Annotated in this window: 35 protein-coding genes, 6 pseudogenes and 1 riboswitch; of the genes and pseudogenes, 22 read left to right on the top strand and 19 right to left on the bottom strand. The window is 70.8% G+C overall.

Translation table 11 applies throughout. The features are described from left to right. Window positions 1-130: 130 nt before the first annotated feature. From ACWDVB_RS35360 to ACWDVB_RS35325, 8 genes and pseudogenes are all read right to left on the bottom strand, one after another. Window positions 131-457 (bottom strand): annotated as a pseudogene (locus tag ACWDVB_RS35360) (AraC family transcriptional regulator); the annotation flags it as partial. 185 nt (window positions 458-642) lie between these two features. Next, on the bottom strand, window positions 643-2,382 hold the full coding sequence (locus ACWDVB_RS35355; RefSeq protein WP_451519337.1) for a chitinase: 1,740 nt from the start codon (window positions 2,380-2,382) through the stop codon (window positions 643-645). An 89-nt stretch (window positions 2,383-2,471) separates the two neighbouring features. Further along, the gene (locus ACWDVB_RS35350) at window positions 2,472-3,473 is read right to left on the bottom strand and encodes a PfkB family carbohydrate kinase (RefSeq protein ID WP_451519338.1); all 1,002 of its coding nucleotides are present in this window, start codon (window positions 3,471-3,473) and stop codon (window positions 2,472-2,474) included. Between the two features lie 120 nt (window positions 3,474-3,593). After that, window positions 3,594-4,604 (bottom strand): SIS domain-containing protein, encoded by a 1,011-nt coding sequence (locus ACWDVB_RS35345; RefSeq protein WP_451519339.1) that lies wholly within the window; start codon window positions 4,602-4,604, stop codon window positions 3,594-3,596. 59 nt (window positions 4,605-4,663) lie between these two features. Next, on the bottom strand, window positions 4,664-5,500 hold the full coding sequence (locus ACWDVB_RS35340; protein ID WP_451519340.1) for an ABC transporter permease: 837 nt from the start codon (window positions 5,498-5,500) through the stop codon (window positions 4,664-4,666). Then, a complete protein-coding gene (locus ACWDVB_RS35335; protein WP_451519360.1) occupies window positions 5,497-6,324 on the bottom strand; it encodes an ABC transporter permease in 828 nt (275 codons plus the stop codon). The genes ACWDVB_RS35340 and ACWDVB_RS35335 overlap by 4 nt, the downstream gene beginning before the upstream one ends. Before the next feature lie 44 nt (window positions 6,325-6,368). Next, a complete protein-coding gene (locus tag ACWDVB_RS35330; protein ID WP_451519341.1) occupies window positions 6,369-7,640 on the bottom strand; it encodes a polyamine ABC transporter substrate-binding protein in 1,272 nt (423 codons plus the stop codon). 16 nt (window positions 7,641-7,656) lie between these two features. Then, entirely contained in the window at window positions 7,657-8,829 is a 1,173-nt protein-coding gene (locus tag ACWDVB_RS35325; RefSeq protein WP_451519342.1) for an ABC transporter ATP-binding protein, read from the bottom strand. Window positions 8,830-9,086: 257 nt separating this feature from the next. On the opposite strand from ACWDVB_RS35325, the gene ACWDVB_RS35320 reads away from it, so the two are divergent. Next, window positions 9,087-10,184 carry a LacI family DNA-binding transcriptional regulator gene (locus ACWDVB_RS35320; RefSeq protein WP_451519343.1) on the top strand — a complete coding sequence of 366 codons (1,098 nt, stop codon included), beginning with the start codon at window positions 9,087-9,089 and terminating at the stop codon, window positions 10,182-10,184. Between the two features lie 332 nt (window positions 10,185-10,516). Here ACWDVB_RS35320 and ACWDVB_RS35315 read toward each other — a convergent pair whose 3' ends face one another. Then, window positions 10,517-11,062 (bottom strand): DUF4232 domain-containing protein, encoded by a 546-nt coding sequence (locus ACWDVB_RS35315; protein ID WP_451519344.1) that lies wholly within the window; start codon window positions 11,060-11,062, stop codon window positions 10,517-10,519. A 697-nt stretch (window positions 11,063-11,759) separates the two neighbouring features. Here ACWDVB_RS35315 and ACWDVB_RS35310 point away from each other — a divergent pair. Both ACWDVB_RS35310 and ACWDVB_RS35305 read left to right on the top strand, forming a co-directional pair. After that, the gene (locus ACWDVB_RS35310) at window positions 11,760-12,926 is read left to right on the top strand and encodes a serine hydrolase domain-containing protein (RefSeq protein ID WP_451519345.1); all 1,167 of its coding nucleotides are present in this window, start codon (window positions 11,760-11,762) and stop codon (window positions 12,924-12,926) included. Between the two features lie 27 nt (window positions 12,927-12,953). Then, a pseudogene (locus ACWDVB_RS35305) lies at window positions 12,954-13,286 on the top strand (IS5/IS1182 family transposase); the annotation flags it as partial. Window positions 13,287-13,529: 243 nt separating this feature from the next. On the opposite strand, the gene ACWDVB_RS35300 reads toward ACWDVB_RS35305, so the two are convergent. From ACWDVB_RS35300 to ACWDVB_RS35290, 3 genes are read right to left on the bottom strand one after another with little or no spacing between them, the layout of a single operon-like run. After that, window positions 13,530-13,799, bottom strand: coding sequence for a hypothetical protein (locus ACWDVB_RS35300; RefSeq protein WP_451519346.1), 270 nt, complete (start codon window positions 13,797-13,799; stop codon window positions 13,530-13,532). Further along, window positions 13,796-14,428 (bottom strand): RNA polymerase sigma factor, encoded by a 633-nt coding sequence (locus ACWDVB_RS35295; protein ID WP_451519347.1) that lies wholly within the window; start codon window positions 14,426-14,428, stop codon window positions 13,796-13,798. Before ACWDVB_RS35295 ends, ACWDVB_RS35300 begins: the two co-directional genes overlap by 4 nt. Window positions 14,429-14,444: 16 nt before the next feature. Next, on the bottom strand, window positions 14,445-16,040 hold the full coding sequence (locus ACWDVB_RS35290) for a sodium:solute symporter family protein (RefSeq protein WP_451519348.1): 1,596 nt from the start codon (window positions 16,038-16,040) through the stop codon (window positions 14,445-14,447). Between the two features lie 313 nt (window positions 16,041-16,353). Between ACWDVB_RS35290 and ACWDVB_RS35285 the strand changes: the two genes are divergently transcribed. The 15 genes from ACWDVB_RS35285 to ACWDVB_RS35215 all read left to right on the top strand — a co-directional run bounded on the left by ACWDVB_RS35285 (window position 16,354) and on the right by ACWDVB_RS35215 (window position 34,354). After that, a complete protein-coding gene (locus tag ACWDVB_RS35285; protein WP_451519349.1) occupies window positions 16,354-16,611 on the top strand; it encodes a hypothetical protein in 258 nt (85 codons plus the stop codon). Window positions 16,612-16,648: 37 nt separating this feature from the next. Then, a complete protein-coding gene (locus tag ACWDVB_RS35280; protein ID WP_451519350.1) occupies window positions 16,649-18,787 on the top strand; it encodes a carbon starvation CstA family protein in 2,139 nt (712 codons plus the stop codon). Beyond that, complete coding sequence (locus ACWDVB_RS35275; RefSeq protein ID WP_451519351.1) at window positions 18,784-18,987, top strand: hypothetical protein; 204 nt, start codon at window positions 18,784-18,786, stop codon at window positions 18,985-18,987. The genes ACWDVB_RS35280 and ACWDVB_RS35275 overlap by 4 nt, the downstream gene beginning before the upstream one ends. Window positions 18,988-19,078: 91 nt before the next feature. Beyond that, window positions 19,079-19,594, top strand: coding sequence for an alpha/beta fold hydrolase (locus ACWDVB_RS35270; RefSeq protein ID WP_451519352.1), 516 nt, complete (start codon window positions 19,079-19,081; stop codon window positions 19,592-19,594). Between the two features lie 288 nt (window positions 19,595-19,882). After that, window positions 19,883-20,692: a 2OG-Fe(II)-dependent halogenase WelO5 family protein gene (locus ACWDVB_RS35265; RefSeq protein ID WP_451519353.1), complete on the top strand. Its 810-nt coding sequence runs from the start codon at window positions 19,883-19,885 to the stop codon at window positions 20,690-20,692. A 55-nt stretch (window positions 20,693-20,747) separates the two neighbouring features. Further along, window positions 20,748-25,040, top strand: a complete 4,293-nt coding sequence (locus ACWDVB_RS35260; protein ID WP_451519354.1) for an amino acid adenylation domain-containing protein — start codon at window positions 20,748-20,750, stop codon at window positions 25,038-25,040. Window positions 25,041-25,101: 61 nt separating this feature from the next. Beyond that, window positions 25,102-25,863: an SDR family oxidoreductase gene (locus ACWDVB_RS35255; protein ID WP_451519355.1), complete on the top strand. Its 762-nt coding sequence runs from the start codon at window positions 25,102-25,104 to the stop codon at window positions 25,861-25,863. Window positions 25,864-25,874: 11 nt separating this feature from the next. Continuing rightward, a complete protein-coding gene (locus ACWDVB_RS35250; protein ID WP_451519356.1) occupies window positions 25,875-26,648 on the top strand; it encodes an SDR family NAD(P)-dependent oxidoreductase in 774 nt (257 codons plus the stop codon). 38 nt (window positions 26,649-26,686) lie between these two features. Continuing rightward, entirely contained in the window at window positions 26,687-27,961 is a 1,275-nt protein-coding gene (locus tag ACWDVB_RS35245; protein WP_451519357.1) for an ATP-grasp domain-containing protein, read from the top strand. Continuing rightward, entirely contained in the window at window positions 27,958-29,292 is a 1,335-nt protein-coding gene (locus tag ACWDVB_RS35240; protein ID WP_451519358.1) for an ATP-grasp domain-containing protein, read from the top strand. Before ACWDVB_RS35245 ends, ACWDVB_RS35240 begins: the two co-directional genes overlap by 4 nt. Then, window positions 29,289-29,987 (top strand): aspartyl/asparaginyl beta-hydroxylase domain-containing protein, encoded by a 699-nt coding sequence (locus ACWDVB_RS35235; protein ID WP_451519359.1) that lies wholly within the window; start codon window positions 29,289-29,291, stop codon window positions 29,985-29,987. Before ACWDVB_RS35240 ends, ACWDVB_RS35235 begins: the two co-directional genes overlap by 4 nt. A gap of 140 nt (window positions 29,988-30,127) precedes the next feature. Further along, a complete protein-coding gene (locus ACWDVB_RS35230) occupies window positions 30,128-31,231 on the top strand; it encodes a GNAT family N-acetyltransferase (RefSeq protein ID WP_451520004.1) in 1,104 nt (367 codons plus the stop codon). Between the two features lie 98 nt (window positions 31,232-31,329). Beyond that, entirely contained in the window at window positions 31,330-32,592 is a 1,263-nt protein-coding gene (locus ACWDVB_RS35225; protein ID WP_451520005.1) for an MFS transporter, read from the top strand. Between the two features lie 71 nt (window positions 32,593-32,663). Then, window positions 32,664-32,825 (top strand): hypothetical protein, encoded by a 162-nt coding sequence (locus tag ACWDVB_RS35220; protein ID WP_451520006.1) that lies wholly within the window; start codon window positions 32,664-32,666, stop codon window positions 32,823-32,825. Between the two features lie 59 nt (window positions 32,826-32,884). Then, window positions 32,885-34,354: an FG-GAP and VCBS repeat-containing protein gene (locus ACWDVB_RS35215; RefSeq protein ID WP_451612023.1), complete on the top strand. Its 1,470-nt coding sequence runs from the start codon at window positions 32,885-32,887 to the stop codon at window positions 34,352-34,354. A 507-nt stretch (window positions 34,355-34,861) separates the two neighbouring features. On the opposite strand, the gene ACWDVB_RS35210 is transcribed toward ACWDVB_RS35215, so the two are convergent. After that, the gene (locus ACWDVB_RS35210) at window positions 34,862-35,902 is read right to left on the bottom strand and encodes a glycosyltransferase (RefSeq protein WP_451514289.1); all 1,041 of its coding nucleotides are present in this window, start codon (window positions 35,900-35,902) and stop codon (window positions 34,862-34,864) included. Window positions 35,903-35,966: 64 nt separating this feature from the next. Further along, on the bottom strand, window positions 35,967-37,082 hold the full coding sequence (locus tag ACWDVB_RS35205; protein WP_451514290.1) for a hypothetical protein: 1,116 nt from the start codon (window positions 37,080-37,082) through the stop codon (window positions 35,967-35,969). Between the two features lie 623 nt (window positions 37,083-37,705). On the opposite strand from ACWDVB_RS35205, the gene ACWDVB_RS35200 reads away from it, so the two are divergent. Then, window positions 37,706-40,009, top strand: coding sequence for a hypothetical protein (locus tag ACWDVB_RS35200; RefSeq protein WP_451514291.1), 2,304 nt, complete (start codon window positions 37,706-37,708; stop codon window positions 40,007-40,009). A gap of 110 nt (window positions 40,010-40,119) precedes the next feature. Here ACWDVB_RS35200 and ACWDVB_RS35195 read toward each other — a convergent pair. From ACWDVB_RS35195 to ACWDVB_RS35180, 4 genes and pseudogenes are all read right to left on the bottom strand, one after another. After that, window positions 40,120-40,471 (bottom strand): annotated as a pseudogene (locus tag ACWDVB_RS35195) (IS701 family transposase); the annotation flags it as partial. A gap of 36 nt (window positions 40,472-40,507) precedes the next feature. Then, window positions 40,508-41,293 (bottom strand): phosphotransferase family protein, encoded by a 786-nt coding sequence (locus ACWDVB_RS35190; RefSeq protein WP_451514292.1) that lies wholly within the window; start codon window positions 41,291-41,293, stop codon window positions 40,508-40,510. 234 nt (window positions 41,294-41,527) lie between these two features. After that, window positions 41,528-41,713 (bottom strand): annotated as a pseudogene (locus tag ACWDVB_RS35185) (IS5/IS1182 family transposase); the annotation flags it as partial. A 57-nt stretch (window positions 41,714-41,770) separates the two neighbouring features. Beyond that, a pseudogene (locus tag ACWDVB_RS35180) lies at window positions 41,771-41,890 on the bottom strand (IS5/IS1182 family transposase); the annotation flags it as partial. A gap of 363 nt (window positions 41,891-42,253) precedes the next feature. Between ACWDVB_RS35180 and ACWDVB_RS35175 the strand changes: the two are divergent. After that, a complete protein-coding gene (locus tag ACWDVB_RS35175) occupies window positions 42,254-43,762 on the top strand; it encodes a multicopper oxidase family protein (protein ID WP_451514293.1) in 1,509 nt (502 codons plus the stop codon). Between the two features lie 92 nt (window positions 43,763-43,854). On the opposite strand, the pseudogene ACWDVB_RS35170 reads toward ACWDVB_RS35175, so the two are convergent. Continuing rightward, window positions 43,855-44,216: pseudogene (locus ACWDVB_RS35170) on the bottom strand (IS5/IS1182 family transposase); the annotation flags it as partial. A 568-nt stretch (window positions 44,217-44,784) separates the two neighbouring features. Between ACWDVB_RS35170 and ACWDVB_RS35165 the strand changes: the two are divergent. Beyond that, complete coding sequence (locus tag ACWDVB_RS35165) at window positions 44,785-46,032, top strand: sensor histidine kinase (protein WP_451514294.1); 1,248 nt, start codon at window positions 44,785-44,787, stop codon at window positions 46,030-46,032. Window positions 46,033-46,482: 450 nt separating this feature from the next. Beyond that, a riboswitch (cobalamin riboswitch) is annotated at window positions 46,483-46,702 on the top strand. 159 nt (window positions 46,703-46,861) lie between these two features. Continuing rightward, window positions 46,862-49,198 (top strand): 5-methyltetrahydropteroyltriglutamate--homocysteine S-methyltransferase, encoded by a 2,337-nt coding sequence (gene metE, locus ACWDVB_RS35160; protein WP_451514295.1) that lies wholly within the window; start codon window positions 46,862-46,864, stop codon window positions 49,196-49,198. The last annotated feature ends 501 nt before the right edge of the window (window positions 49,199-49,699 follow it).

Here is a 49,699-nt window from a genome sequence, read left to right as displayed (position 1 = left end):
GCGGCCCATAGTCATGGACACCCCAACTCGCCGCAAGAGTGCAGGCATAGAAGAGCCGGACCGGCACCAGGCGCTGCTCGGAGGGGCATGCCGAGGCGGTGCCTGGAGGGGGTCGCGACGAGGCGGCACCAGCCCCAGCTGCCATGTCGGCCAGGGTGACGGGTTCAGAGGGACGTTCCATGATCCACGCCTGTGTGGAGGCGGTACCAGGGGCAGTGGAGTCGGGGACGGGGCGCCGGATGTACTGGGCCTGGCCGCCGTCGCGCCAGGGCGGTACGACGCAGGAGCGGGCGACCTCGTTGGCGATGTCGCTGCCGTGATCGCGGCGGACGATGTGCAGGCACAGGTCGATGCGCGCGGTGGCGAACATGCGCTGCAGACGGTCGGCTTCGCGCCAGTGTGTGGTGGCGGGGCGGCCGTCGAGCAGCCCCGCGGCGGCCAGCACGCAGGTGCCGGTACGCCCTGCGGCTATGCCGCCGGCTTCCCGCCCCGACCAGCACCCGTGACGTCCTTGACGCGTTCTTCGCCTCCTTCGGTCACCGCTTCGGGGTCCTGGCTACCGGAAAGGCGTGCACAACTAACGATCAACTACTGGCGCGGGACGGACCGTGGTTGGTCCGCCCCGCCCCGCCAGGCCGTTCGCTACGGAAGGCTGTGTACCTTCGGGCCGACGGAGTTCGACCACGAGTTGCCCGCCGTCGCGTCCCAGTTCGTGGACCACGTCATGGCGCCGCGCAGCGCCGGGTACGTCTTCGACGGCTTGAAGGAGCCGCAGCCGGTGCCGCGGGCCAGGCAGTCGAGGGCGTTGTTCACGACCGACGGGGCCACGTAACCGCTGCCCGCGGCGCGCGTCGACGCCGGGACACCGAGTCCGACCTGGGACGGATCGAGGCCGCCCTCCAACTGGATGCAGGCGAGCGCGGTCAGGAAGTCCACGCTGCCCTGGCTGTAGACCTTGCCGTCACAGCCCAGCATCGAACCGCTGTTGTAGTACTGCATGTTGACGACCGTGAGGATGTCCTTCACGTTCAGCGCAGTCTGGAAGTACCCACCGGAGGTGGACTGCATGTCGATGGTCTGCGGCGCCATCGTGAGCACCAGCTTCGATCCCGCCTTCGCGGAGAGCTGGCGCAGCGCCTTCGTCATGTAGGTGGGGTTGAGGCCGTTCTCCAGGTCGATGTCGACGCCGTCGAACCCGTACTCCTGCATCAGCGCGTAGGCGCTGTTCGCGAACGCCGTCGCGGAGGCGTCACTGTTGACCGAGATGGTTCCCTTCTCGCCGCCGACCGAGAGGATCACGGACTTGCCCGCGGCGTGCTTCGCGGCGATGTCCGCCTTGAAGTCGGCGGCGGAGGAGTAACCGACGGCAGGGTCCAGGTTGAAGGTGATCTGGCCCTGCGTGGGGGTGGCGTCGGCGAAGGAGACGGCGATGATGTCGTACTGCGACGACACGTCCCGCAGCTTCTGCACGGTCGCGCCGTTGTTGAAGTTCTGCCAGTAGCCGGTCAGCGCGTGCTTGGGCACGGTGCCGCCGTCCCCGCCGCCGTTCCCCTTGGCGGTCCGTGCGGACACCGCCGTCGACTTCGCGGACTCGCCCGCCGCGTTCGTGGCGCTCACCTGGAAGCTGTACGTGGTGTCCGGCGCGAGACCGGTGACGGTCGTGGAGGCGCCGACGGACGAGGCGACCTTCGTGCCGTCGCGGTAGACGGTGTACCCCGTGGCCGTGGACACCGGGGTCCAGGACAGGTCCACCGACGTGGACGTCGTCGTGCCCGTCGCGAGGCCGGTCGGCACGGCCGGTATCTCCACCGGGTCGGTACCGCCGCCCCCGTCGGGCCCGAGGACGCTCACATCGTCCACGTAGTACGCGCTCTGCCCGTACCAGCCGTGCGTGTACACGGTGACCGACGTGGTGTTCGCGCCGGTGGTGAAGCTGGTGGAGAGCTGCTGCCAGGACGAGTTGCCCGGCGTCCAGGTCGACACGTCGGTGGTGCCGGTGCCGCGGGCGCCGAGGTAGGCGTAGCTGCCCTGCACCCAACTGGTCAATTTGTAGGTCGAATTGGGCTTCACCGTGACGATCTGGGAACACTCGGCGGTGCCCTGGCCCGACGGGGTGGCCTTGAGCGCCTTCGTGCCGCCGTGCACGGGGGACGTGACGGCGGTACCGCTGTTCGCGGCGCAGGTCCAGTTGCTCAGGTCCGACTCGAAGCCGGCGTTCTTGACGACGTTGACGTCCGCTTTGACGTCCGCGGATTGCGCCGACTGCGCCGACTGCGCGGGTGCGGCGAGCGCGGTGACGGCGAGTGCGGTGGCCGCACCGACGGCGATTGCCGCGCCGATTCTCCGGCGAACGCCGGGTCTGCCCTGACGTACACGGTCCACGGAGTGCCTCCCGGGAGGGGTGAAGGACGAAAGTGAACGACGGTGGCCACCGCTGCTGTGCGCATAGTTGGTCCAGACCAATTGAGTTGTCAAGGACTTTGGCGAGGTGAACCGCTGAGCCCCTCACTCCGCACCGCGGGCGGGCCCTCTTCCGGTGACGGTGTCGGCACCCCCGTTGGTGTCGGCGCGGGGCGTCCGCAGCCGAAGGCGGCCTCCGTGAAGCACTGCTCGTATGCCGCCTGTGAGCCGTGGCGCAGGGCGTGTTCCAGTGCCGCGCGGGTCGGCGGGAGCGGCCGGGACCATCCGTCGCGCAGGAGCGACACGATGAACCCGGCAAGGAAGGCGTCTCCGCAGCCCATCGTGTCGGACATGGAGCCGGGGTCCGCGGGCCGGGCCGGCGCGGACACCGTCACCGTACCGTCGTACGCCATCGCTCCGTCGAGGCCGCGGGTGGCCAGGGCCATCCCGGCGCCCCGCCGCACGGCTTCGGTGAGCAGCGCACGCGTGGCGGCCTCGTCCAGGTGCGAGCACGACAGCAGTGCCAGGTCCACGTGGGGGCACACCCGGTCGAGGTAGGCGGGCGTGCGGTACTCCTCCTCGTCGGAGAAGTCGAAGCTGAGCAGCGGACCGGCGGCGGCGAGCCGGGGGAGTTCGGACTCGGTGCGCGAATACACGCTGGAGTGCACGAGGGCGAACGACGCCGCGTACGCCATCAGGCCGGCATCCAAGGCGGGTCGCGCGCGGACGGTGCCGTCGTCGTAACCGAGGAACACCCGGTCGCCGTCCCGCACATGCAGGGTGGAGACCGAGGTCCGGCCGGGGCGCACCATGCTGCGCTCCACGGCGACACCCTGCGCCGCCACGGACGTACGTACGAAGGCGCCGAGGTCGTCGTTGCCGAACACCCCCAGGTAGGCGGAGTACAGACCGAGTCGATGGGCGTAGACGGCGACGTTCACACAGTTGCCGCCGGGATAGTCGGTGCCGCGGTCCACGAAGCGATCGACGGTGTTGTCACCGAAGCCGAGGACGTTCGGGACGTTCGGGACGTTCGGGATGTTAGGGAGGTTGGGGATGTCTAGGCCGTTCATCAGGGGCTCCCGGGGCGCGGGCGCGGCGCCGGGGGGAAGCGCCGCGCCCGCCATGGGCGCGCCCGTGCCGGGGCACCGGAGCGCGGGGTGGATGGACGAGCGGAAGCGGTCCGGCGGCCGTCAGTAGTCCATGACGCGGTAGTAGCGGCGCAGGTCGAGCGAGTGGTCGCGGGCCCGCTCCAGGTGCTTGCTGACCCTGTCCATCACGGTGTCGAGCACCAGTGGGGCGAGCAGCCCGCGGAACTCGGGGCTGATGCCCTCAAGGGGGTAGTCGCGGGTGTCGAAGACCGTGACGTCCTGGGAGACGCGCTTGGCGAACGCCTCGGCCCGGTCGGTGAGCGCCCGCGTCTCGTCCTCCCCCTGGAAGACGATCACGCTGGTGTGCTCCTCGAGCAGCTCCAGCGAACCGTGGAAGAACTCGGCGCTGTGCACCCGGGTGGTGCGCAGCCACTGCATCTCCTCCAGGATGCACATGGAGTACAGGTAGGTGAATCCCCACAGGTTCCCGCCGCCGATGAGGAAGTGGTAGTCGTCGTCCTTGTGGGCGTCGGCGAACGCTTCCGCCACCGGTTCGGCCTGGCGGGCGACGTCCACCAGGATGCGGGGCAGGGCCGCGAGTTCGTCGGCGAGGCGCTCGTATCCCGCGAACTCACCCCGGTGGGACAGCAGTCGGCCCAGGAACAGCAGCAGCTGCACATCGAAGGGCCAGGCCTTGGGAGCGGATATCAGCGCGGTGTCGACGCTCCGGGCGACGGGGGAGTCGGGCAGGCCGGTGAAGCCGATCGTGTGCGCGCCCCGGGACTTGCAGTACTCGATGGCGCGCAGGCAGTCCTCGGTCGTGCCGGAGACGGAGGTGAAGACGGCGGCGGTGCGCTCACCGAGGCGGGCGTCGCCGGAGACGACCAGCTCCGCGGCGACGGCGGCACGGACGGGGAGCAGCGAGGTGCGGCGCGCGAGGTGTTCGTAGGGCCACATCTGCGCGTACGTTCCGCCCGCTCCCACGAGCAGGACGTTGTCGTACCCGTCGTCGACGAGACGGTCGACGACCTTCTCGATCTGCGGGCGCAGCGCCACGAGGCTCTCCGTCTGGGAGACGAACTCGGCTTCGTTGAAGGACAGCAAAGAGTGCACGGTGGTGATTTCCTTTGAGGGTGGTGAGGGTGGGGAGGAAGGAGATTCGCATCGACCGGTCAGGCCGCGCGGCGCCGGGAGAGCAGGACGTTCGCCCCGGCGATGACCAGACCGCCGACGAAGATCAGCGTCCCCATGACGTTGACCTGTGGGGGTACGCCGGTACGGCTGGCGCTGTAGACCCACAGCGGGAAGGTGACCGTACGGCCGGCGTTGAAGCTGGTGATGACGTAGTTGTCGATGGACAGGGCGAAGCAGAGCAGGGCGCCGGAGGCCACGCCGGGCAGCAGCATCGGCAGGGTGACGAGGCGGAACGCCGTCCAGGGTCCCGCGCCCAGGTCACGGGCGGCTTCCTCCAGCGCCGGGTCGTGCCCCGCCATGCGCGCCCGTACGGTGATGGCGACGTACGGGATGCAGAACGCCACGTGGGCGATGACGACGGTCTCGTAGCCGCGGGGCACGCCCATGGCGATGAACATCGACAACAGGGCGGCACCCAGGGCGATTTCGGGGGCCGCGATGGCGGCGAACATCAGCAGGTCCACGGAGCCCCGGCCGCGGAAGCGGTAGCGGCCGAGCGCCAGTCCGATCGGAGTGCCGAGCAGGGTGGCGACCACGGCGACGATCAGGGCGATGGTGAGGCTGTTGACCAGTGCGGAGGTCAGGTTCGGAATGGCGAACAGGTGCCGGTACCAGTCCAGGGTGAAGCCCTGCCAGGTGAAGTTCACCTTGCTGCCGGTGTCGTTGAAGCCGAACAGGACCATGACGGCGATCGGCAGCAGCAGCCAGGCCAGTATCAGGAAGGTGTACAGGGTCAGGGTGGGGCGGCGGCGGGGCCTGCGCTTGCGCGATATGGCGGGCGCGTCGAGAGGTGGGGCGACGGTCTGTGTGGTCATCGCGCGGCCGCCTCCAGCACGTTGTCGGTGCCCAGGGCCCGGGCATAGGTGAAGACGGCGAGCAGCAGCGCGCCCATCAGGACGAAGGACAGGGCGGCGGCGCCGGGATAGTCGAGGTTGGTGAAGTACTCGGTTTTGATGATGTTGCCGATCATCGTCGTGGAAGGGCCGCCGAGAATGCCGGCGTTGACGTAGTCGGCGGAGGCGGGCACGAAGGTCAGCAGCACTCCGGCGAAGACGCCGGGCAGCGACAGCGGCAGCACCACGCGCAGAAAGGTCCCCGCCTTGGAGGCGTACAGGTCGGTGGAGGCTTCGATCACTTTGGGGTCCACCCGTTCCAGGGCGACGTAGATCGGCAGCACCATGAACGGCATGAAGTTGTACGTCAGTCCGCCGATCACCGCGTAGGGCGTGGCCAGCAGGTGGAAGTCGTCGGAGAGCAGGCCCATGTCCTTGAGCGGTCCGAGCACGACGCCGTGGTCGGCGAGCACCACGTTCCAGGACTGGGTGCGGATGACGAAGGAGACGAAGAACGGCAGCAGGAGCAGGAAGAGGAACACCGACTTGTGCCGGCCGGCCCGGAAGGCGATCCAGTAGGCCACCGGGTAGCCGATGAGGGCGCAGGAGACGGTGGCCGCGGCGCCGTAGACCAGCGACCGTACGAGTTGCACGTGGTAGGTGCTGATCGCGTCGGCGTAGGTCTGGAAGTGCCAGGTCTGACGGAAGCCGTCGAGGAAGTCGCCGGTCTGCAGTGACAGTGACACCATCACGATCACGGGCATGATGAAGAAGGCGGCCAGCCACAGCCAGCCCGGCAGGATCATCCAGTAGGGGGCCAGCGCCGCGGCGCGGCCGCGGCGCCGCCGGTTCACGCCTGGTAGATCGGTTCGAACAGCGCGTTCCACTGCTTCTCCTCCTCTTGGTCGAGCACCCGCAGGTGGCGCAGCTTCGCTTCGTCGGCTTCGGTCGGGAAGACCAGGGGGCTGGTGCTCAGGGCCTTGAGCACGGTGTGCCGTTCGCCGGTGGCGGCGGCCGCGTGGCGTGCGATGACCTTCTGCGCGCCGGGGACGGGGCAGACGAACTGCACGGTCTCGCTGATCTTCGCGGCGACCTCGGGCCGGTAGACGTAGTCCATGTAGGTGAGTGCGTCGACGGGGTGTGAGGCCGTCGAGGGGATGCAGAGGTTGTCGGTCCACAGCAGCCCGCCCTCCTCCGGGATGACGAACTCCAGCTCCGAACCGCTCTGGTTGGCCTGGAAGACGTCACCCGAGTACACGAGGGAGGCGGCCAGGTCGCCGCGCTGGAGTGAGGACTGGTAGGTCGCGGTGGAGTAGGAGCGGACCATGCCGGCGTCGCGCTGCTTGCGCAGCCAGGCCGCCGCCTTGCGCCAGTCGGCGGGGGTGGAGGTCTCCGGGTCGACGCCGATGGCCAGCAGGGCGATGTTGCCCATCTGCACCGCGTCGTTCCACATGCCGACCTTGCCGTGCAGTTTCGGGTCGAGCAGGTCCTGCCAGCTGGTGATCTTCCGGCCGACCTGCGCCGGGTCGTAGCCGATGCCGGTCATTCCGGACTGCCAGGGGACGGTGTAGACGTTGCCGGGGTCGAAGGAGGAGTTCTTGAAGGCGGCGCCGCCGTACCGGGCGAAGGTGGGCAGCCGGCTGTGGTCGAGCGGGGCGAGGTAGCCGAGCTGGACGTACTTGGTGAGGTAGCTGTCACCGCCGACGACCATCAGGTCGTAACCGATGCCCTGGCCTGAGGCGAACTCGGGCTGGATCTTGCCGAACCAGGAGGCGCTGTCGTCGATCAGCTCGTGGTAGGCGACCTTGATGCCGCTCTCGCGGGTGAAGGCGTCGAGGGTGGGGTGCTTGCTCTGGTCGGTGGGGTCGACGTCGATGTACTGCGTGTAGTTGACGAAGTCCAGCTTTCCGGCCCTCTTCTTGCCGGTCCAGAAGTCGCTGACGGCCGCGGCGATCTCCGCCTTGCCGGTGGGGACGTGCACGCGGGCGCCGGGAACGCTGCACGCGGCGAGCGGGGCCAGTGCGGCGGCGCCGAGCGTGGCGCGCAGCAGGCCGCGCCGGGTCAGGCGTCGTTCGGTCAGCCCGCGCAGCCGGGGCGCGGAGGGTGTCACGTGCTCGGGCATGGTGGTCTGCCTGTCGTCAGCGCGGGGTGAGGGAATCCGCGGCCGCGGCGGTCGCCACGGGGAGGAGAGCGGTAGTGAGCAGGTAGGAGTGCTCGGTGGCCCAGGAGAGCCAGACGGATTCACCCCGGACCGGGTTGACGGAGGCGGTGCCGTCGTTGGGCTGGAAGACGGTCATCTGCGCGCCGGTGGCGGTGTCCACTGTGTAGTTGGTGGAGGTGCCGAGGTAGACCACCTCGCGGACGGTGCCGCGGATACGGCTCGCGGTGTCGGTCGGCCGCGTGGTCAGCGTGATCTTCTCCGGCCGCACGGTGAGTTCGACGTCGGCCCCGGCGCTGTGGGAGCCGCGCAGCGGGACGGAGACGCGTTGGCCGTCGCCGAGATCGAGCACCCCGGTGTCGGTACCGACGGAGGCCAGACGCCCGCCGATCAGGTTGGAGGTGCCGATGAACCCGGCGACGAACGCGGTGGCGGGCCGCTCGTACACCTCCTGGGGCGGGGCGACCTGCTCGACCAGGCCGTGGTTCATCACCGCGATCCGGTCGGACATGGTCAGGGCCTCGGCCTGATCGTGTGTGACGTAGATGAAGGTGATGCCGACCTCGCGCTGGATCCGCTTGAGTTCCAGCTGCATGGACTGCCGCAGCTTCAGGTCGAGGGCGCCGAGCGGTTCGTCGAGGAGCAGGGCGCGTGGACGGTTGACCAGGGCGCGGGCCAGGGCGACGCGTTGCTGCTGGCCGCCGGAGAGCTGGCGGGGCCGGCGGTCGGCCTTGTCGGTGAGCTCGACGGTGCGCAGGATCTTCTCGACCCGGTCGCGGATCTCGTCCTTCGCCACGCGCTTGCGGCGCAGTCCGAACGCCACGTTGTCGGCGACGCTCAGATGGGGGAAGAGGGCGTAGGACTGGAAGACCATGTTGATGTCGCGCTTGTTGGCCGGTACGCCGACCATGTCGCGGCCGTGCAGCAGGATCTGTCCGCCGGTCGGCTCCTCGAACCCGGCGATCATCCGCAGGGTGGTGGTCTTGCCGCAGCCGGACGGCCCCAGTAGGGAGAAGAACTCGCTCTCGCCGATGGAGAGATTGACGCCGCGGACGGCCGCCGCGTCCCGTGCGCCGCCGAAGTCCTTGACCACGTCGACGAGGGTGATGGCCGGGCCTGTGTCCGGGGGCGGCGAGGGGGTGTCGGTTGCCATCCGTGATACCTCCGGTGTTCGGGGCGTGAGCTCAGGGCGTGGGCTGGGGATGGCCGTGGGGCTGAACGTGCCGTGGTCGGCCGGGGGAAGGCAGGCAGGCGGAGTTGGCGGAAATTGATAACGTTACCAACGAGCCTGTACCTTACCCATCGGCAGGCGCTGTCCGTCAATGGTTGAATGGCGCCGGATTTCACCGCCCCGTTCCTCGCCCCGTTCCTCGGTGTCCGCCGAGCCGTCACCTGTGAAGAGACCGCCCCATGCCGAACACCGCGCGGCCGCCGCGCCGCGTCACCATCCCCGACGTCGCCCGGCACGCCGGCGTGGGACAGGCCACCGCCGCCCGGGTCCTGGGCGGATACGGGTCGGCGAGCGCGGCCACCCGGGAACGGGTGCTGGCCGCCGCCGCCGAACTGGGCTACAGCACCAACGCGGTGGCCCGCAGCATGATCAGCGGACGCACCCACACCCTCGGTGTGGTCGTCGCTGACGTGGAGAACGCCTACTTCGCCCGCGCGGTGCGCGGCGTCGCCGACGTCGCGGCCAAGGCCGGCCTCCAGGTCGTCCTCGCCAACAGCGACGAGGACGGCGAGACGGAACGCTCCGCGGTGCAGCTGTTCATCGAACGGCGTGTGGACGGCCTCGTCGTGGCGCCCGCCGCGGCCGACCACGAGCACCTCGACAGGGCCGTCGCCTCGGGTGTTCCCGTGGTCCTGTTCGACCGTGCGCTGAGCGGGTCCGCGCTGGACACCGTCGTGGTGGACAACCGGGGTGCCGCCAAGGCCGCGGTGACCAGGTTCACCGGCGAGGGGCACACCCGCATCGCGGTCATCACCTCGGCGTCCCCCGACGAGAACGCGGCGCTGCTGGCTCCGGGCGCGGACATCTGGACCACCACCGAACGCCTCACCGGCTACCGGCAGGCTCTGCGCGCCGTCGGCATCCCGCGTGAGGCGGAGCTGATCCGGCACACCGGATATGACCGGGCCTGGGCGCGCTCCGCCGTACTGGACCTGATGACCTCCGACGACCGGCCCACCGCCCTGTTCACCACCGACAACGTGGCCACGCTCGGCACGCTCGACGCCCTGCTCGATCTCGACGCCCACATTCCCGGTGACGTCTCCGTCATCGGCTTCGACGACGCGGAGTGGGCCACGTTGGTCCGGCCCCGGCTGAGCGTGGTCGGCCAGCCGGTGCAGGAACTGGGCGGTCTCGCGGCAGACATCCTGGTCCGGCGCATCAACGGCTCCACGGCCAGGCCTCGCCGCCACACCCTGCGCACGACCTACATCCCGCGCGAGTCGACCGGGCCCGCTCCGGCGCGGGTGCGGCGGCTGCGGATGGTGGGGGAGTGAGGGAAGTGAGGGAGTGAGGGGAGTGGTCGGGGGTGGTCGGGGACGGGGCGGGAGGCACGCCGTGCTGCCGGTGCGGACCTCGGGGCCTCGGGGCCTCGGGGCCTCGGGCAAGGAGGCCTGCCGCACCGCTCAGGAACAAGCAGGCGGACGCAGCCGCTGGGACGGCGTCCGACCTGGTGCGCTGGGCGAAACTCCACTGGCGGATCAAACACGACTACCGCGAACTCAAACACAGCCTCGCACTTGACCACTTCGAAGGCCGCACCCAGCGCGGAGTGCTACGACCCCACGTCCTCGGCACGCCCGCGCGTGTTGGTTGCTGGAGCGGGATGTCAGCGGAACACCGGGCTGACGTAGTTGCCCGGGTGCGTGGCCCCTTCCTGCTTCTGGACCAGCCCCCACCGCCAAGGCAGTTCCTTGGCCTTGGTGGTTCCGGGCGGGGTGATGGCCGCCACGCCGGGGTCGATGATGTTGTCGCTCGGCTTCCCGGAGAGGAAGGTCACGATGAACCGAGCGCTGGCACCCGAGTCGAGGGTGACGGTTGTCGGCTTCTTCGAGACCTGCTGCATGAACGTTTCGGTCTCCACACCCCGGGTTTCCGTGCCCATCCTCAGGGTCACTTTCGGGTAGCCCCGCAGGGTGCACGCATCAGATCCGGTGTTTTTCACCGCAGCGAAGACGGTCACCTGCTCCTCCGTATGCGAACCGCCGGGGTTGGCCGTCCCGCCGGTGGTCCAGTCGAGGGCCAGGTTGCCGGTCCGGCAGGGTGCGGGCTGCTCGGTTGCGGGGCGACTGGCGGTCCAGGCCGGGGTGATTGTGGTCGCCAGGATGCATGCGGATACGAGGCCCGCTGCGCGTAGTTGGGTACGCGTCATCATTGTTTACCTCCCAGGTGTGAGGCATGGGCGAGGTCTGAACTCCGGGACATATGCGTCTTCGCCCCGTGAGCTGCAGGCGGGGCGAACCCGGCTCGATGACGGCGTCTTGGTATGTGACGCATATGGCCCGAGGCCAGGGGCCGTACGTGCCCCGCCCGGCCTCACCCTCAGTAAAGGCGTTCCGCTCAAGCCAGAGGGAGCCGAGATGGGCCGAACGGGTGAATCAGCCCTTTACCCCCTCGGCCAAGCGGCGAGCGGGTCGCCTCGGCGGGGACCCTATGCGACCCTGCGCGCCGGCGCTTTCGCGGCCCCCGCAGTGGCTGGCGGGGCCGTGCAGCGCCATCTTCCCCTGGCCCTGTCACGCCGCCACACCATGAGCAGTCGTATCCAAGCCTGAGCACCGACTATGGGGCCGTCGGGACACTGCGGCACGGCGAAGGGAGCGCTTCGTACGGCACGCCATCGACGCCTTGTCGCCCTCCCTGCACTTCGTCGGGATGCCGCGGTCCGGTCAGCCCCGCCCGGACTCGCCATGCACAGGCATATAGCGAGGGACAGGACGGGGACAGGGACGGGGACGGTGAGGGGGTGGGGACAGCCCCCGTATCAATGCGGGTATCAGCAGGTTGGGCGACTGGTACGGCGGCCCGGCACGCTGGGGCGGGAACGGCACAGGCGACAGGGACAGGAGCAGTCGGTGAAGGTACGTGCAAGGGCCGCGGCGCTGTGGGCGGGGATGTGCGCGGTGGCGGTGTCCGGGATCTTCCCGGCGGCCGCGGCGGAGCGGGCGTCGGCCTCGCCGCCCGCCGGCCTTGAGGAGGCCATCGAGCAGACGGTCGCGGACGGATTCCCGGGTGTCGTGGCGTACGTCAGGCGCGGAGAGCGGGAGTCACGGACGGCGGCCGGGCTCGCGGACACGGCGAGCGGCGAGCGGGCCCGGCCGGACCATCGGTTCCGTATCGCCAGCAACACCAAGTCGTTTGTGTCGACGGTGCTCCTGCAACTGGAGGGCGAAGGGCGGCTCTCGCTCGACGACAGCGTGGAGAAATGGCTGCCCGGCGTGGTCCGGGGGAACGGCAACACCGGCACGGCCATCACCATCCGGCAACTGCTCAACCACACCTCGGGCATCTACGACCCCACCACCGAACCGGAGTTCTTCGCCCCCTACCTGGAGCGCCACGAATGGGGCCACGTCTACACCCCTCGCGAGGTGATCGCCCGAGCGGTCCGGCACAAGCCGCTGTTCGCGCCCGGCGGCGGCTGGGCGTACTCCAACACCAACTACCTGCTCGCCGGCCTGGTGATCGAGGCAGTCACCCATCGCAGCGCGCCCTCCGAAATCCATCGGCGGATTCTCGCCCCGCTCGGCCTGAAGGACACCTCCTTCCCGCTGACCGATCCGGCCATCCACGGCCCTCATCTGCACGGTTACGACCTCGCCGGACGCGATGTGACCCGCTTCAGCCCGTCGTACGACTGGACCGCCGGCGCCATGATCTCCACGGTCGGCGACCTGGCCCGTTTCCACCGTGCCCTGTTCACCGGCAAGCTCCTGCGCCCCGCCCAGCAGCGCGAACTCCTGACGACGGTGCGGTTCCCCAAGACGCCGGCGTACGGACTCGGCGTACAGCGCAGGGACGTGACATGCGGCTCGGAGCCGGACACCAGGCCGATCAGTGCCTGGCAGACCGACGGCGGCGGACCCGGCTTCACCAGCGTGTCCCTCACCACCGCCGACGGTGAGCGACAACTGGTCCTCGCAGTCAATGTCTTCGACCTCGGCGCGGACCTGAAGAAGGAGCCGCCCATCCCGCTGAGCAAGGGACTGATAAAGGCGCAGACGGCTGCCCTGTGCGACTGACTGAGGCGGCGACATGTCATCGCGGGTGAGTTCGTCGTGGACCACCCGCTGGGCTGTCACCACCGCCGGATTGCCGACCGGACGGTCTTCGAGCACATCGTGCTCACACGGGTCCACGGGTCCACGGGTCCACGGGCCCACGGGTCCGGCTACGAACGCATCTCCACAGCCGGATGTTCCGACCGGACGATCGGAGGCCGCGTCAAGGAGTGCGGCCTTGGACTGGGCGAAATCTCGGTGGACGGCTGTATGACCGAGGCCCCGTCCGACGGCGACAAGGCTGGGCGCCGGTCGACCGGGGTAAGCGGGGGACTGAAACGCTCGGTCGCCTCCGACGCCTGCGGTGTCCCGCTCGGGATCAGGACATTGTGCGGCGCGAAAGCTGGGCCAGGGTGCGTCGGCCGCGCTCCACCAGCTCGGGATCACGGTGGGCGGCTCCGTAGGAGATGCCGCCGGAGACGGCGTCCATGACGGACAGGAAAGCCCGCCGATCGACGGTCACGTACGAACCCGCGGGCACCGGGCGATGCCGATGGCCACGGTCTCGGTGCGGCGGTCACCGTGGTGATCATCGCGTTACGGCCCGGCTTCCGGTACCGCCTTCTACGGCCCGGCTTCCGATGCCGCCTTCCCGCCCTGGTTGTTGAAGATGACGTGCGTGTCCGGCGGGGCGTCGGCGAGCGTCATCAAGCCGATCGCGCAGACCACGGCGACGATGAGCAGCACCAGGACGGCGACCACGCACCGGCGGCGGTACTCGCGGCGGCGCCAGCGGGCCTGCTCCTTGCGGTAGGAGGTGGCGGCGCCGTCGGGCACGGACGCGGCCAGGTCGCTGAGGGCGGACCGCAGCAGCTCCTCCGTCTTCGTGGTCACTGGGGTTGCCCCTTCATTACGCTCGTCAGTTTCGCCATGCCCCTCGCTGTGTGCGACTTGACCGCACCGGCGGAGATCCGCATCGTCTCGGCGATCTCGGCCTCCTTGAGGTCGAGCCAGTATTTCAGCACGAGCGCCTGGCGCTGGCGGGAGGACAGGGTGCGCAGTGCAGCGACCAGGGAGCGCTGGTCGTCGTCGAGCAGCACCTGCTGCTCGGCGGAGCGGACCAGGTCGTCGCGTTCGGCGTAGGTGTGGCGGCGCACCACCTTGATGCGGCGGATCCGCATCCGGGTCAGGTTGCAGACGATGGAGCGCAGATAGCCGGCGGCGGCCTCCGGCGTCTTGAGCTTCGCCCAGCGGCAGTGCAGTTGGTAGAAGGCCTCCGACACGACGTCCTCGGCGTCCTGTTCGGCGCCGAGCAGCATCGCGAGGCGCAGCAGTCGTGCGTAGTGCTCGTCGAAGAGCTGGGCGATGGCGACTTCCCGGTCGGCGTCGCGCAGGTCGAGGCTGCTGTCCTCGGGGGCGCTGTCCTCGGGGGTGGCCGGCCCGGGAGGCAGGGGTCTGCCGGGCGGGACGGGTCCGGCCGGGCGGGGGCGCAGGGCGCCGGGCCGTGGGAGAAGCGGTTTCACGCGAGGGGTTCCTCACTCATTCGACGACGAAGGCGTACTTGGAGCCGCGGCGTTCCCAGGCCGCGCCGCCGGCGGTGGCGTCCGTGCCCCGGGGCACCTTGAGCGCGTCGAGGACGGGGGTGAGCACGGCGGCGACGGCGAGGTTGAGGGCCAGGGCGGTCAGGGCGACGTACACCGGGGCGTGCAGCGGCCCGATGCCGACGTCGACGACGGCGGAGAAGCGGCCGAGGCCGAGGAAGGCGGTACCGGCGACCATGCCGGTGGCCCAGCCGAGGAACAGGGCGCGCCGGTGGAAGAAGCGGGTGAACAGGGACAGGGCGACGGTGGGCAGCAGCTGCAGGATCCAGACCCCGCCGAGGAGATGGAGGTTGACGGCGTCCTGGGGCTTCACGAGCAGGGCGAAGGCGACGGCCCCGGCCATGATGGCGAGGACGGGTCCGCGGGCGACGCGGACCTCGTGCTTGGGGGTGGCGGTGGGGTTGAGGTACTCGACGTAGATGTTGCGTACGAACAGCATGGCCATGCTCATCGCCATCAGGACGGCGGGCAGCAGCCCGGCCACGGCGATGGCACCGAACAGCAGCCCGGCGAGCCAGTCAGGGGCGAGTTGGCCGATGAGCATGGGCACGGCGAGCTCGCCGTGCCCGGCCTGGGTCTGCACTCCGGCGGCGAGCGCCGCGATGCCCAGGAACGCCCAGAGCCCGAGCGTCATGCTCCAGGCGGGCAGGTAGGTGGTGGCGGCGCGCAGCGTGTGCTGGGAGCGGCTGGCCATGGCGACGAGGAGGACCTGGGGGTACATCAGCTGGGCGAGCGCGGACCCGATGGCCAGGGTGGCGTACGCGCTGAAGCCGTGCACGGGGACGCCGAAGGGCTGCCCGGTGGCCTCGCTGCGCTGGGCGGCCAGGGTGAAGATGTGCCCGGGGGAGCCTAGCCGGTGGAGGACGAGGGCGAGGAGGACGATCACCGCGGTGCCGATGACCCCGGCCTTGACGAACGAGACACGGGCGCAGGCGCGCAGGCCGCCGGGGTGGGTGACCAGGGCGAACAGCAGGAAGAGCAGGGTGAGTACGGCGCAGCCGGCGACGCCCGTGGGGGTGAGGCCCATGGCCCGCAGGACGGCGGTCAGGCCGACGACCTGGAGCCCGAGGTAGGGCATCGTGGCGAGGATGCCGGTGAGCGCGGTGGCGAGGGCGAGCGGGTGTGAGCCGTACCGGGCGCGTACGTAATCGGCGGCTGTGACCAGGCCGTGCCGGGCGGCGACGTCACGCAGCCGGGGCAGCATGATCATGATCAGGGGCGAGAGCATCATCGTGTACACGAGGGCGTACAGGGCGAGTCCGCCGGTGCCGAAGATCAGGCCGGGTACGGCGATGTAGGTGTACGAGGTGTAGATGGTGCCCCCGAGCAGCAGGCAGGTCGCGGCGGTGCCGAGGCCGCGTCCGCCCAGGGCCCAGCGGGCGGGGTGGGGGAGTTCGTCGTGGGGTGGTCTGCGGGCCCCGGCCAGGAGCGCGACGCCGAGGACGAGCGTGAAACACGCTCCGACAGCCTGGTTGATAGCTCCCCCTGCACATGACTTTCCGTATGACGGAATGCCTTTTCCGGCATGCGGCACTCTAGGACGGCCCCGGATGAGCGTCAAGGAAGATCCGGCGGCCGTGTGATCCACGCCACTGAGGCGCTTGCCGGGGTCGTGTAAACCCCACGGGCCGGCCGCGCAACCAACATCCGGAGCAGGTGGCGGACCTCCGGCCCGCCGCCTCGCTCGCGGGAGTCCGCCACGCGTCCGTGCGGTGCCGGACCGTCTCTTCGCGCACTCCCGCAGCCCCCGCACACCGGACCGCGTGCACGCGAACGACCGCGGGGGCGCGTCCGAATCGACAGGTACGGGCCGGCGCCGTCGGCCCGGGGCGAGGAGAGGTGCGGCTGTGGCTGCGGAAGACGACCCCGCGGACAGCGGACGCGGAACACCGCGGCGCAAGGTCCGGGGACTGCTGCTGCTCATCCCCGTGATCGCCGCGGCGGCCACGGTCGCCGTGCCGCCCGACCGGCCCCGGCTGTTCGGCATCCCGCTCTTCTACCTCCTGCACTTCGCCGTCTGCCTGCTGAGCGCGGCCCTCGCCGCACTGTTCCGGCACCTGACCAAGGACCGTCCGACCCCGGACCGTCCGACCAAGGACCTGTGACGGCCGCCGACGGCGTGCCGACTGAAAGGTGGTTCCCATGGATGAAAACCGAACCGGGGCGCCCGCGCGCCCACCGGGCAACCGGGCGCTGCGCGCGGCGCTCTGGGTCGCCGTGACCCTCACGGCCACCGCCGCCTGGGCCGTACTGGCCCTGTCCCGGGGTGAGGAGATCAGCGCCGTGTGGCTGCTGGTCGCCGCCCTGTGCTCGTACGCCGTCGCGTACCGCTTCTACGCGCGCTGGATCAGCCGCCGCGTGCTGCGCACCGACGACACCCGCGCGACCCCGGCCGAACGGCTGGAGGACGGCGTGGACTACGTCCCCACCGGCAAGGGCGTGCTCTTCGGCCACCACTTCGCCGCGATCGCGGGAGCCGGCCCCCTCGTCGGGCCGGTGCTCGCCGCGCAGATGGGCTATCTGCCCGGCGTGCTGTGGATCGTCGTCGGAGCCGTCTTCGCCGGTGCCGTGCAGGACATGGTGACGCTGTTCCTGTCGACCCGCCGCGACGGGCGCAGTCTGGGGCAGATGGCACGCGACGAGATAGGCCCGGTCGGCGGGGCCGCCGCCATCCTGGCCGTGCTCGCCATCATGGTCATCCTGCTCGCGGTGCTGGCGCTCGTCGTCGTCAACGCCCTGGCCGGATCGCCGTGGGGCACCTTCTCCATCGCGATGACCATCCCGATCGCCCTCTTCATGGGCCTGTGGCTGCGGCTGGTGCGGCCCGGCCGGGTGATGGAGACCAGTGTCATCGGCGCCGTCCTGCTGCTGCTCTCGGTCATCGGCGGCAACGAGGTCGCCGAGTCCCCCGCCTGGTCGCAGGCGTTCACACTCGCACCGACCACCCTGGTGTGGCTGCTGATCGGGTACGGGTTCGTGGCGAGCGTGCTGCCGGTCTGGCTGCTCCTGGCCCCGCGCGACTACCTGTCGACGTTCATGAAGGTCGGCGTGATCACGCTGATGGCCGTGGCGATCCTCGTCGCGATGCCCGCCATGAAGGCGGACGCCGTCACCGACTTCGCGTCCGGGGGAGCCGGACCGGTGTTCTCCGGCAGCCTCTTCCCGTTCCTGTTCATCACCGTCGCCTGCGGTGCGCTGTCCGGCTTCCACGCCCTGATCTCCTCGGGCACCACGCCCAAGCTGATCCAGCGCGAGTCGCACATCCGCATGATCGGATACGGCGGCATGCTCACCGAGTCGTTCGTCGCCGTGATGGCGCTGATCGCCGCGTGCGTGCTGGATCCCGGGCTGTACTACGCCGTCAACTCCCCGGCGGGACTGCTCGGTCCGACCGCCGAGTCCGCCGCCGAGGCGGTGCGCCACCTGGGCTTCACCCTCACCCCCGCCGACCTGCACCAGGCGGCCGCGGCGGTCGGCGAGGAGTCGGTACAGGCCCGCACCGGCGGCGCCCCCACCTTCGCGCTCGGCCTCTCGCACGTGCTCTCCGAGGCGTTCGGCGGCGAGTCCGTACGGGCCTTCTGGTACCACTTCGCGATCATGTTCGAGGCGCTGTTCATCCTCACGACCGTCGACGCGGGCACCCGGGTGGGCCGGTTCATGCTCCAGGACGCCCTGGGCAACGTGTGGAAGCCGCTGGGCGACGTCAGCTGGAAGCCGGGCATCTGGCTGTGCAGCGCGCTGATGGTGGCCGGCTGGGGCTACTTCCTGCTGATCGGCGTCACCGACCCGCTGGGCGGGATCAACCAGCTGTTCCCGCTCTTCGGCATCGCCAACCAGCTGCTCGCCGCGCTCGCCCTCGCCCTGTGCACCACCGTCCTGATCAAACAGGGGCACCGGCGCATGGCCTGGGTCACCGGTCTGCCGCTGCTGTTGGACGTCGCCGTCACCCTCACCGCGAGCTGGCAGAAGGTCTTCTCGCCGGACCCGCGGGTCGGCTTCTTCGCCCAGCGCGAGCGCTACGCCGACGCACTGGCGGGCGGCGACGTGCTCGCTCCCGCGCGCACCGCCGAGGACATGCGCCAGATCGTCACCAACTCCACGGTGGACGGCGTCCTGGCCGCCGTCTTCGCCCTGCTCGTGCTCGTCGTCATGGCCGATGTCGTACGTGTGTGGGTCAAGGCCCTGCGCGCGCACGCACCGCTCCCCACCTCCGAGACCCCGCACGAGCCGCGCCCCGAGCCGGCCGCGGAGCCCCGCGCGCCCGCGGGGAAGGCCGGTTGAGCGCCCGGCGGTTGGCGCGCGGGCTATGGGAGCGGGCCGCGCGCTACCTCGACGAGGTGTCGGGACAGGCCGAGTTCCGCCGTGTGTGCCGGGCCCACGCGGCCACCGCGCCCGGCGGACGGCTTACGGCACGGCAGCGCAGGGCCCTGTGGCGCGACCACACCCGGCGCGCCGAGCACGTCACCACGCGGTGCTGCTGACCGGCCGCCCGTCCCGGCACCGTGATCCAGGTCACGCCGGGTTTTCGCGGCCCCGCGTAAACCCGGTGCCCGCCTCGCGCAACTGACCAGTGTGGGAAGGCCGCGGGGCCTGTCACCGAACACGGAGCGGACCAGGAGGAGATGCGGTGCGACCGGTGGAAGTGCTGAGGTCGGGGGCGGGCCCGCCGGGCGCTACGCGCCGCGGCTGGTCAACCGACGCGGCTGCGGCGGCAGTCCGCCCGTGGACGGGCAGGACTTCCTGGTGGACGCGCGGGACGTCGCCGACGCCCTGGAGGAGGGGGTGCGTCCGGTGGGCCACTCCTTCGGGGCGGTGGCCGCACTGATCGCGGCCGGGTGCCACCCGGGCCGGGTGCGCTCGCCGACCGTCGTCGAGCCTTTCGCCCTCACCCTCGTACGGGAAAGACCCGACGCCCGTGCGTTCGTGCGCCGTTACGCGGAGATCGCCGCGCGGTGTTATTCACCGGAATCCTTTCTGGAGGAATACCTCGTCCTGATCGGAACACCGCCGGACTCCGTTGCTCCGGCCCTTCCCGCGACGCCCACGACCTCTTCCGGGGCCGCCGGTTCGGCCCTCGGCCCGCGCTGACCTGCGGCTGACCACCCCTTCGTACTCGTATATCCAGCCCTTCCTTTCGCGGGGAAGGGCCCATTCGGCGAGCCCTGAAATCCCGTGAGGAGAAGCGGGATTCGCCGGTCGGAACTCCCCTTGACGGCAGGACGAAAGCCCGCCTAGATTTCCGGTCGGTGGATATCTGATTCCATCTTTTGGAAGTCATCGAAAGTCATGAACGCCCCGCGGGCCCTTTCGGCCCGCCGCGCGGCAGTGAGCCCGGATCGAGCGCTCCTGCCGATTCTCAACCCGAGGAGCTTCTTCGTGAGCGTTACCACGCACGTCGTCCGTTCGTCGACGAACGAGATCGCCACCGAACTGACCGCCGAGACGCTGCTGAAGCTCGCCAACCGCGAGATCGGCGCCATCCACGTCAAGGGCTACTACCCGGTCGACATCGCCGAGAAGGTCGCCCAGAAGGCCATCAACCACCAGGCCCTCGGCAACTACCACAAGCAGCACACCAGCAGCGTCGGCCGCGTCTACATGCCGCACATCGACACCAAGTGGGACGCGGAGCTCACGAACAAGTACCACGACCAGGCCCTGCCGGCCATCCAGGACGTGCGCTCCATGTTCCACCCCTACCTGTCGCCGGTGGACCGCGTCCGCCTGGAGCTGCAGGAGCTGTGGCCCGCGGGCGCCAACCTGATGCGGCTGCGCGGCCGGGCCTGCTTCGTCGGCGCCTTCCGCGTCTTCCAGCCGTCGACCTCCGAGTTCTACCCGCACAACGACGCCATCGACCAGGAGACCGACGCCCCCGAGATCGAGGGCGTGCTCAACCAGCTGGTCGCCAACATCTACCTCCAGGTCCCGGACGAGGGCGGCGACCTGCAGCTGTGGCTGCGCGAGCCCACCGAGGACGAGACCCGCACGATCCTCGACGTCGAGGGCCTCGAACCGGACAGCGTCGAGCAGCCCGTCCACGTCATCCACCCCGAGGCGGGCGACCTCATCATCTTCAGCCCCCGCATGCTGCACGCCGTCACCTCCGGCGTCGGCAAGCACCGGGTCGGCGCTGCCGCCTTCATCGCCACCAAGGGCCCGCAGGAGCCGCTCGTCTGCTGGAGCTGATCCGGCCCGCCCGCCCCTGCTTCGACCGATCCGGACACTCGCTAAGGACTACGGCATGCTCCCGGCGCTGGTGCGCACGCACGCGAAGACTCACCCGAACCGAACAGCCGTCGCCGTCGGTCAGGACCGCCTGACCTACGCCGCGCTGGACGAGAGGGTGTCCCGGCTGACTCACCGGCTGCGCCGCCGGGGCATCGACCGCGGCTCCCTCGTGGGCATCCACCTCGACCGCACCCCGGACGCGGTGGTCGCCCTGCTCGCCGCCCTCGGCAGCGGCGCGGCGTACACGGTCGTCGAACCCACCGATCCGGTGGCGGAGGGGGCCGGGCGGCTCGCCGCGGCCACCCCGGACCTGGTGGTCACCTCCCGGTCTTACGCGCACGACCTGCGCCGAGCCGGACTTCAGGTCCTCGACGTGCTCGATGCCCTCGACGATCCCGAGGTCCCCACCGACGGCGGCGCCCCTGTCCGGGCGCCGCTCGCCGAACCCCCGCCCGAGGACATCGCGTACGTCCTCTACACCTCGGGCTCCACCGGCGTCCCCAAAGGCGTCCAGGTCACCCACGCCAACCTGCGGCACTACACCGAGGCGCTGCTCGACCGCCTCGACATCACCGGACCGCTGCACTACGCCCACGTCACCACCCTCGCCGCCGACCTGGGCAACACCTGCCTGTTCCTTGCCCTGTGGACCGGCGGCACCCTGCACCTCGTCGAGGACGCCGTCCGCCGCGACCCGCTGGGCCTGATGCGCTACCTCCACACCGAGCGCGTCGACGTCCTCAAGACCACCCCCTCGCACTGGGGCGTCCTCTTCCCCGCCTTCGGACACGACGCGGACGCCCGGCCCGCGCTGCGCCATCTGCTCCTCGGCGGCGAACTGCTCGGCCTCCCGCTGGCCCGCCGGGTGCTCGGATCCGGAGTCACCCAGAACCTGGTCAACCACTACGGACCCACCGAAGCCACCGTCGGCATCGCCGCGCACGTCCTGCGCGACGAGGCGGCGCTGGACCGGGCCGGCGCCGTCGACTCGGTGCCCGTGGGCACCGCCTTCGGCCGCACCCGGCTGTTCGTCCGCACCCCCGACGGCCGCTTCCACGAACGCGCCGCCACCGGTGAGCTGTACGTCACCGGGCCCTCCGTCACCCCTGGCTACCGCGGCGACGAGCGGGCCACCGCCGCCGCCTACACCGACGAGGTCGACGCCGCGTTCCCGGGGGCCGGGCGCGCCTACCGCACCGGCGACACGGTGCGGGCCGACGCCGACGGCGTCCTGGAATTCCTGGGACGCGGCGACCGGCAGGTCAAGGTCGGCGGCTACCGCGTGGAGCTCGGCCACGTCGAGGCGGTCCTGCGTCGCCTGCCGCAGGTCGCCGAGGCGGTGGCCCTGCACTTCCCCGCGGGCCGCCCCGCCCTCGTGGCCGCCGTCGTCGTCCGGGACGCCGACCCCGACCCGGCGGCCCTGCGCGAGGACGCGCGCGGCTGCCTGCCCGCGTACATGGTCCCCGAACGCGTCGAGGTCTTCGACGACTTCCCGCGCAACGCCAACGGCAAGACCGACCAGCGCGCGCTGCGCCACCTCGTACAGGAGCGGCTCGCCCGCCGCACCACGGGCGCCGACCGCACCCACGACGTCGACGACCCCGCCCTCGCCGAGGTGCTGGCCGTCTGGCGGCGCCACCTGGGGCACGGCGACTTCGGCCCGTACGACGACTTTCGCCTGGTGGGTGGCAGTTCCATCGACGCCATCCAGGTCATCGCCGACCTCCAGGCCCGAGGTCACCAGGTGTCGGCCGCGGTGTTCCTGGCCGAGCCGACGGCCGCGGCGCTCGCCGCGCGCATCACGGCGGGCGCGGCCACCGAGCAGCGCCCCGGCCCAGGGGCGGCCGGCCCGCGCGACGACGACCGTACGCTCTCCCCGGCCCAACGCTGGTTCTTCCAGCAGGACTTCACCGAGCCCGACCAGTGGAACCAGGCGCTTCTGCTCGACGTCGACGGCGGCGTACGGGCCGACGTCCTGGCGGCCGCCGTCGCCGACGTCGTCGCGCTGCACCCGCTGCTGCACACCGCGTTCCCGGGTACGGGCACCGAACGGCGCCGCGAAGTCGTCGCCGCGCCGGACGCCTGCACCACGTCCGTGCTGCCCGACGGCGAGGAAGCCGTCCAGCGCCATATCCGGCGGACCGCCGCCGACCGGCAGGCCGAGATCTCCCTGGCCACCGGCGCCGTCTTCAAGGCCCATCTGTTCCAGGGCGCCGCCCGCGCCCACCTGCTGCTGCTCTGCCACCACCTGTGCGTGGACGCCGTGTCCTGGCGCATCGTCGTCAACGACCTCAGCCGCTGCTACACCGAACGACTGCGCGGCAACACGCCCGCCACCGCGGCGGGCACCACCGGCTTCGGCGCATGGGCCACCCACCTGGCCGAGCACGCCCCCGCTCTGCGCGCCGACCTCGCCCACTGGGACGGCGTCGAACGGTACGCGCCCGTGCCGCGGGACCGAGGCGACCTGGAGGGCGACGCACAGGCCGTCTGGTTCCGCCTGAGCCGCGCCGAGACCGACGCCCTCTCCGGCTCCGACGCCACGCAGGCCGGCACCCCGCCGCACGCGGCGCTGCTCGCCGCGTTCGCCCAGGCCCTGGCCGCCGACGAAGGCCGCGAGGAACTCCTCGTGGACGTCGAGAGCCACGGTCGCGCCACCTTCGACGAGGCCCTCGACGTCTCCCGCGCCGTCGGCTGGTTCACCTCCACCTACCCGGTACGCGTCGCCGTGGTCGAGGGCGACGGCCCGGCCACCGCCAAGGTGGTGGCCGCCGCCCTCGACGAGGTGCCGCACCTCGGCGTGGCCTACGGCCTGCACGCCCGGCCGCGGCGCGCCGACGTGTGCTTCAACTACCTGGGCGGCTTCGCCCTGCCCTACGGCGACGATCTGCGCCCCGCCCTGTCCCGGTACGCGGTCGGCCCGGTGCGGGGCGCCGCGAACGACCGCGGATACGGCCTGAAGCTGACGGCCCGCATCCACGACGGCCAGCTCGTCGCCGACCTGTCGTACGCGTGTGCCCGACGCGACCCCGCACGGGTCCGCGCACTCGCCAGGTCGACCCGCGCGCACCTGCTCGCCTCGGCCGGACTCCCGCTCAGCGAGGGCCAGTTCGTCATGGAGAACGGCTCCAGCACCGGACTGCTCGCCCAGGTCCCGCGCGCCCTGCGCTGCGAACCGCCCGCGGGCGCCCCCCGCGCCCACGGCTCCGTCCTGCTCACCGGCGCCACCGGCTTCATCGGCGCCCACCTGCTGCATCTGCTGCTGACCTGCACCGACGGGCACGTGCACTGCCTGGTGCGCGGGGAGCACGCCCGCGCCGCCCGGGAGCGGCTGCGCGAGACGTACGCCTGGTACTGGCCCGACGAGGACCTGGAGGGCCACGCGGGCCGCGTCACCGTGCACGCGGCCGACCTGGCCGAGCCACGCCTGGGCCTGGACCCCGCGGCGTACACGAGGCTGTCCCGCGAGGTCGAGGCCGTCTACCACCTGGCCGGCGACACCCGCCTGTTCGGCGACCGCGCGTCCTTCGACCGGCAGAACACCGAGCCGGTGCGCGCCCTGGTCCGCTTCGCGTCCGAGGGGCGGCCCAAGGACCTGCACCACGCGTCCACCCTCGCGGTCTGCGGCAGCGCCCCCGAGGGTGAGCCGACCGTGTTCTCCGAGGACAGCCTGAACATCGGCCAGCGGTTCCTCAACGAGTACGAGCGCAGCAAGTACGACGCCGAACGCATCGTCCACGACTTCGCGGCCCGCGGCGGTGGCGGCTTCGTCCACCGTTCCGGCAACGTCTCCGGCCACTCGCGCACCGGGCGCTTCCAGCGCAACGGCGGCGACAACCGCCTGGTGCAGCTGCTGATTGCCTGCGCACGCCTGGGCCGGGTGCCCGACCTGGGCGCGCGCACGCTGGCGCTGAGCCCGGTGGACACCGTCGCCGAGGGCATCCTGGAGATCTCCCGCAGCACCCGGGTGCGCGGCGGGACCTTCCACGTCGACACGCACCACGAGGTGACGTACGAGGAGGTCTTCGCCGCCCTGCGCGACCTCGGCTGCCCCCTGGAGGTGGACGAGTCACCGGAATTCGGGCCGCTGTTCGCCCGGCACCTCGGCGACGGCGACGAGCAGATCGCCCTCGCGCACTTCTGGGCCGTCCGCCCCGAGCGCAACATCCGCTACGACCACACCCGCACCCGCAGGCTGCTCGCCCGGCTCGGGGTGGAGTTCGCCCCGCTGGACCGGGCCTGGCTGCGCGCGTACTTCGGCGGGCTCGTGGACCAGGGGCACATCCCACTGGTCGTGCCCGCCTGAGGACCGCCGGACCCCCTACCCGCATCCACGGACAAGTACCACAGCAAGAGCAGGAGTTGACATGACAGAGGGACGCATCGCCGTCGTCACCGGGGCCTCCTCCGGGATCGGCCGCGCGGTCGCCACCACCTTCGCCCGCGGCGGCACCCGCGTGGTGGCCGCGGGCCGCGACGCCGGCCGGCTCGACGCCGTACGCGACGAGGCCGCGGGCGGGCCGGGGGCCGTGCTGGTCCACCCGGGCGACATGACCCGGCCCACCTACACCGAGGAACTCCTCACGGCGGCCGAGCGCGAGTGGGGCGCGCCCGCGGACGTCTTCGTCGCCTCCGCCGGACGTGGCCTGCCCGGCACACTCCTGGGCTCCGACGCCGACCGCTGGCAGGAGCTCCTGGAAGCCAACGTCCTCGCCGTGATGCGTCAACTGCGCGCCACTGGAGCTGAGTTCAGGAAGCAGGCTGAGGCCGACGGCGGGGCCAAGGTGCGGGACATCGTCGTCATCGGCTCCACCGTCGGACGCCAGGTGTCGGCCGCCAACCCGGTCTACGGCTCTACCAAGTTCGCCGTCCACTCCCTGGTGGAGGCGCTGCGCCAGGAGCTGTGCACCCACAACATCCGGGTCACCCTGATCGAGCCCGGGTTCGTGCGCTCCGGCTTCCAGGACGCCGCCGGGTACGACAGGGACTGGTTCGAGGCGGTCGCGCGGGAGAACGGGCCCCTGCTGGTGCCCGAGGACGTCGCCGAGGTCGTCGCCTTCGTGGTGGGCCGTCCCCCGCACGTCCACCTGGACGACATCAGGCTCCGCCCGACCCGCCAGAAGGGCTGAGGGAGCACGCTGTGAGCAGATTCCTCGACGCGCTGTTCGGCCTGCGCGGACGCACGGCCGTGATCACCGGCGGCAGCTCGGGCATCGGCGAGTCCATCGCCCGTGCCCTGTGCGCGGCCGGAGCCGACGTGGTGCTGGTCGCACGGCGCACCGCACCGCTCAAGGACGCCGTCGCGCGGATGCCGACGGGGGGCGGTGCCGCGTCCTGGGTCGGTGCAGACCTCGGCGACCGCGCCGCGGTGCACCGGCTGGCCGACGAGATCGAGGAGCGTCACCCGGCCGTCGACATCCTCGTCAACTCGGCCGGGGTGAACGTCCGGCCACCGCTGGAGGACCTGACGGACGAGGAGTGGGACCGCACGCTGCGCACCAACCTGGACGCGCCGTTCCTCCTCGGTCAGCGGTTCGCGCCCGGCATGGCCGCACGCGGCTGGGGGCGCATCATCAACATCGCCTCCCAGCAGTCGGTGCGCGCGTTCGGCAACAGCGGGGCCTACGGCGTGTCCAAGGCGGGCCTCACCGCGCTCACCCGCTCCCAGGCCGAGGCCTGGTCGGCCCGCGGCGTGTGCGCCAACGCCATCGCTCCGGGGTTCGTGCACACCCCGCTCAACGAGGCGGTCTTCCGCGACCCGGTGCGCACCGAGGCGATGGCACGGCGCACCATGGCCGGCCGCAACGGCGTGCTGGACGACTTCACCGGCGCCGCCGTCTTCCTGGCCGGCGACGCCTCGGCGTACGTGACCGGCCAGACCCTGTTCGTCGACGGCGGGTTCTCCGTCACCTGACCCGCCACACCCCCCAACCACCCTCGTGAGGAGCTCCGTTGTCCCAGAACAGACCGGTCGTCGTGCTGGTCGACGCCTACACCTCGGGAAAGTACCTTCCCCCTGAGTTCACCGCCCTGGGCGCGGATCTGGTGCATGTCCAGAGCACCCCCGAGTTCATGCCGTCGATGCCCGCGCCCGACCTCGGCGGCTACGCGGCCGCCCTGGTCCACGACGACCTGGAGAAGACCCTCGTACGGCTGGCCGAGTTCGCCCCGGTGGCCGTGCTCGCCGGTCAGGAACCCGGTGTCGTCCTCGCCGACCTGCTCTCGGAGCGGCTCGGACTGCCGACCAACGGCACCGGCCTGTCCGCCGCCCGCCGGGACAAGTACCTCATGGGGGAGGCCCTGCGGAGCGCGGGCCTGCACCGCGCCGAGCAGACCAAGGGCCGCGACCCCGACGCACTGGTGGCCTGGGCACGCGACCTCGCCGACTACCCCGTGGTCGTCAAACCCCTCAACTCGGCCGCCGGGGACGGGGTGTTCATCTGCGCCGACGAGCAGGAGGTGCGGCAGGCCGCGGACGAGATCCTGGGCACGCGGACGATCTACGGCGACACCAACACCGAGGTCCTCGTCCAGTCCTGTCTGCACGGCACCGAGTACGTCGTCGACATGGTCTCGTACGCCCGCCGGCGCTACGTGTGCGGCGTATGGGAGTACCAGAAGCGCCTGCTGCCCTCCGGCCGCAACATCTACGACCGCGAACGCCTGCTGGCCCCCGACGAGGGCCCCGTGCCGGAGCTGACCGCCTACGTGGAGCGGGCCCTGGACGCCCTCGGTGTGCACTTCGGCCCCACCCATGCCGAGGTCATCGTCACCCCGGCGGGCCCGGCCCTGGTCGAGGTCGGCACCCGCATCGCAGGGAACATGCACCCCGGCTTCCACGACATCTGCGCGGGCGGCAACCAGGCGAGCCTCACGGCCCTGGCCTACCTGGCGCCCGCCCAGTTCATGCGCGACTACGCGGGCCGGACGTACGACCGACTCCGCGAAGCCGTGTGCTGCACGACGTCCACCACCCTGTCGGGCGTCGTGGACAGCGTCGACGAGCAGGCCGTCAACGCGATCGCGGACCTGGAGACGGTGTCCCGCCTCGATCTGAAGATCGAGCCCGGGGGAGTGCTGCGCCCCACCGTGGACCTGTACTCCAGCACGATGCGGATCTTCATGGCCGCAACCTCCATGGACGCGATCGACCGCGACTGCGCGCGCGTCGAAGACATCAAGGACCGGGTCTACCGGCTCCGAGACACGAGTGCGGGTGAGCGATGAGCAACGTCGTCGTCCCGGTCTTCCCCCACTCCGGCGTCCGGCCCTCCGACATCGCCCACGCGGCTCGGCGCTGCGGCCTCGCACCGGTGTACGTGGCGCTCAGCGGCGCACTGGGCGCCGAGGAGCGTGCCGAGTACGAAGGCTTCGGACCGGTCCACGAGAGCGACGAGCACGACGTCGGCCCGCTTGCCGAGCGGCTGCAACGGTACGAGATCGCCGGCGTGACCACCTTCAGCGAAGGCCTGCTGCGCTTCACAGCCGCCCTCGCGCACACCCTGGACCTGCCCTACCACGACCGCGGGACGGCAGCCCGGCTCACCGACAAGGGCGCCCAGCGCCACCGGCTCGCCGAGCGCGGCGTGGACGCCGTGTGGTCGGTACCCGTCACCAGCCGCGCCGAGGCGCTCGCCCTGCTCGCCCAGCGGCCGGGTCCGGTCGTCGTCAAGCCGGTGCGCGGCCAGAGCAGCATCGACACCCACTTCGTGCGCGACGCCGCCGACTTCCCCGCCGACGTGACGCCGACCGACGAACGTCCCTTCGTCGTCGAGGAGTTCCTGCCCGGCCGCGACGAGGGCGACTTCGGCGACTACGTGTCCGTGGAGTCGCTCGTCGTTGAAGGAACGGCGCACACCATCGGCGTGACCGGCAAGTTCCCGCTGATGCCGCCGTTCCGCGAGCACGGCGGCTTCGTGCCCTCGCACCTGGGCCCGGACGAGAGCGCCCGGGTGGCGCGGCTGGCCGGGGACGCGGCGCTCGCGCTCGGCATCCGCCGGGGCCTGGTGCACACCGAGATCAAGCTGACCCCGCGGGGCCCGCGCATCATCGAGGTCAACGGCCGCCTCGGCGGCTTCCTCGCCGACATGTACCAGCGCGCGCTCGGGATCGACCTGCACGAGCTGGGCATCCGCGTCGCCTGCGGGCTGCCCGTCGAAGCGACCGGCACGGCCGCCCGCACCGTCGAGTTCCAGTACTTCGGCCTCTCCCCGCTGCCCGGCGGCGTGCTGCGCGGCATCGACGGCGTGGACGCGCTGCTCGCGCAGCCGGGGATCGTCGGCCGCATCCAGCGGCTGAACGAGGGCGAGGCACTGCCCGCCCAGTCCACGTCCTTCTTCCTCGACATCCTGCGCGGCACCGCCCCGGACCACGCGGCGATGCTCGACACGATCGACCGCGGCCTGGCTCCCCTGCGCCTCACCTTCGAGGAGCCGGACGGCCGAACGAGCGTCTGGCAGGCGCGCCGAGGCGCGATGGAGCGCGTCGGACAGCCCACCGACGGCGGCGGCTCGGCGCCGCCTCCCCTCGCATCCCACACCACAGGAGTGACGCCATGAAGGGCTCCCCGTACCTCAACAACCCGCGCCTGCGCGACCTGTCCAACTGGGTCTTCCTGCGCAAGTCGGGCGGCCGCAACCGCCGCCGCGTCATCCCCGCGCACGCGGTCTTCCCTGAAGTGTGGGAGCTGGAGCGGAAGTTCCCCGAGCTCAAGGCCGAGGTCGACGCGCTGCTCGCCGCCCGCGAGATCCCCACGTACGGCACCTTCGACCCGACCCGGGCGGCCCAGGTGTCGGAGGAGTGGCGGCTGTACTACGCGTACATGTTCGGCAACACCAACGAGCTGGCGAAGAAGGACCTGCCGACGCTGCTGTCCTTCGCCCAGTCGACGCCGAACGTCGTCAACGCGTTCGTCTCCATCCTGGAGCCGGGCGTCACCCTGCCCGCGCACCAGGATCCGTACGCCGGAATCCTCCGCTACCACCTGGGCGTCCAGGTGCCCACGGACAACCCGCCGCGCATCCGCCTCGCCGACGAGTACTACCAGTGGAAGGAGGGGGAGGGCGTCGTCCTCGACGTCTCCCTGGAGCACGAGGTGATCAACGAGAGCGAGCAGTCGCGGGTCGTGGTGATCATCGACTTCCGCCGTCCCATGGGACCGCTCGCCGGACTGCTCAACCGCTACTGCCTGTGGCAGAAGCGCAAGTTCGCGCCGCAGTTCGTAGAGGCGTCGAAGTACGACGTCATGCACTGACCGCACCGCCCCGCGGGTCGCGCCGCGACCCGCCCGACCCTGTGCCGGGGCCGGGACACCCCCTCGCCCCGGCCCCGGCCCCGGCGCCCTCGCCCCGGCCCGCGTGGCCACCCGAGAAGGACGACCCGCCTGTGCCCACCATGACGACGACCGTACGGCTGCCCGATGGGGTCCTGGCCGTCCACCGCTCCGCGGACCTGCCGCGCGCGGGATGGGACGCCCTGGCAGGGCCGTACGACGTGTTCCTCACCTGCCGCTGGCTCGACGTCGTCGAGGCCACCGCGGGGGTGCCCATGACCTACCTCTGGGTCGAACGCGACGGCCGGCCCGTGGCGGGCCTGGCCACCGCCAGGGCCACCACCTCCGTGCCGTGGGCGCTCGGCCGCCCCGACGTCGTCCTGCGCAACAGCGCCGAGGCCCAACTGCCCGGCGCGGCAGAGCTGTTGGCGTCACTCGACGCCGACCCCTCGGAGGCGCTGATGCCAGCGCTCGTCGCGGGGGGCCGCCACGTCGGCAGCACCCGGGTGCTGTGCTCCGCCGACGCGACCGGCGCCGACGTGGAGTCCCTGGTCGCCGCGGCCGAGGCACTCGCCCGCGCGGCCGGGCTCGCCTCGGTGTGCTTCCTGTACCTCGACGAGCGGGACGCCTCACTCACCCGCACCCTCGCCACCCGCGGCTACACCTCGTACACCACCGGCCGCTACAGCACCCTGCACGTCCCCGACGACGGCGGCTTCGACGCCTACCTCGCCGCCCTGCCCCGCAAACGCCGGGTGTCCATCGCCTCCGAACGGCGCCGCATCCGCGAGTCCGGCCTGCGGGTGCGGCTCACGTCCCTCGACGAGACCGACCTCGACCGGTGCGCCGACCTGGAGTCGGGGCTGCTCGCCAAGTACGGCATCGACATCCGCCCCGAGCAGGTGCTCGCGCAGATCCGCCAGGTCCGGGACGTCTTCGGCGACGACGCCTTCGCCGTGGTCGCCGAAACGGACGGCGAGGTACGCGGCTTCGGGCTGATCCTGCGCCACGGCGACCACTGGTACGCACGCCAGACCGGCTACGACTACGCCTACCAGAAGAGCACCGGGCTCGCCCTGTACTTCGAGGTCCTCTACTACCGGCTGGTCGAGGAGGCCGCGGCGGCCGGGGTCCGCACCCTGCACTACGGGCTCGGCAGCGAGCAGGCCAAGCGCTCCCGCGGCTGCGTCGCGACCGAGCAGCGCTGCCACGTCCTGCGCCTGTGACCCGGGCCCGCCGCCCCGTACCCGCCCCCGCCGAACCACCGCTCACCGCTCACCGCCCATCGCCCATCGCCCATCGCCCATCGAAGGGTCGCACCGCCATGACATCCACCGCAGTCAAGGACACCGCGCCTGCGGCCCCGATGCTGCCGCGCGGGCCAGGCGTCGTGTGGTTCGGCCTGTCCGAACTCGTCAAGGCCCTGGGAACCGGCTTCTTCTACCCCTTCTCGCTGCTGTTCTTCACCGAACTGTCCGGCCAGTCCCTGCGCTCCGTCGGCCTCGTCCTGACCGTCACCGCGCTCGCTGTGCTCCCGGTCCTCTTCGCGGTCGGCCGCCTGGTGGACCGGTTCGGCCCGAAACCCGTGCTCATCGCCGCCGCCGTGCTGCGCGTGCTCTGCTTCGTGGGCGTGGTCTCCTTCCGGGGCCTGGTCCCCCTGATGGTGTGCACGCTGCTGCTCGCCCTCGGCAACCGCGCCGAGCAGGCCGCCGGCCCCGTGCTCGCCCTTCGCCTCGCGCCGCCCGGACAGAGCGGGCGCTGGCTGGCCCTCGTACGGGTCTCCTTCAACGCGGGCATCGGCGGAGGCGCGCTCCTGGCGAGCCTGTTCATCGTCGACACCGCGTCCGGCTTCGTCCTGCTCGGCGTCATCAACGCGGCCGGCTTCGTGCTCAACGCCCTGCTCTACCTCGGTGTCCCGCCCGGACGCCCGGCCGACCCCGCCCCGGCCCGCCGACTACGCGGCGGCGCTGACGGGCCGTGGCGCAACCTGGCGTTCCTGCGGGTGGCGGGCGCCAACGCGCTCCTGCTGACCGCGATGCTGGCGGTGGAGAGCGCGATGCCCGTGTTCGTGCTGCGCGAACTGCACATGCCCCCCTGGACGGTCGGCCTGCTGTTCGCGGTGAACACCGCGCTGCTCACCGTGCTCCAACTGCCGCTGAGCCGCTTCCTGGAACGCTTCCCGCACCGCCCGGCCCTGGCACTCGGCGGATTGTCGTACGTCGCGCTGTACGCGGCGGCCCTGCTGGCGGAGCCGCTGCCGCAGGGCGCGCAGGTGGCCGTCATGGTCATCGGCATGACCGTGTACACACTGGGCGAACTGGCCGTGTCCCAGGCGGTGATGCTGATGCTGACCGGCATACCGCCCGAGCGTGAGCGCGGCTCGTACATGGCGTTCAACCAGCTGTTCGCCGGGGGCGCCACCGCGCTGGCGCCCCTGCTCGTCGCCCTGCTGCTGGCCAGCCGGCCCGACGCGCTGTGGTGGGTGCTCGCCGCCTGCAGCGTGTGCGCCGCGATCCTGGCGGTGACCGGACGGCCCGCGGAAGCCGCGAACTCAGCAAGGCGCGGCAACCATTCGTACGTTTCGTGAGTCACACGCCGAAAAGCCCTTGCCCCTTATTTCACTACGACGGTGATGGCCGTCCGGAACTGGTGGTCGGCGTGCCCGGCGAAGACGTGGGCACCGTGAAGGACGCGGGCGGATACGGCGTCATGAACGGCACACAGCACGGCCTGCGGGACACCGCGGTGAGCGCGCCGGGGGAGAACGCCGGTGAGCGCACCCAGGAGACGTACAAGTACGGCGAAGTGCTGGGGCTTTAGCCATCCGGTTGCCCTCCAGCACGTGAACCGACCTTTCTTCTTTGAGATGTGGAGTACCTGTGCACAGTAAGAGACTTCCAGCTGCCCTGCTCGGAGCCGTCGCCGTCCTCGTACCGGCGGGGCTCGCCCCGCCGGCGGCCGCGGCGCCGGCGGCCGTCCAGGGGCCGGACTTCAACGGTGACGGGTACGCGGACGCCGTGGTCGGCGTGTACCGAGGTGACATCGACGGCAAGAAGTCCGGGGGTTATCTGCACGTGCTCTACGGCGGATCGAGCGGGGTCGGCACCTCCACCGCCTCTGTCAGCCAGGACAGCCCGGGAGTCCCCGGCACCAGCGAGAAGGACGACCAGTTCGGCAGTTCCGTGGTGACGGCCGACGTGGACGGTGACGGCCTCACCGACGTCGTCGTCGGGGCGTCGGGCGAGGATGTCGGCAGCGGCACCGCGACGGGCCACGGCTCGGTGGTCGTCCTGTACGGCTCGTCCAGCGGCCTCTTCGAGCGAGGCAGGACGATCGCGCAGGGCTCGGCGGGCAGCGGCGCCGGGGCCTCGCTCACCGTGGGCGACTTCACCCAGGACGGCGCCGTGGACGTGGCGGTGGGCCTGCCCCACGGGGAGTTCGGGGAGGTCACCCTGCGGCCGGGCCCGCTCACCGAGGACAAGCCGCTGACGCACCTGCTCCACACCGGCTACGGCGGCACCTCGGGCAGGCTGGCGGCCGGGGACTTCGACGGGAACGGCAAGACCGACCTGGCGATCTCCGCGTACTCCAACGACTACTCGCGCACCACCCTGTGGCGCTGGAACGGTTCGGCGCTTCAGGAGTACTGGAAGTCCCCGGCCACCGGCTACGCCATAACCGCGGGCGACTTCGACGGCGACGGAGTGGACGACTTGGCCCTTGGGCACTGCCTGATCACGGCCGTGGCCGACCGGCCCACCGGGGCGTGCGGCCCCGACGGGCTGGCCAAGGGCGGCAAGGTGCGGGTCCTCTACGGAGGCGAGGGCGCCGAGGGTTTCGGCATCCGCAACCACACGTTCAGTCAGGACACTCCGGGCGTCGCGGGCACGGCGGAGGAAGCGGACAACTTCGGCATCAAGCTGGCCGCGGGTGATCTCACCGGGGACGGCCGGGACGACCTGGTGGCGGGCACGCCCGCCGAGGCCGTCGGGACGGCGGACCGGGCCGGTTCGGCGACCGTACTGACCTCGGGCCCGGACGGTCTGCTCGACGCCTCGGGCACCGCCACGTCGGCGGCCTGGCACCAGGACTCCACCGGGGTCCCGGGGGCCTCGGAGGTCAACGACGAGTTCGGCTCGGCGCTGGCCCTCGGGGACTACGACGGAGACGGGGACGGCGATGTCACGGTCGGTGTCTACAACGAGAACAGCACGGAGTACGAGCAGAACCTCACCACGGGCGGTGTCTGGACCCTGCCGAACGGCGCCGGGGCAGGCTCCAAGGCGTTGACGGCACGGCTGTTCGGGCTGCGCGGGGCGCTGTACTACGGGCAGGTACTCGGGCGCTGAGACTCCGGTGAGGCGGGCGGCGTACTGCCGCGACGGCACCTTCTACGAACCCCGAACCCGGAACGCCCGCCTCGCTTGACGAAAGACATAGAGGCACCCCTACCGCGTCAAAGGCGCGGGAACCGCAAACGCGGCGCCGCTCACGTCACAGGCGACCCATGACGTGGGCGCCGCGCAAGCCCACCCGGAGGGCGCGTCGCCATTCCGGGCCGGGGAGAAACACGCCGTCGGCGCGGCAAGCCCGAAGACTCCACCACGTACGGCGAAGCCCCGCGTCGCGGCACAAGCTTCGTCACGGCCACCCCGGCCATGAGCAACGTCGTCGCGGCCACCACCGTGGCAAGCGCCTGGAACCCGTCCCTGCGCGTCGCGAGCGCCGACGCCCCGCCGACCCCGAGCACGCCGGCCACCGGCATTCCTCCGTACACGGATCTCCTTTCACTCGCTCCAGGGAGGACGGACTATCGCCCGACCGCCCTCGCCACGGCCCGGCCGGCAATGAAGAATTCACGTCGCGCACCAACGCTCCTCGCGGCGCCTGGCCATGTCCCACAGGGACCGCACATACACGGCGTGCTGGAACATGTCGTAGGCGAGTTCAATGGCGAGCGTGCCCGCGAGCAGTTGGCCCCGCCACCCCGCACCCCGTGCCGTCACGACCTTCTCCGCGACAAATATCAAGCCGATCGCGAGCCAGAAGCGCGAGAATTGGGGCCTTCCCCGGGCGAGCATCCACGCCGTGAACATCAGATAGAGGCTGAGGAAAACCACCGAGAGGCCCATGAACGCCTGGCGGACGATATACGGGGCCGTGACCCGGGTCCAGCCGTAGTCGCGTAAATTCTCCAGCGCTCCGCGCTGCCAGCGCAACCGCTGGTGCCAGAGTTTCGGCAACGTCGTCATGATTTCGGTGACCACGCCGCAGCCGGGCGGCGAGACCGTGCGGTAACCGAGCGTCCGCACCGCTTTGGTGATCTCGTCGTCCTCGGTGAGCGAGGCGAGGGAGTAATAGGACGTGCCGCCGCCGAGGTGCCCGGCGCGCCGGGCCCGTTCGATCTCGCGCAGCGTGGCCACCCGGAAGAGCGTGGCCGTGCCCGTGAGCACGTCCGCGCGATAGCCGCGCCGCGCTATCGCGCGGGCGTAGCGGTGGAATTCGATGCGCTGGAGCGCGCCGAGGAGACCGCCACCGCCCTCCCCGTAGAAGATTCCGCCGACCGCGCCGACCGTGGGGTCCATGGCGTCGATGGCGCTGGCGAGGAAGGTCGGCCACAGCGTGGTGTCGGCGTCCTGGACGAGCACCAGGTCTTCGTCGGCGAGCCCGGGCAGGGCCTGGTCGAGGGCTTGGTTGAGCGCACCGGCTTTCTTGTGCCGGTTGCCCTCGGAGGCGATGACCTCCGCGCCGGCCCGGCGGGCGATGTCGGCGGTCGCGTCGGTGCAGTTGTCGGCGACCACGACGATCCGGTCCGGGGCGCGCCGCTGTCGGCGCAGCGCCGCGATGGACGCGGCGATGCGCTCGGCCTCGTTGTGCGCGGGGATCAGGGCCACCATCCGGGGTCGGCACGTACTTCGGGAGCGGCGGCCGACGAAGAGCCTGGTACGTCGCATCGTTCGGTCAGGCGCCGGTGTGCGGCCGGATCGTGACCGTGGCGTGCCCGGTGGCGAAGACGGGGGCACCGATCCCGAGGGCTACGGTCACCGGCCCCGTGGGGGCGTCGTGGTCCACGCCCATGGCCGGGTAGACGGACGCCCACTTGCCGGGGGCGAGCTCCAGCGGGAGCGCATCGCAGGTCAGTGTGCGGTTGCCGTTGCTGAGGACGGCCGGCACCACGGTCTCCTCCGGGTCGTCGTCCTGGCGGGTCATGACGAGGCGCTCCTCCAGGAAGTAGAGGCCCTCGGGCGCGGTGAAGACGGCCGGGTGCGTGCCGATGCGGCGGCTGCCGCGGTTGGTGAGGGCGAGCACCGCGGGGTACTGCCAGATCTGCCCCTGAGCGACGGTCGCCTGGTCGGGCTTGCGCTGCTCGACGGTGAGCAGGGAGCTGCCGCCGCCGGAGCCCTCCAGCCGGACGTGGGCGAGAAGCATGCCGCTGTGGCCATCGGAGTCGGCGCCCAGGTCGGGGTGGAGCCCGGAGCGGCCGGGGTTGGCGAAGCGCACGGTCACGTGCTGGTGTCCCTCCGGCACCCGGAAGGCGAGCCGCCGCTTGTGCCAGGCGGGGTCGTTGACGCGCTCGTCGCTGTGGGAGGCGGTGCCGCCCTTGCCGGAGTAGTACTGGACGCAGTCCTCGCGCAGCAGGGTGCGGCCGTCGGTCTCGACCTCGACCCGCAGATACGTGGGCCGCTCGATGCCGTGTCCGGGCCAGAGGTTGTAGCCGTGGTAGAAGGACAGCTCGTACGCCTGGCCGCCGGTGGCCTGGACGGTCTGCTCGATGAAGCCGAGCGTGCCGGGCCCGTTGATGTCGATGACGTTCTCGGTGCTGGCGAAGGGGTGCTGCGCGTCGTCCGGGAAGTGCCCGTCGGCGGCGCCGTTGATCAGGTCGACGGCGTCCTGGGCCTCGGCGGGGTGCTCCACCTTCCCGTGGCCGGTGTACACGCCCCAGGTCCAGCCGCCCAGGCCGAGGAATTGATCACCGTTGAAGCGGCCGGCCGCCTTGATGCCGCGGTTCCCGGTCTGCCAGTCGCTTCCCTCCTTGAAGGTGTACTCGGAGAAGCTGCCGTTCTTGATGAGATTCATGACGGTCCTCGTTCGTCGGTGATCCGTGTCCATCGGTCCGCGCCGGACGTATGGGCTCATGCCGCCGTGACGGGCCGCCCGCTCCCAGGAATTGATTAATTCCTGAATCAGTCAACCGGTGGCCCCTGCTATGGAATACGGGCGGGGAGGCATCGTCAACACCCCACGTGCCGTATCGCTTTGGCTGCCCAGCAGCGGTCTACCTCGTATTACCGCGAACACGCAAGTCAGCCCCTCTGCACTGCGCACCGAGTCGGCACGATGGTGGAGATCGGGCCGCCGGGAAAAGGGTTGTTGCATCGATTTTCCGTAACACCGGGCGGGTGTCAAGACCGCCGGAAACCCGCTCCCGTACAGGCCGTGCCGGGTGGTGACGGGTCGATTTCCAGCCGCCCGCCGCACACCGCGCATTGTCCGAAGAGAGAGGTAATTCTCGCCGTCCGGTATGGGTAGGCTCGCTCATGCCCGCCGGATCGGCAATTGCGTCTCTCCGCGACCAGGCATGCGCTTCGCATGGGTCCGGCTGCCGAAGCATCACGAATTCGCGCACTTTCAATTACTTCCGACCGAGGCGGTGTGCCGCGTGCGGCGGCATTCCCCGTGCGGACAGGAGAACATCAGCGATGACCACGAACAGCAAAGCCACCACCCAGGCGGCGGCGTTCCCGGACGGCACGATCATCACCGCAGCGGGCAACGGCCAGGCGGGCTTCGTCGCCGACGGCGGACCGGCAGTCGGCACCAAGCTGCACTACCCCTACGGCTTGGCGACCGACCGCTCCGGCAACGTCTACATCGCCGACACCCACAACCACCGGGTCCGCAGGATCACCCCCGAGGGCGCCATCACCACTGTGGCCGGGAACGGCGACGCCGGCTTCGTCTCCGACGGCGGGCCCGCCGTGGCCACCCGCCTCAACTACCCCACCGATGTGGCGGTGGACGGCGCGGGCAACCTCTACATCGCCGACCGGCACAACCACCGCATCCGCAAGGTGACCTCCGACGGCAACATCACGACCGTGGCCGGCAACGGCAACGCCAACTTCATCTCCGACGGTGGACCGGCCGTCGCCACCCCGCTCAACTACCCCTGGTCGGTGACGGTCGACGAGGCGGGCAACCTCTTCATCGGCGACACCAACAACCACCGCGTCCGCAAGGTCGACACCCGCGGCACCATCACCACCGTCGCGGGCACGGGCCAATCCGGCTTCGTCTCCGACGGCGGCCCCGCCGTGGCCACCAAGCTCTACTATCCGTTCGGCGTGGCCGTGGACGGCGCGGGCACTCTCTACATCGCGGACCGCTACAACCACCGGGTCCGCAAGGTGACCCCCAACGGCAACATCACCACCGTCGCCGGGAACGGCAACGCCGGCTATGTCGCCGACGGCGGCCCCGCGGTCGCCACCTCGCTCCACTATCCGGCCGGCGTGGCCCTGGACTCCGCGGGCAACCTCTACATCGCGGACACCAACAACCACCGCGTCCGCAAGGTCAGCACGAACGGCACCGTCACGACCGTCGCGGGCACCGGCACCGCCGGCTATGTCTCGGACGGCGGGCCCGCGGTGGGCACGCACCTGTACCACCCTCACGGGGTCGCGGTGGACCGCTCCGGCAGCCTGTTCATCGCGGACGGCTACAACCATCGCGTCCGCCGGGTCTACGGCGTGGCCACCGTGGTGCCTCCGACACCTCCCGTGGCCGATCTGTACGGCAAGGTCGTGGCGCCCGCCTCGGTGCCGCGCGGCCAGGAGTTCGACCTCGGCGCCCAGGTCCGCAGCCGGGGCCCCGCCATGGTCGACGGCGACCTCGTCACCGTGGTGCTGAACCTGCCGTACGAGCTGGTCGGCGCCGCCGGTCCGGACGCCGGGGAACGGCGGCTCGCCCGCACCTTCGCCGGCGCCCAACTGGCCCCCTTCGGCGCCTCCCTGGACGGCGTCTTCCGGGTGATGGCGCCCGCGTCCACGCAGCCGGGGACCTACGAGGCGACGCTGGAGATCCAGTACGGCGGCGACCTCAACCTCAAGGACAACACCTTCACCCTGCCGATCACGGTCACCGTGCCCGCGCCGATCGCCGACGAGACCGCGCTGACGGTCTTCCAGGAGGTCGTGCCCGAGAGCGCCCCCGGCCAGACCAGCCGCTGCAATCTGCGCTTCCTCGCGCCCACCGGGCAGCCGGTCAACCCCGGCGTGATCATTCAGCGCTACACCGCGCCCACCGGCTTCGTCTTCACCGGCCAGCCCGTCTTCGTCTACCACGGCACGGTGGAGGGCGTGGTCTCCGGAGCCCTCGACCACGAGGTGTACGACTCCGGCCGCACGCTGATCATTCGCGGCAACCCGCATCTGAACACCACGGCGAGCGACACCGGCAGCCTGGTCTACACGCTCCCGATGCGCGCCACCCAGGAAGCGACGGCCGGGCTCAAGAGCGACGGTTCGGCCAGCGTCGGTCGGCACGCGCCGATCCAGCTCGTGGGCAGGGTCATCGGGTCGAGCACCGGCCTGTCCGCCAGCGTGGCCCAGTCCCGCCCGGAGAACGCCACCGTACGGCCGGGACAGCAGTGGGTGTACCCGGCGGTGTTCACCGTCACCAACACCGGCACCCGCACGATCGGCACCCAGCGTTTGGTGCTCACCGCCCCCGAGGGCCTGCGCTTCACCCAGGACCAGTTGGCGATGTCCCGGGAGGGCGGGAACCAGGAGATCGTCAGCCCCGCCGAGCGTTCCAACGGCAACCGCACGCTGACCTGCCGCGAGGTGGCGTTCGACCTCGCCCGCGGCAAGTGGGCGGTCCTCTACCCGGAGATGGAGGTCGACGAGGGCGCCGAACCGGGCACTGTGCGGGTCGGTCTCGAACTCGGCAGCCCCGCGATCGCCTCGGGCCTCGCCACGCTCACCGTCGAGGACCGCTAGCCGCCTCCGGGAGCTTGCCCGGGCCCGGCCCTGAACCAGCGACCATGACGCTACGGCACTCGTCCAAGGCCTGTGGCTGCCCGCGGCAACTGCCGCGGGCAGCCGTCCTCCTACTGCCCGGGCAGCTTCGCCAACGCTCCCTCCGAGGAGGGCCTGAAGCTCGGGTGGCGGGTCTTGGTTGGGGCCGGTGGGGGGGTCGGCTCCCCTCCCCCTCTCTGTGTGCCCTCGTCGGAGCAGGGCTCCGGTGCGGTGGCATCCAGCGGTCCGGGCGGGGCGGGGCGGACCACTGGTCCCAGCAGAAGGTGAAGACGCAGTTGACCAGGGTCTGGTGGCGGCGGATGACGCGCGGTCGGAGCGGACTGGGAAGTCGGCCCGGCCGAGCTCGTCCTTGATCTGTTTGTAGCTCTGCTCGATCCAGGGCCGCAGCCCGTACAGCCGGACGCTCTCGGCGAGATCGGAGGGTCGGCCACCCAGGCCCGGCAGCCGAAGTCCTTCCTATCACTCCGTTGAGACTATGTACGGGGCCCGCGAGCCTCCTCGCATACGGGATCTCAGCACGTCGACCTCGCAACTCGGCGCGAACGCGTCGAAGCCGTGCTCGACCAGCCAGCGAACCGCCAGCAGGCTTCGCAACGACCACCACGCGTGGATCACGTCGAGGTCGATGTCAGTGCCGTAGCCGGCGATGACGTCGTCAAGGTGCTCCTCGTGTCCGAGCGTGAAGGTGGCGAGGTCGTACAGGGCATCGCCCTGGCCCGCCTCGGACCAGTCGATGATGCCCGTGACCTCGTCGCCGTCGACGAAGACGTGCGCGATCTGCAGGTCGCCGTGCGTGAACGCCGGAGTCCACGGCCGGAGAGCGGCCTCGGCGACCTGGCGGTTGCGGGTGGCCAGGTCCGCGGGCAGGACGCCGTTCGTCACGAGCCGCTCGCACTCGTCGTCGAGTTCCGCCACCAGCGCGACGGTGCTCCGGCCTGCCCGGCCGGGCCGGGGCGGCAGCGGCGCGTCGTGCAACTTCCAGATGGCGGCGCCCGCCGCGGCCCACGCCGCCGGCGACCCGGTCGACGGCTCACCGAGGCGCCCAAGCGTCGTCCCCGGAAGCGCGGCGATGGCGAGCACGGGCGGCTTGCGCCACAGGACCTCCGGGGTGGGGACCGGCGCGAGGGACATCGCCTCGACCTCGACATCGATGCGCGCCTGATCGGCGTCCACCTTCAGAAACACGTCACCGACGCGCAGGGTCGCGCGCTCGGAATGCGCGACGACGACTTTGACCTCATCCATGGGTGACCAGTATCCCGGGGACGATCACCGACGTCGCCGGGTTTCTCACGTGCGATTATGTGGCTGACCGCGTCCCGCCTACCTTGCGGCCTCGTGCCTCAACAGCCGCCCACGCAGAACGCTCGGCTGGGAAATCCCAGGCGAGCGCCTCGCTAAGAGGTTCTGACGAAGACATCTCACGGAGCTGGGCGTTGGACGTATCGGAGGGGGAGTCAGGCAGGCGGCGAGGCCGCCGAGGAAGGCTTCGTAGATGTCGTTGCGTCGCTCCCAGCGGACGCGCAGACGGCGGAAGCCGTGCAGCCAGGGGATCGTGCGCTCTACTACTCAGCGGAAAATACCCAGACCAGAGCCGTGTTCGACGCCTCGTTTGGCGATGACCGGGCGGATGCCGCGCTGCCAGAGCAGGCGACGGTACGCGGTGACGGGCGTCGTCGGCCGACCAAGACGCAGACCCGATGCCCTGCTCGCCGACCGCGCTGCGAGCGGGATGCCCTGGCCGTCGATGCGACGTGTGTTCGCTGCCCGGCCGCGCACGGTCGACCGGGCTGGGCCCACTTTTGGGCCTCGCCGGGCCGCCCTGACGTGGGAGGAATCGATCACCGCCCGCGACCAGTCCAGCCTCTTCATCGAGGTGGGCTGATTCAGCGGCAGACTCGCCTGGTGACTCAGAGCGGGCCGCCGAGGCCTTCATCGGCCTCCCGGACAGCTCTCGCAGGAGCGCGACCGCCATCACTCTCGCCCAGGCCGAGCTCGTGATGAAGCGGTGGGCGGCATATGGCGGGGAAGCTCTCGGAGGGCGCTCCTGTCGGGTCTCGGACGATGCTCGCAACGGGTCGAGGTGATCACGCAGGCCCAGCTGATCTAAGGGTCGGATCCCTGAGGGCCTTCGGGGTCCAGGTCGGGGCTAGATCGGGGGCGTTCCCCGATGTCTCGGGCGGGGCTCGTCGCGAAGCTTGAAGCATGTCCCCACTCAAGCGCTTCCTCATTGTGTTCGGCTCGTTCGTCACCGTCGTGGCGCTGGCGACCGGCGGCGGAGTCCTGTGGTTGTGGAACGACGCCAAGGTCAGCACGGTCGGCGAGGAGCAGTTCGACAACGAACTGTCGGTACCTCCGCTCGCGAAGTCCCGCGTGGGCAGGGACGGCACCCGTGTCTTCGACCTGCGGATGCAGGCGGGTGAGAAGGAGTTCGAGGCCGGCCGGAAGACATCCACTTGGGGTTTCAACGGCGACTACCTGGGGCCGACGCTGCGCGTGGAGCGCGGCGAGAAGGTCCGCGTGCGGATACGGAACGGCCTGGATGAGGCGTCGACGGTGCACTGGCACGGCATGCACCTACCCGCGAAGATGGACGGCGGCCCGCACCAGATGGTCAGGCCGGGCGGCAGGTGGAGCCCGCAATGGACCGTGGACCAGCCTGCATCGACGCTCTGGTACCACCCGCATCCGCACGGCGCGACGGAGAAGCACGTGCAGCGCGGCCTCGCGGGGATGTTCCTTATCGACGACAAGCAGTCGGCGCGGCTCACACTGCCCAAGAAGTACGGGGTCGACGATCTGCCGGTGATCGTGCAGGACGTCAGGTTCGACGGCGCGAAGTTCGACCACAGTCACGACATGATGCGCCACGTCGGCTTCCTGGGCGACCGGACCATGGTCAACGGCACGCTCCGCCCGTACCAGAAGGTCGGCGACGAACTCATCCGGCTGCGGCTGCTCAACGCCTCGACGGCCCGCACGTACGACTTCGGCTTCCCGGACGACCGCTCATTCTCACTGGTCGGCACAGACGGCGGTCTTCTCGAGCAGCCGGCCCGCATGCAGCGGATACAGCTGTCACCCGGCGAACGGGCCGAGATCGTCGTACGCATGGAGCCGGGCGAGAAGACCGTCCTGCGCAGCTTCCCGCAGGACAACTACGGGGGTTCGTGGGAGCAGCGGTTCAGCGGGGGCGACGACTCCTTCGACGTCCTGGAGCTGCGGGCCGCGAAGCAACTGCGCGCTTCTGGCGACATTCCGCAGCAGCTGGGTGAGCTGGAGGTTCCTGACGGCAAGAACCCAGCGCGCGGGCGGTTCTTCGACCTGAAGGAGTCCGGGATCAATGGGCGCGCGATGAAGATGGACCGAATAGATGAGACCGTCACGCGGGGCACCACCGAGACGTGGACTGTCCGGAACCACAACGGCATGCCGCACAACTTCCACGTGCACGATGTCCAGTTCCGGGTGCTCAAGGTGAACGGCGAGGCGCCACCGCCCGAGCTGCGCGGGGCCAAGGACACGGTGTTCCTGCCGAACGGCACGACGATGAAGCTGGCGATGCAATTCGAGGGGCCGGCCGACCCGGATACCCCGTACATGTACCACTGCCATCTGCTGGCACACGAAGACGGCGGAATGATGGGGCAGTTCGTCGTCGTGGAGAAGGGGCAGCAGGCAGGCACACCCTCACGAGGACACGACAGCCACTAGCCCTGCGCGCAGGTGCCTGCGTATCTCGTTCTGGGCTGGCGCCTCCGAGCTTGCAGCTCCCCCAAGCTCCACAGGGACCGGGTTAAAAGGCTCTAGCGAAGGAGTTGGACATGTCGGTGGGTGATCAGGCAGACGGCGAGGCTGAGGAAGGCTTCGTGGAGGCCGTCGTGCCGTTCCCAGCGGATGCGCAGGCGGCACAAGTCGTGCAGCCAGGCGATCGTGCGCTCGACGACGTAGCGAAAGATGCCCCCAGGCCCAGAGCCGTGCAGCTGACCGCGTTCTACGATCACGGGGCGGATTGCGCCTGCCAGAGCAGGCGGCGGGACTTGTCGTGGTCGTAGCCGCGGTCGGCCCGCAGCGCATCAAGCCGGTGCCGAGGTCGGCCCACCAACCCGGCAACGGCAGGATTCTTGTCGGGCAGCGGCAACAGTTGGGTGAGGTCGTTGCGGTTTCCGCAGGGGCTGGACGGTGCGGATCACGCGGCCGACCTCCGTGCCGCCGGTGATGGCAGCGTGCAGCCGCTGGCGCTGTCGAGGGCGACAGCGCCTTGGGCGGTGTTGAGATCGAGCTGCTGGAACGAGGTGCCGTTCGGACGTTGGCGGTCGGAACAGCCGTTGCTGAAAGGCATCTTGATCCCTGCGGTACGAAAGCGGTTCGCCGCGTCGGTGTGACTGGCAGGCCCCAGGGTGCCTCTGCCTTGCCGTGCCGTGCCGTGCCGTGTCGTGCCGTGTCGTGGCGACTCCTGCTCCGCTGACCACCGAGGCACGCGGCGCAACCTTAAGGCGCAACCTGCACCGCGAGGAGCCCGTTACGGTCCGGCATTCGCCCCGGACATCGCATGGCCGACTGACATGCGCTACCGATCAGGTTCAGCCGGGCCCTCGTCGCCACCCGAGGGTGTAGAGCACCATCAACCCGCGGCGGACAGACGCGGACCGGCACCCGCTGCGCAGCGCTGCCCACCCGCACCAGCTCCTGCCGAATCAGGGGCTGTGAGGGCACGGTTCGCTTAACCTGCAGCAATGCGGGCGGAGAATGAACGAGTGCGGCAGTACGCCGTCGATCTGGGTATCGCCGTGGCCGTCCTGGCCGTCACGCTGGTGTACGCGGTGACCCACCACACGCCGCGCTGGCCGGAGTTCGGCTCCACGGCCGTCGTACTCACTGTGGCCGTCAATCTGCCCTTGGCGCTGCGCCGCCGGATGCCCTGGACGGTTCTGTTGGTCACCAGCGCCGCCCTGGCCGCCTACACGGCCGCCGGATACCAGCCGACCGTCAATGTCTGGTCGCCGATGCTGGCCTTCCTCACCGTCGCCTCCGTGAACCCGCCCCGCAAGGCGGCGCCCGGCGCGGCCCTCGCCACCGCCGTATGGATCCACCACGCCCTCAGCGCGGGCGCGTCGTCCATGTGGCTGGCCGTCGCGGAGACCCTGGTGTTCGTCACCATCGTCTGGGGCATCGGCTACAACCAGCGTCGTCTGCGGCAGAGCAACCGGCGCCTCGCCCTGCTCACCGACCGGCTGCGGCAGCAAGAAGGAGCCCTGGCCCGCCAGGCTGTGACGGAGGAGAGACTCCGCCTCGCCCGCGAACTCCACGATGTCGTGACCCATCACCTGTCGGTCGTGTCCCTGCACAGCGGACTCGCCCGCTTCGTATGCGACAAGGACTCCCAGCAGACCCGCGACGCTCTGAGCACCATCGAGGCCGCCACTCGCCATGCCCTGGCCGATATGCGTGGCTTGCTGCACGTACTGCGCATGCCACCGGACGACGCCGACGGTCCCGGGGCGCACGCTGGTCGCACGCTGGGGCTGCAAGACGTCACCGCGCTGGCCGACTCGATGGACGCCGTCGGACTGAATGTCACGACGACCGTCACCGGCACCCCGCGGCCCCTTACGCCGCACGCCGACCTGTGCTCCTACCGGATCGTGCAGGAGGCCCTGACCAACGTGTTGCGGCACGCAGGGGTCGGCACCCGTGTCGCCCTGTCAATCGACCACGGCACCGCCGGTCTCGCCGTCGCCGTCCGCGACGAGGGCGGCCCCCGCATGGGCGCTCCCGCACCCGCACATGAGGTGCTACCGGGCGTGCGCTCAGGCGGGCGGGGACTGGAGGGCATGCAGGAACGCGCCCGTCTGCACGACGGCGAATTCCACGCCGGCCCACGCCAACCCAAGGGATACGAGGTGGTGTTCACTCTGCCCCACCCTTACCGCGCCGACGCCGACGAGGACGGCGCACGGGTACGCGGCGTGCCCCAGCCGTGAGGAGCAGGTCAGCCAAGGTCGAGGGTGGCAGCAAGGAAGGGGGCAGCCCCCTCCACCGGGCGCGCTGCCCGGCCCGTACGCACGCAGCAGCTCCACCGGGCGCTCACGGTGTTGGTCGACGAGTGACTGAGGGTGCTGCCGCGTCGGGGGCGAGGAAGTTGTCCGGGTCGGTGCAGGCCCACGTGTACTGTCGCGCCACCGCCTGAATCTCTGACCTCGCTGGCCAGCGCGCGCAGGGTGTCCGCATCGAGCGGCACCCGGTCCGCGCCCCGGCGGGGCCCAGGCCAGGGTCCCTGTCGGCCGCGTCGGCCGCGTGGGCGGTCCAGCAGGCATCTATGCCGCGCCGCGCTCCGCCGCGTCTCCTTTCCCGGTGGCACCGGGAACCGGGCGGGTATCTCATCGCGCCGTCCGGCATGTGAACAGCCGTTCCCCAGAGTCGCACCGGCCGCCTAGGGTGGCGGATGCAGCTGGTTCGCCCTGCCCGCCAGGCAGGCGCGTCGCAAGAGGGAACCCGGTGGGAATCCGGGACTGCCCCGCAGCGGTGAGTGGGAACGACCGCCGTCATACGCACTGGACCTGACAGACAGGTCTGGGAAGCGACGGCCAGTAGGTGTCTGCCCCGGCAGACGTGCCCGCGAGTCCGAAGACCTGCCACTGCCCGTGCGTGAACGCGCACGGCGATCTCGGTGACCTCGTGGGCGGGTCGGCGTACATAGCAGGCGGGAACACGCGACGACACTGCGGCGTGGTTCGCCCGGTGTGCCATTCCTTCGCGTCCTACGAGTCGTCCCCGGGGTCTTTCGGAGAGACACTCGCGAAGGAGAGTTCCGTGACAGTCAAGTCCGAGACCGAGTCCGCAGCCGCGGGAGCCAGGGCCACCGTGTACGGCTACCCCCGCCAGGGCCAGAACCGTGAACTGAAGAAGGCCATCGAGGGCTACTGGAAGGGCCGGGTCACCGCCGACGCCCTCAAGGAGACGGCCGCCGACCTGCGCCGCACCAACTGGCAGCAACTCGCCGACACCGGCATCCACGAGGTGCCCACCGGCGACTTCTCGTACTACGACCACGTCCTGGACACCACCGTCATGGTCGGCGCCATTCCTGCTCGCCACCGCCCCGCTGTCGACGCCAACCCGCTCGACGGCTACTTCGCCATGGCCCGTGGCACCCAGGACGTGGCGCCGCTGGAGATGACCAAGTGGTTCGACACCAACTATCACTACCTCGTCCCCGAACTCGGTCCCGACACCGCCTTCTCCGCCGACTCGGCCAAGCAGGTCACCGAGCTGACCGAGGCCCTCGCGCTCGGCCTCACCGCGCGCCCCGTGCTGGTCGGCCCGGTCACCTACCTGCTGCTGGCCAAGTCCGCCCCCGGTGTCCCCGCGGACTTCGAGCCGCTGACCCTGCTCGACCGGCTCCTGCCGGTGTACGCGGACGTGCTCGCCGACCTGCGGGCGGCCGGCGCCGAGTGGGTCCAGCTGGATGAGCCCGCCCTCGTCCAGGACCGCGCCCCCGCCGAACTGAACGCCGCTGCCCGCGCCTACCGTGAGCTGGGCGGACTTGCCGACCGGCCGAAGCTCCTGGTCGCCTCCTACTTCGACCGGCTCGGCGAAGCACTTCCCGTCCTGGCCAAGGCGCCCGTCGACGGACTGGCACTCGACTTCACCGGTCCTGCCGCACCAAGCCTCGACGACCTCGCGGCCGTCGGCGGGCTGCCCGGCAAGCGGCTGATCGCGGGTGTAGTGAACGGCCGCAACGTATGGATCAACGACCTGGAGAAGTCGCTGTCCACCCTCGGCACCCTGCTCGGCCTGGCCGACCGGGTGGACGTGGCCGCCTCCTGCTCCCTGCTGCACGTCCCCCTGGACGCGACGGCGGAACGCGAGTTGGACCCGCAGGTCGCACGCTGGCTGGCCTTCGCCCGCCAGAAGGCCGTCGAGATCGTCACGCTGACCCGCGGGCTGGCACAGGGCACCGACACCATCGCGGCCGAGCTCGCGGCCAACCGCGCCGACCTGGCCTCCCGGGCCGGATCCGCCCTCACCCACAACCTTGCCGTACGCGCCCGCGCCGCGGCCGTCACCGACGCCGACGGCCGCCGCTCGCAGCCGTACCCGGAGCGAGCGGCCGCCCAGCATGCTCACCTCGGACTGCCGCTGCTGCCCACGACCACCATCGGCTCCTTCCCTCAGACGACCGAGCTGCGCACCGCCCGCGCCGACCTGCGCGCCGGCCGCCTCGACACCGCCGCGTACGAGAAGCGCATCGAGGCCGAGATCCACGAGGTCATCTCCTTCCAGGAGAAGATCGGCATCGACGTCCTCGTGCACGGCGAGCCCGAACGCAACGACATGGTCCAGTACTTCGCCGAACAGCTCACCGGCTACCTCGCCACCCAGCACGGCTGGGTCCAGTCCTACGGCACCCGCTACGTCCGCCCGCCGATCCTGGCCGGCGACATCTCCCGCGCCGAGCCCATGACGGTCCGCTGGACGTCATACGCCCAGTCACTGACCGACCGCCCGGTCAAGGGCATGCTCACCGGCCCGGTCACCATGCTCGCCTGGTCCTTCGTCCGCGACGACCAGCCGCTCGCCGAGACGGCCCGCCAGGTCGCCCTCGCCCTGCGCGACGAAGTGAACGATCTGGAGGCGGCGGGCAGTTCGGTCATCCAGGTCGACGAGCCCGCGCTGCGCGAAACCCTCCCGCTTCGGGCCGCCGACCACGGCGCGTACCTGGCCTGGGCGACAGAGGCGTTCCGCCTCGCCACGAGCGGCGTCCGCCCGGACACCCAGATCCACACCCACATGTGCTACGCCGAGTTCGGCGACATCGTCCAGGCCATCGACGACCTCGACGCCGACGTCATCAGCCTGGAGGCTGCCCGCTCCCACATGCAGGTCGCACGAGAACTGGCCGCTCACGGCTACCCGCGCGAGGCCGGCCCGGGCGTCTACGACATCCACTCCCCGCGCGTCCCCAGCACCGGCGAGGCGGCCGCCTTGCTACGCCAGGCACTTGAGGCGATTCCCGCCGAGCGGCTGTGGGTCAATCCGGACTGCGGCCTGAAGACCCGCGGCTGGCCCGAGGTTCGGAACGCCCTGGAGAACCTGGTCGCCGCGGCTCGGCAAGTGCGCTCTACGCTCGCCCCCATTTCCTCCTGAGTACGAGGCTCCCACGTCCGGCATGGCGGCATGGCCGGACGTGGGGCGCCAAGCGGGTCGGCGGTCAGGGAGAGGAACCCCGTCAGCTGGAGGTCTGCGCCTGTTCAACGGCTGCGACGAACAGATGATGACCGTCCTGGGAGTCGTCGGCGCAGACTTCCCAGGCGGTGCCTTCGATGGTGGGACCGAAGTCGATCTGCTTCGTCCGCCGGCAGGGCCCGGACGTGCTGGGTGTCGCCGCTCTCGGTTTCGACGACGGTGGGTTCCGTGGTGGCCGTACGGATCGCTCCCTGTGCTTCGGGATGCAGTCGCCGCAGGCGCCTGCACCGGTTTTGTCTCTGCTCGCGTCGGGCCGATGACTGCAGGGCGGACCGATATGCCTTGATCGCCTTGGTCGTGCTGGAAAGCCGTACCCAACGAGGGTCAAAAGGACCCTTCGAGCAGGCGGGCGCCTGCCAAGCGACCGCAAAATGGCCGACGATCGCCGGTTTGGTAACCGGC

The organism is Streptomyces sp. NPDC003379, assembly GCF_053589195.1.
Note: the sequence above shows the minus strand (reverse complement) of the source record. Positions and strands in the feature narration are given on the sequence as shown.

Bases quoted from the DNA above. Each gene is read 5' to 3' on its own strand.
- ACWDVB_RS35240 (WP_451519358.1), top strand. From the start codon at position 27,958: ATGAGCAACGTCGTCGTCCCGGTCTTCCCCCACTCCGGCGTCCGGCCC.
- ACWDVB_RS35190 (WP_451514292.1), bottom strand. From the start codon at position 41,293: ATGGATGAGGTCAAAGTCGTCGTCGCGCATTCCGAGCGCGCGACCCTG.
- ACWDVB_RS35260 (WP_451519354.1), top strand. From the start codon at position 20,748: ATGCTCCCGGCGCTGGTGCGCACGCACGCGAAGACTCACCCGAACCGA.
- ACWDVB_RS35325 (WP_451519342.1), bottom strand. From the start codon at position 8,829: ATGGCAACCGACACCCCCTCGCCGCCCCCGGACACAGGCCCGGCCATC.
- ACWDVB_RS35340 (WP_451519340.1), bottom strand. From the start codon at position 5,500: ATGACCACACAGACCGTCGCCCCACCTCTCGACGCGCCCGCCATATCG.
- ACWDVB_RS35350 (WP_451519338.1), bottom strand. From the start codon at position 3,473: ATGAACGGCCTAGACATCCCCAACCTCCCTAACATCCCGAACGTCCCG.
- ACWDVB_RS35280 (WP_451519350.1), top strand. From the start codon at position 16,649: ATGGATGAAAACCGAACCGGGGCGCCCGCGCGCCCACCGGGCAACCGG.
- ACWDVB_RS35230 (WP_451520004.1), top strand. From the start codon at position 30,128: ATGACGACGACCGTACGGCTGCCCGATGGGGTCCTGGCCGTCCACCGC.
- ACWDVB_RS35165 (WP_451514294.1), top strand. From the start codon at position 44,785: ATGCGGGCGGAGAATGAACGAGTGCGGCAGTACGCCGTCGATCTGGGT.
- ACWDVB_RS35200 (WP_451514291.1), top strand. From the start codon at position 37,706: ATGACCACGAACAGCAAAGCCACCACCCAGGCGGCGGCGTTCCCGGAC.
- ACWDVB_RS35335 (WP_451519360.1), bottom strand. From the start codon at position 6,324: ATGATCCTGCCGGGCTGGCTGTGGCTGGCCGCCTTCTTCATCATGCCC.
- ACWDVB_RS35255 (WP_451519355.1), top strand. From the start codon at position 25,102: ATGACAGAGGGACGCATCGCCGTCGTCACCGGGGCCTCCTCCGGGATC.
- ACWDVB_RS35225 (WP_451520005.1), top strand. From the start codon at position 31,330: ATGACATCCACCGCAGTCAAGGACACCGCGCCTGCGGCCCCGATGCTG.
- ACWDVB_RS35175 (WP_451514293.1), top strand. From the start codon at position 42,254: ATGTCCCCACTCAAGCGCTTCCTCATTGTGTTCGGCTCGTTCGTCACC.
- ACWDVB_RS35315 (WP_451519344.1), bottom strand. From the start codon at position 11,062: ATGATGACGCGTACCCAACTACGCGCAGCGGGCCTCGTATCCGCATGC.
- ACWDVB_RS35210 (WP_451514289.1), bottom strand. From the start codon at position 35,902: ATGGTGGCCCTGATCCCCGCGCACAACGAGGCCGAGCGCATCGCCGCG.
- ACWDVB_RS35235 (WP_451519359.1), top strand. From the start codon at position 29,289: ATGAAGGGCTCCCCGTACCTCAACAACCCGCGCCTGCGCGACCTGTCC.
- ACWDVB_RS35320 (WP_451519343.1), top strand. From the start codon at position 9,087: ATGCCGAACACCGCGCGGCCGCCGCGCCGCGTCACCATCCCCGACGTC.
- ACWDVB_RS35205 (WP_451514290.1), bottom strand. From the start codon at position 37,082: ATGAATCTCATCAAGAACGGCAGCTTCTCCGAGTACACCTTCAAGGAG.
- ACWDVB_RS35330 (WP_451519341.1), bottom strand. From the start codon at position 7,640: ATGCCCGAGCACGTGACACCCTCCGCGCCCCGGCTGCGCGGGCTGACC.